The organism is Rhizobium sp. CRRU65, assembly GCF_048551595.1.
In the GTDB taxonomy this organism is placed as follows: domain Bacteria; phylum Pseudomonadota; class Alphaproteobacteria; order Rhizobiales; family Rhizobiaceae; genus Rhizobium; species Rhizobium leguminosarum_J.
Map to the genome: position 1 here is coordinate 55,205 of NZ_JBLYZH010000013.1, position 57,497 is coordinate 112,701.

General features: G+C 60.1%; 51 protein-coding genes (1 of these 51 cut by a window edge). 15 read left to right on the plus strand and 36 right to left on the minus strand.

Annotated elements, in window-relative coordinates; genetic code table 11:
* Positions 1-75 precede the first annotated feature (75 nt).
* The 4 genes from ACM5SV_RS24145 to ligD form a co-directional block, all read right to left on the minus strand.
* Positions 76-1,143, minus strand: coding sequence for an ABC transporter ATP-binding protein (locus tag ACM5SV_RS24145; protein WP_012755640.1), 1,068 nt, complete (start codon positions 1,141-1,143; stop codon positions 76-78).
* Between the two features lie 155 nt (positions 1,144-1,298).
* Positions 1,299-2,285 (minus strand): D-erythronate dehydrogenase, encoded by a 987-nt coding sequence (gene denD, locus ACM5SV_RS24150; protein WP_012755641.1) that lies wholly within the window; start codon positions 2,283-2,285, stop codon positions 1,299-1,301.
* Between the two features lie 21 nt (positions 2,286-2,306).
* A complete protein-coding gene (locus ACM5SV_RS24155; protein WP_003562459.1) occupies positions 2,307-3,032 on the minus strand; it encodes a FadR/GntR family transcriptional regulator in 726 nt (241 codons plus the stop codon).
* Between the two features lie 206 nt (positions 3,033-3,238).
* Positions 3,239-5,884, minus strand: coding sequence for a DNA ligase D (gene ligD, locus ACM5SV_RS24160; RefSeq protein WP_222051638.1), 2,646 nt, complete (start codon positions 5,882-5,884; stop codon positions 3,239-3,241).
* A 177-nt stretch (positions 5,885-6,061) separates the two neighbouring features.
* On the opposite strand from ligD, the gene ACM5SV_RS24165 reads away from it, so the two are divergent.
* A complete protein-coding gene (locus tag ACM5SV_RS24165) occupies positions 6,062-7,828 on the plus strand; it encodes an SLC13 family permease (RefSeq protein ID WP_128406702.1) in 1,767 nt (588 codons plus the stop codon).
* Positions 7,829-7,889: 61 nt separating this feature from the next.
* Here the strand turns inward: ACM5SV_RS24165 and ACM5SV_RS24170 are convergent, their stop codons facing one another.
* The 7 genes from ACM5SV_RS24170 to araD form a co-directional block, all read right to left on the minus strand.
* On the minus strand, positions 7,890-8,951 hold the full coding sequence (locus tag ACM5SV_RS24170; protein ID WP_222051637.1) for an Ldh family oxidoreductase: 1,062 nt from the start codon (positions 8,949-8,951) through the stop codon (positions 7,890-7,892).
* Positions 8,952-9,021: 70 nt separating this feature from the next.
* Positions 9,022-10,542: an ABC transporter substrate-binding protein gene (locus ACM5SV_RS24175; protein ID WP_012755645.1), complete on the minus strand. Its 1,521-nt coding sequence runs from the start codon at positions 10,540-10,542 to the stop codon at positions 9,022-9,024.
* A gap of 186 nt (positions 10,543-10,728) precedes the next feature.
* Positions 10,729-11,634, minus strand: a complete 906-nt coding sequence (locus ACM5SV_RS24180) for a 5-dehydro-4-deoxyglucarate dehydratase (protein WP_012755646.1) — start codon at positions 11,632-11,634, stop codon at positions 10,729-10,731.
* Positions 11,635-11,651: 17 nt separating this feature from the next.
* Positions 11,652-13,169 (minus strand): aldehyde dehydrogenase (NADP(+)), encoded by a 1,518-nt coding sequence (locus ACM5SV_RS24185; protein WP_012755647.1) that lies wholly within the window; start codon positions 13,167-13,169, stop codon positions 11,652-11,654.
* Positions 13,170-13,349: 180 nt separating this feature from the next.
* A complete protein-coding gene (locus ACM5SV_RS24190; protein ID WP_128438828.1) occupies positions 13,350-14,060 on the minus strand; it encodes a ribonuclease activity regulator RraA in 711 nt (236 codons plus the stop codon).
* A 20-nt stretch (positions 14,061-14,080) separates the two neighbouring features.
* Positions 14,081-15,271, minus strand: coding sequence for an L-talarate/galactarate dehydratase (locus ACM5SV_RS24195; RefSeq protein ID WP_128438827.1), 1,191 nt, complete (start codon positions 15,269-15,271; stop codon positions 14,081-14,083).
* 9 nt (positions 15,272-15,280) lie between these two features.
* On the minus strand, positions 15,281-17,017 hold the full coding sequence (araD, locus tag ACM5SV_RS24200; protein ID WP_017996183.1) for an L-arabinonate dehydratase: 1,737 nt from the start codon (positions 17,015-17,017) through the stop codon (positions 15,281-15,283).
* 143 nt (positions 17,018-17,160) lie between these two features.
* Between araD and ACM5SV_RS24205 the strand changes: the two genes are divergently transcribed.
* The gene (locus ACM5SV_RS24205) at positions 17,161-17,880 is read left to right on the plus strand and encodes a GntR family transcriptional regulator (protein WP_003562449.1); all 720 of its coding nucleotides are present in this window, start codon (positions 17,161-17,163) and stop codon (positions 17,878-17,880) included.
* A gap of 25 nt (positions 17,881-17,905) precedes the next feature.
* Here the strand turns inward: ACM5SV_RS24205 and ACM5SV_RS24210 are convergent, their stop codons facing one another.
* The 8 genes from ACM5SV_RS24210 to ACM5SV_RS24245 all read right to left on the minus strand — a co-directional run bounded on the left by ACM5SV_RS24210 (position 17,906) and on the right by ACM5SV_RS24245 (position 24,740).
* The gene (locus ACM5SV_RS24210; RefSeq protein WP_128449357.1) at positions 17,906-18,853 is read right to left on the minus strand and encodes a 2-hydroxyacid dehydrogenase; all 948 of its coding nucleotides are present in this window, start codon (positions 18,851-18,853) and stop codon (positions 17,906-17,908) included.
* A complete protein-coding gene (locus tag ACM5SV_RS24215) occupies positions 18,850-20,484 on the minus strand; it encodes an ABC transporter ATP-binding protein (protein ID WP_128406695.1) in 1,635 nt (544 codons plus the stop codon). The genes ACM5SV_RS24210 and ACM5SV_RS24215 overlap by 4 nt, the downstream gene beginning before the upstream one ends.
* Positions 20,477-21,403 (minus strand): ABC transporter permease, encoded by a 927-nt coding sequence (locus tag ACM5SV_RS24220; RefSeq protein ID WP_222051636.1) that lies wholly within the window; start codon positions 21,401-21,403, stop codon positions 20,477-20,479. Before ACM5SV_RS24220 ends, ACM5SV_RS24215 begins: the two co-directional genes overlap by 8 nt.
* Positions 21,404-21,406: 3 nt before the next feature.
* Positions 21,407-22,321 carry an ABC transporter permease gene (locus tag ACM5SV_RS24225; RefSeq protein ID WP_012755654.1) on the minus strand — a complete coding sequence of 305 codons (915 nt, stop codon included), beginning with the start codon at positions 22,319-22,321 and terminating at the stop codon, positions 21,407-21,409.
* Positions 22,322-22,488: 167 nt separating this feature from the next.
* Complete coding sequence (locus tag ACM5SV_RS24230) at positions 22,489-23,355, minus strand: DMT family transporter (protein WP_128438825.1); 867 nt, start codon at positions 23,353-23,355, stop codon at positions 22,489-22,491.
* Positions 23,356-23,628: 273 nt separating this feature from the next.
* The gene (locus tag ACM5SV_RS24235) at positions 23,629-23,910 is read right to left on the minus strand and encodes a hypothetical protein (protein ID WP_020487077.1); all 282 of its coding nucleotides are present in this window, start codon (positions 23,908-23,910) and stop codon (positions 23,629-23,631) included.
* 173 nt (positions 23,911-24,083) lie between these two features.
* Positions 24,084-24,548, minus strand: a complete 465-nt coding sequence (locus tag ACM5SV_RS24240; protein WP_128438824.1) for an NUDIX domain-containing protein — start codon at positions 24,546-24,548, stop codon at positions 24,084-24,086.
* A 24-nt stretch (positions 24,549-24,572) separates the two neighbouring features.
* On the minus strand, positions 24,573-24,740 hold the full coding sequence (locus tag ACM5SV_RS24245; RefSeq protein WP_164902768.1) for a hypothetical protein: 168 nt from the start codon (positions 24,738-24,740) through the stop codon (positions 24,573-24,575).
* 185 nt (positions 24,741-24,925) lie between these two features.
* Here ACM5SV_RS24245 and ACM5SV_RS24250 point away from each other — a divergent pair, with 185 nt between their 5' ends.
* The gene (locus ACM5SV_RS24250) at positions 24,926-25,606 is read left to right on the plus strand and encodes a redoxin domain-containing protein (RefSeq protein ID WP_222051635.1); all 681 of its coding nucleotides are present in this window, start codon (positions 24,926-24,928) and stop codon (positions 25,604-25,606) included.
* A gap of 99 nt (positions 25,607-25,705) precedes the next feature.
* Here ACM5SV_RS24250 and ACM5SV_RS24255 read toward each other — a convergent pair whose 3' ends face one another.
* From ACM5SV_RS24255 to ACM5SV_RS24295, 9 genes are all read right to left on the minus strand, one after another.
* Positions 25,706-26,776 (minus strand): ABC transporter ATP-binding protein, encoded by a 1,071-nt coding sequence (locus ACM5SV_RS24255; protein ID WP_128438863.1) that lies wholly within the window; start codon positions 26,774-26,776, stop codon positions 25,706-25,708.
* 67 nt (positions 26,777-26,843) lie between these two features.
* Entirely contained in the window at positions 26,844-28,142 is a 1,299-nt protein-coding gene (locus tag ACM5SV_RS24260) for a D-tagatose-bisphosphate aldolase, class II, non-catalytic subunit (protein ID WP_222051634.1), read from the minus strand.
* Positions 28,139-29,092, minus strand: coding sequence for an SIS domain-containing protein (locus tag ACM5SV_RS24265; RefSeq protein WP_222051633.1), 954 nt, complete (start codon positions 29,090-29,092; stop codon positions 28,139-28,141). Before ACM5SV_RS24265 ends, ACM5SV_RS24260 begins: the two co-directional genes overlap by 4 nt.
* An 11-nt stretch (positions 29,093-29,103) precedes the next feature.
* Positions 29,104-29,937, minus strand: a complete 834-nt coding sequence (locus ACM5SV_RS24270; protein WP_020486869.1) for a carbohydrate ABC transporter permease — start codon at positions 29,935-29,937, stop codon at positions 29,104-29,106.
* A gap of 23 nt (positions 29,938-29,960) precedes the next feature.
* Positions 29,961-30,878, minus strand: a complete 918-nt coding sequence (locus ACM5SV_RS24275) for a carbohydrate ABC transporter permease (RefSeq protein ID WP_003562432.1) — start codon at positions 30,876-30,878, stop codon at positions 29,961-29,963.
* Positions 30,875-32,131: an ABC transporter substrate-binding protein gene (locus ACM5SV_RS24280; protein ID WP_003562431.1), complete on the minus strand. Its 1,257-nt coding sequence runs from the start codon at positions 32,129-32,131 to the stop codon at positions 30,875-30,877. Before ACM5SV_RS24280 ends, ACM5SV_RS24275 begins: the two co-directional genes overlap by 4 nt.
* A 30-nt stretch (positions 32,132-32,161) precedes the next feature.
* A complete protein-coding gene (locus ACM5SV_RS24285) occupies positions 32,162-33,121 on the minus strand; it encodes an N-acetylglucosamine kinase (RefSeq protein ID WP_222051632.1) in 960 nt (319 codons plus the stop codon).
* Positions 33,118-33,912, minus strand: coding sequence for a DeoR/GlpR family DNA-binding transcription regulator (locus ACM5SV_RS24290; protein ID WP_221963526.1), 795 nt, complete (start codon positions 33,910-33,912; stop codon positions 33,118-33,120). Before ACM5SV_RS24290 ends, ACM5SV_RS24285 begins: the two co-directional genes overlap by 4 nt.
* A gap of 187 nt (positions 33,913-34,099) precedes the next feature.
* Positions 34,100-35,416 carry an alpha-glucosidase/alpha-galactosidase gene (locus tag ACM5SV_RS24295; RefSeq protein ID WP_222051631.1) on the minus strand — a complete coding sequence of 439 codons (1,317 nt, stop codon included), beginning with the start codon at positions 35,414-35,416 and terminating at the stop codon, positions 34,100-34,102.
* A gap of 99 nt (positions 35,417-35,515) precedes the next feature.
* Here ACM5SV_RS24295 and ACM5SV_RS24300 point away from each other — a divergent pair, with 99 nt between their 5' ends.
* Positions 35,516-36,382, plus strand: coding sequence for a helix-turn-helix domain-containing protein (locus ACM5SV_RS24300; protein WP_222051630.1), 867 nt, complete (start codon positions 35,516-35,518; stop codon positions 36,380-36,382).
* Positions 36,383-36,500: 118 nt separating this feature from the next.
* Here the strand turns inward: ACM5SV_RS24300 and ACM5SV_RS24305 are convergent, their stop codons facing one another.
* The 6 genes from ACM5SV_RS24305 to ACM5SV_RS24330 are packed head-to-tail and all read right to left on the minus strand — an operon-like array spanning position 36,501 to position 42,573.
* Positions 36,501-37,172 carry a flavin reductase family protein gene (locus ACM5SV_RS24305; RefSeq protein WP_222051629.1) on the minus strand — a complete coding sequence of 224 codons (672 nt, stop codon included), beginning with the start codon at positions 37,170-37,172 and terminating at the stop codon, positions 36,501-36,503.
* Between the two features lies 1 nt (position 37,173).
* Entirely contained in the window at positions 37,174-38,595 is a 1,422-nt protein-coding gene (locus tag ACM5SV_RS24310; RefSeq protein WP_222051628.1) for a M24 family metallopeptidase, read from the minus strand.
* Between the two features lie 45 nt (positions 38,596-38,640).
* Complete coding sequence (locus ACM5SV_RS24315; RefSeq protein WP_221970997.1) at positions 38,641-39,462, minus strand: ABC transporter permease; 822 nt, start codon at positions 39,460-39,462, stop codon at positions 38,641-38,643.
* Entirely contained in the window at positions 39,455-40,282 is an 828-nt protein-coding gene (locus ACM5SV_RS24320; protein WP_032996873.1) for an ABC transporter permease, read from the minus strand. Before ACM5SV_RS24320 ends, ACM5SV_RS24315 begins: the two co-directional genes overlap by 8 nt.
* A gap of 9 nt (positions 40,283-40,291) precedes the next feature.
* Complete coding sequence (locus ACM5SV_RS24325) at positions 40,292-41,341, minus strand: ABC transporter substrate-binding protein (protein WP_210161229.1); 1,050 nt, start codon at positions 41,339-41,341, stop codon at positions 40,292-40,294.
* Entirely contained in the window at positions 41,338-42,573 is a 1,236-nt protein-coding gene (locus ACM5SV_RS24330; RefSeq protein WP_222051627.1) for an ABC transporter ATP-binding protein, read from the minus strand. Before ACM5SV_RS24330 ends, ACM5SV_RS24325 begins: the two co-directional genes overlap by 4 nt.
* A 504-nt stretch (positions 42,574-43,077) precedes the next feature.
* On the opposite strand from ACM5SV_RS24330, the gene ACM5SV_RS24335 reads away from it, so the two are divergent.
* From ACM5SV_RS24335 to ACM5SV_RS24350, 4 genes are all read left to right on the plus strand, one after another.
* A complete protein-coding gene (locus ACM5SV_RS24335; protein WP_221990555.1) occupies positions 43,078-44,010 on the plus strand; it encodes an ABC transporter substrate-binding protein in 933 nt (310 codons plus the stop codon).
* A 5-nt stretch (positions 44,011-44,015) separates the two neighbouring features.
* A complete protein-coding gene (locus ACM5SV_RS24340; RefSeq protein WP_017996160.1) occupies positions 44,016-44,888 on the plus strand; it encodes an amino acid ABC transporter permease in 873 nt (290 codons plus the stop codon).
* Between the two features lie 88 nt (positions 44,889-44,976).
* Positions 44,977-46,107, plus strand: a complete 1,131-nt coding sequence (locus tag ACM5SV_RS24345; protein WP_221963544.1) for a sugar phosphate isomerase/epimerase family protein — start codon at positions 44,977-44,979, stop codon at positions 46,105-46,107.
* Positions 46,108-46,278: 171 nt separating this feature from the next.
* A complete protein-coding gene (locus ACM5SV_RS24350) occupies positions 46,279-47,025 on the plus strand; it encodes a GntR family transcriptional regulator (protein WP_041935772.1) in 747 nt (248 codons plus the stop codon).
* A 181-nt stretch (positions 47,026-47,206) separates the two neighbouring features.
* Here ACM5SV_RS24350 and ACM5SV_RS24355 read toward each other — a convergent pair whose 3' ends face one another.
* Both ACM5SV_RS24355 and ACM5SV_RS24360 read right to left on the minus strand, forming a co-directional pair.
* Positions 47,207-48,166, minus strand: a complete 960-nt coding sequence (locus tag ACM5SV_RS24355) for an HD-GYP domain-containing protein (protein ID WP_221963546.1) — start codon at positions 48,164-48,166, stop codon at positions 47,207-47,209.
* An 84-nt stretch (positions 48,167-48,250) separates the two neighbouring features.
* Positions 48,251-50,065, minus strand: a complete 1,815-nt coding sequence (locus tag ACM5SV_RS24360; RefSeq protein WP_222051626.1) for a putative bifunctional diguanylate cyclase/phosphodiesterase — start codon at positions 50,063-50,065, stop codon at positions 48,251-48,253.
* Positions 50,066-50,425: 360 nt separating this feature from the next.
* Between ACM5SV_RS24360 and ACM5SV_RS24365 the strand changes: the two genes are divergently transcribed.
* The 7 genes from ACM5SV_RS24365 to ACM5SV_RS24395 all read left to right on the plus strand — a co-directional run.
* Positions 50,426-51,961 (plus strand): sensor histidine kinase, encoded by a 1,536-nt coding sequence (locus tag ACM5SV_RS24365; protein WP_003562423.1) that lies wholly within the window; start codon positions 50,426-50,428, stop codon positions 51,959-51,961.
* Positions 51,962-52,127: 166 nt separating this feature from the next.
* Positions 52,128-52,451 (plus strand): antibiotic biosynthesis monooxygenase family protein, encoded by a 324-nt coding sequence (locus ACM5SV_RS24370; RefSeq protein ID WP_003562421.1) that lies wholly within the window; start codon positions 52,128-52,130, stop codon positions 52,449-52,451.
* Between the two features lie 146 nt (positions 52,452-52,597).
* Positions 52,598-53,608, plus strand: coding sequence for a LacI family DNA-binding transcriptional regulator (locus tag ACM5SV_RS24375; protein ID WP_012755682.1), 1,011 nt, complete (start codon positions 52,598-52,600; stop codon positions 53,606-53,608).
* 42 nt (positions 53,609-53,650) lie between these two features.
* Positions 53,651-54,925: an ABC transporter substrate-binding protein gene (locus ACM5SV_RS24380; RefSeq protein ID WP_221970990.1), complete on the plus strand. Its 1,275-nt coding sequence runs from the start codon at positions 53,651-53,653 to the stop codon at positions 54,923-54,925.
* Positions 54,926-54,997: 72 nt separating this feature from the next.
* A complete protein-coding gene (locus ACM5SV_RS24385) occupies positions 54,998-55,849 on the plus strand; it encodes a carbohydrate ABC transporter permease (RefSeq protein ID WP_012755684.1) in 852 nt (283 codons plus the stop codon).
* Positions 55,846-56,703 carry a carbohydrate ABC transporter permease gene (locus tag ACM5SV_RS24390; protein ID WP_419425429.1) on the plus strand — a complete coding sequence of 286 codons (858 nt, stop codon included), beginning with the start codon at positions 55,846-55,848 and terminating at the stop codon, positions 56,701-56,703. The genes ACM5SV_RS24385 and ACM5SV_RS24390 overlap by 4 nt, the downstream gene beginning before the upstream one ends.
* 13 nt (positions 56,704-56,716) lie before the next feature.
* Positions 56,717-57,497, plus strand: partial view of an ABC transporter ATP-binding protein gene (locus ACM5SV_RS24395; RefSeq protein ID WP_003562416.1) — the 5' portion only. Its footprint extends 278 nt past the window's final position; only the first 781 of its 1,059 coding nucleotides appear in the window; it begins with the start codon at positions 56,717-56,719; its stop codon lies off the right edge, out of view.

Genomic DNA, 57,497 nt, shown 5'->3' on the forward strand with positions numbered 1-57,497 from the left:
CGGTCCTTGCATCCCTGACAGGGGATGCGTGCCTGTCTGCGGGTGACGAGAGGGCTCCTCCGCCGCCGGCCGGCCTCAGTCTGTCAATCTCCGCCCGGTTTCGGTGTCGAAGAGATGAACATGCGCGGCGTCGATAGAAACGCGCAGGGTTTCGCCCGGCCGCGCGCTGACGCGTTCGCGGAAGACGCAGCTGAGGTCGCTGCCGCCGAGCCTGAGGATAAGATGCGTCTCGTAGCCGGTCGGCTCGATCACCACGATTTCGCCGGGCAACCCGTTGGCATCGAGTAAAATGTATTCCGGGCGCAGCCCGTAGACGAGGTCGCGGCCGATGGCGTCGGCTGGCGGATTGGCGACCGGGAGCGCAGTGCCGTCGGATGCCCTGAAACTTGTCGGGTTTTCGGGTTCGAGCCTGCCCTTGATCATGTTCATCGCCGGCGAGCCGATAAACCCGCCAACGAAGAGATTGGCCGGCTTGTCGTAGAGCTCGAGCGGTGTGCCGATCTGCTCGACGACGCCGTCATGCATGACGACGATCTTGTCGGCCATGGTCATGGCCTCGATCTGGTCGTGGGTGACATAGACCGTCGTCGTTTTCAGCCGCTGGTGCAGTTCCTTGATTTCGGCGCGCATGGCGACGCGCAGCTTCGCATCGAGGTTGGATAGCGGTTCGTCGAACAGAAAGACTTCCGGATCGCGGACGATCGCCCGCCCCATGGCGACACGCTGGCGCTGACCGCCGGAAAGCTGGCGCGGATAACGGTCGAGCAATTTGTCGAGACCGAGGATGCCGGCGGCATATTTCACCCGCTTCTCGGCTTCCGCCTTCGGTGCCTTGTTCAGCATCAGCGAGAAACCCATGTTCTCCTGTACCGTCATATGCGGATAGAGCGCATAGTTCTGGAACACCATGGCGATGTCACGGTCCTTGGGCGGCAGCGTGTTGACCACGCGCCCGCCGATCTTGATCTCGCCGCCGGAAATATTCTCAAGTCCCGCCAGCATCCGCAGAAGAGTGGATTTTCCACAACCCGACGGGCCGACCAGGATCACGAACTCCCCGTCGGCAATGTCGATATCCACGCCTTTGATGACCGGAAATGTCCCGAATGATTTCCGCACATCCGCGAATTGAACGCCTGCCATACCCACTCCTCCCAGAAATCGAGCGCTACATGCTATGTATTCGTATTTTCGTATCTCTTGCCGGCGGCCTTATGTTCTCAAGTCCTTCTGCCAGGGCAATCCCGAATATGCGGGTGTGCCCTGGCGGCACTCTCCTCCTATGGGGCGGCTCAACCTCATTTGGACGCACCCGGAGCGTCTTCGGCGAGGTAGACCTCGATCAGCTCGTCCACCGTGGTTTCGGCGACGAAACCCAGTTGCGTCGCCCGTTCGGGCGTAAAGGACTTCGGCCATCCGGCGACGATCCCTTCAATGACCTCGTCGCGGCGACGATCGATCAACTCCGCCGCCTCGGGACCGGCAGCACGGCGTAAGGCGGCAATCTGGTCGGCAACGGTGGCGGCGACGCCCGGCATGGTGAGCGTGCGCCGGACACCCAGCGCCGCGGTGTCGAGCGTCGCCGCATGGATCAGGAACTTGATGGCGGAACGCGGGCTTGCCAGCCAGTGCTTGACCGTTTCCTCGACCGGAAGAACAGCCCGCTGGCCTGCAAGCGGTTCACGCAGGATTCCGGAAAAGAAGCCCGATGCGGCGGCATTCGGCGCACCCGGCCGGATCACGATGGTCGGCAACCGGATTCCGACGCCGTCGATAAAGCCGCGCCGCGAATAGTCAGCAAGCAGAAGCTCGGAAATCGCCTTCTGGACTCCGTAGCTGGTCAGAGGTGCGAGCACGTAATCATCGGGAATGGGATCGGGAAACGGCGAGCCATAGACCGCGATCGACGAGGAGAATACGAACCGGGGAACATAGGCTTGGCGGCTTCCTTCCCGGCGGATCGCTTCCAACAGCAATCGCGTGCCGTCGAGATTGACCTTGTAGCCGAGGTCGAAATTGCGCTCGGCTTCGCCGGAAACGATCGCGGCGAGATGGAAGATCACGTCGGCCCGGCGAGCCGCCAGGGCTTCCGCTGCGCCGCTTTCGGAAATATCGGCAGCCAGCGCTTCCACCGGCGCAACGACACCGGCGGGTATCGGCGGAGGCGCGATATCCACGAGCGTCATGCGCGTGATTGTATCGCCGCCGAGTGACCCGCTGCGCCCCAGCGTGGCTGCGAGCTTCCGGCCGATCATTCCTCCCGCCCCGATAATGAGAATATGCATCGTGTTTCGCCTCCTTGCGAACTACGAGAAGAGTAACTTGGTCGTCGTATAAATACGGGTTTCGTGGATTGCGAAGGCTGTGCATGCGGCATCCGGGTCCCGCGTCTCCAAACCAGCGAGGATCAACCGGTGATCGGCGATGCTCGTGGTGATCGTTCCGGGCTGCGATACGACGCGCCTTCGGTGGCTCAGAAGATAGGAATAGAGGTCGGCGGCCATATCAGCCAGCACCGCGTTGCCGCTGGAACGGTAGATAACGGTGTGAAATTCCCGGTCACATATCAAAAAACGCACAGGATCGTCACAGGCGGCCTCCTGCGCTGTGATCGACTTGCGGAGATAATCAAAAGTTGAAGGCTCCATCTTGAGCGCGGCAGCCCTGACGACCTGCGCTTCGATAAGAAGCCGGGCCTCATGAACATTGTCGAGACTGTAGGCCGCGATGTCGCGATAGCGCGCAGCCTGGACGGCCAATTCGCCGACGTCCTCCGATGCCACTACCGTGCGCGTTCCGTGCACAACCGAGAGAATCCCATGGGTGGAAAGGATAAGGATCGCCCCACGGACGGTCTCGCGGCTGACCGAGAGTGCGGAGGCGAGTTCACGTTCGCTTGGCAACGGATCGCCTACCTTGAGAATGCCGGTGGCAATGAAGGTCGCAATCTTCTGGACGACGAAGTCTTTCATCGACTTCTTCGGCGCTCCACCGAGCGCCGCAACGTCTTCGAGCATCGCTCGAACGTCCATTGCTTTTCCCCTCCCCGCTCAGGTCTACTGGTCCGGTAAGTGGACCAGTAGACCTGAGCGAAAGAGGATTGTCAACGCATGATGGCTGCGATTTACCCACCGATATTTGGAGCAGTTTTGTGAATGGCAATATCAGCGCGCCGAGAAAAATCACGCCGAGAAAGCCGGCTGATCACAGTGCCGGACGGTCCATAGTCCGATAGCGCTCAAGCCACTTTGGAGACTTTGCCGAGCCGCTTGATCGCCTGTTCCAGCGGACGCTTGCCATCGCCGTAATCCTCCCAGGCAGAGGACTTCGACAGCAGCGTCGGGACGGTGCGAATGGTGAAGCGCTTCGGGTCAAGATCAGATTTGACCTGGGTCCAGGTCAGCGGCATCGAGACGGTGGCACCCGGCCGGGCGCGCGGCGACAAAGGTGCAACCGCCGTCGCCATCCGATCGTTGCGCAGATAGTCCAGGAAGATCCGGCCATCCCTCAGGCTCTTCGTCATCTTGATCAGATAGAGTTCGGGATTGTCGCGTGCCATCTGCTGGCAGACGTCGTGGGCAAATCCCTTCGCTTCGGCCCACGAAAGCGGCTTGCGTTTGTTGATCGCAAGCGGAGTGACGACGTGCAGACCCTTGCCCCCAGTGGTCTTGCAAAAGCTGATCATTCCCAGCGCGTCGAGACGGTCCCGCATTTCGCGGGCCGCCGAAACGACCGCGGAGAAGGGCACATCCGGACCTGGATCAAGGTCGAAGACGAGCCGGCCGGGCACCTCAGGCTGACGCGGTTCGCAATTCCAGGGATGCAGCTCGACGGCGCCGATCTGCGCGACGGCAGCAAGGCCTTCGATACGGTCGATCTGCAGGTATGGTTTTTTGTCGCCGAAAACCTTGACCAATTCGACAAGATTCGAGGTGCCGGGCATCGCATGACGCTGAAAAAACTGCTCGCCGCCGATCCCGTCGGGTGTACGGATGATCGAACACGGACGTCCCTTGATGTGCTCGATCAGCCACGAACCGACGGCTTCGTAGTAGCAGGCCAGGTCCTCCTTGGTAACGGTTTTGCCGTCATTGGCATCCGGCCACAGCGGCTTGTCCGGGTTGGAGATCAGCACCCCCATGACCTCGGCCTTGGCGCCTTTTTTGCGGACGGGTCTGGTTTTCGCCTCCACCGTCGGCTGTGGCACGTCAGTTTGCGCGGGCTTTGCCGGCCGTTCGGCCTTGACCTCTATGGCCGGCTTGTCTTCCCGCAGTCCCTTGAAGGCCGCCTGCCGGACAATGCCGTCTGCGGTCCAGCCTGCGAATTCGATTTCCGCCACTAGCTCGGGTTTTAGCCAGATGACCTCGGCCTCCTTCTTCGGCGCGCCGATGCCGGTGAACGGCGATTTCGCCGTCTCGAGCGCTTTCAACTTCGGAAGCAGCGCTTCCACTTTCTTCGCGCCATATCCCGTGCCGACGCGGCCGACATAGACGAAGTGGTCGCCGTGGTAGACGCCGACCAGCAGGGATCGGAATTTCCCGTTGGTCTGGGCATAGGCGCCGATCACCACCTCGTGGCCGGAGCGGCATTTCGACTTCGCCCAGCTTTCGGTGCGGCCGGATTGATAGGGTGCATCCGCCTCTTTCGAGACGATGCCTTCCAGTGAAAGCTTGCAGGCAGACTGGAGAACTGCATCACCGCCGGTGTCGAAATGCTCGACGAAACGGACGCGCGGATCATCGCCGGCGTCGGACAGAAGGCTTTGAAGCCGCGCCTTGCGCTCGACGAGCGGCAGCGATCGCACATCCTCGCCACCTTCATAGAGAAGATCGAAGGCGAAATAGACGAGCTCGCCGGTCTTGCCTTCCGAAAGGGCCGCCTGCAGAGCCGCGAAATCAGGAGCGCCATGATCGTCGAGGGCGCAGATCTCGCCGTCGATGATCGCATCGGGCAGTGTCGATGCCGCCTCGGCGATCTCCGGATATTTTGCCGTCCAGTCGAGCCCTTTCCTGGTCTTCAGCGTCGCCTCGCCATCCAGCACTCGCATCTGGATCCGGTAACCGTCGAATTTGATCTCGTGAAGCCAGCCAGTGCCTGCCGGAGGGCGTTCCAGTGTCCGGCAGAGCTGCGGCGCAATGAAATCCGGCAGATCGACCTTTGTGGCCGGTTTCGATTTCCGACCGCCTCCGGTGTCGTCTTTTCGCTCTTCGGCAGCCAGTCCGTGATTGCTGTCCCAAACGGCATCAGCCTGAACGTCGCCACCCTCGATCATGAAAGGCCTGGGCTTTCGTCCCTTGCCGCCGGCAATCATCTCCATGGTTCGGCCGGAGGCGACAGAGGTGTCGTTCTCCTCGAGGACCGCTTCGCCTTTGTTTTCGACGGAGAACTCATCATGGTGTTTGATGAGCAGCCAATTTGTCCGGTTGCCGCCGTTGCGATCATTGCGCATGCGCACCAGCACGAAGCTGCCGTGCAGGCGTTTGCCTTCCAAGGTGAACTTGAAGTCACCCTTGGCGAGGGCCTGCTCGGGGCTCTTCTTTCCTTCCGGTTCCCAATAGCCCCGGTCCCAGAGCATGACCGTCCCACCGCCATACTGGCCCTTCGGAATGGTGCCTTCGAAGTCGCCATAGTCGAGCGGATGATCCTCGACCTCAACTGCCAGCCGCTTGTCGTGCGGGTCGAGAGACGGGCCTTTGGTGACCGCCCAGGATTTGAAGACGCCATCCAGCTCGAGCCGCAGGTCGTAGTGCAGCCGGGTGGCATCATGTTTCTGGATGACGAAGCGACGCCGATTGCTGCGCGAGAGGCGTTTTTCACCGCTCGGCTCATCCGTTTTTTTAAAGTCGCGCTTCGACCGATAGGTCGATAGTTTGTCACTGGCCATGGTCGTTCCCGAAAGCAACCCCGACAGCGAAATGCCGCCTGGCGGCTGGAAGTTCCATCAGGGTGCTCCTCCAGCCGTCAGCGGATGAAACGGCTGGGATAGGCGAGAAAAAATTTCTCGGCCTCGCCGCATCGTTCTCTTGCTTGAAACGTTAATTGCTACCACCGGGATGCAAACATGCGCGCTGATCAATGGCTATCTCTTCTCATCATCGCGCTGATGATGGGCGCGTTCCTGTGGGGTCGTTATCGATACGATATAGTCGCCGTGAGCTCTCTTCTCGCTGCAATCATTGTCGGCATCGTTCCCGCCAAGAATGCTTTTTCCGGCTTTTCCGATGACATTGTCATCATCGTTGGCAGCGCGCTCGTCGTCAGTGCGGCGATCTCCAGATCGGGGATCATGGATGTCGCCTTGCGCCGATTTTCTCCCGAACGACGCGGGCCACGGATGCAGCTGATCATTCTGGTTGCCATTGTCGCAGCCCTGTCGGCTTTCATCAAAAACATTGGTGCGCTGGCGATCATGATCCCGGTCGCTGTGCAGATGGCCCGGAAATCGCGCGTATCACCGTCGATGTTCCTGATGCCGATGTCTTTCGCCTCTCTGCTCGGAGGGCTTATGACGCAGATCGGCACGTCGCCAAACATCATCGTTTCCCGGGTGCGCGAGGAGATCACCGGGCAGCCGTTCATGATGTTTGACTATACGCCTGTCGGCCTGGCGCTCTCGGTCGCCGGCGTTGTCTTTCTGGCGCTGTTCTACAAGCTGCTGCCTGAAAGATCACGGGTCGAAACGTCGATGGATGAGGCGGTGGCGATCAAAAACTACACGACCGAGGCCAAGGTCACCACGCCATCAGGGGCGATCGGGCGGTCCGTCAGCTGGCTGCAGAAGCCGGCGGGCGGCGATGCGATGGTGACTGCGATTATCGGTGGCAACGGCCAAAGACGAACGCCCCTTCCCGACACGGTGCTCAAGGATGGCGACCTTCTTATTATCGAGGGAGAGCAGAGCGCCCTCGACAAGATCGTCAGTGAAGCCAAGCTTCAACTGTCCGACCGTAAACACGAGCCTGAGACACGCCAAGACATCAGTTCTGTCGAAGCTATCGTTGGCGAACATTCCCGATTGATCGGCGTCAGCGCAAAAGACGTTTCTCTCTTCCACAATACCGGGCTCAACCTTCTTGCCGTCAGCCGCCGCGACAGGCGCTTCACCGAGCGCCTGGGTGAGATCAAGATCCGCAATGGCGACGTCGTGGTCTTGCAGGGCGACTTGCAGAAACTACCGGATCTTCTACGCGAATGGGGATGTTTGCCGCTGGTCGAACGAGATATGAAGCTCGGCAACGCCCGCAACGGCATGATCCCCGTCATTATCCTGATGGCAACGATGGGAGCAACAGCCTTCGGCGGCATTCCCGTAGCGACAGCGTTTTTCGCCGCCGCTTTTCTGATGGTGGTCACCGGATGCGTTCCTTTGCGGGAAGTTTATCAGCATCTCGATGCGCCCATTCTGATCATGCTGGCCGCTCTCATTCCGATCAGCGACGCGCTCAGGACCACAGGAACCACCGACATCATCGCGGACCTCCTCTCGCGAACCGCCGAAATGCTCCCGCCCTTCGGTGCTTTGGCTCTGATCCTGGTTGCGGCCATGGCCGTAACCCCGTTTTTGAACAACGCAGCGACGGTTCTGGTCATGGCCCCGATCGCCGCGACCTTTGCCGAGAAGCTGGGCTTCAGGCCCGATGCCTTTCTGATGGCGGTGGCAATTGGAGCCGGCAGCGACTTCCTCACGCCCATCGGACACCAGTGCAACACGCTGGTGATGGGACCGGGCGGATATCGTTTTGGTGACTACGCCCGACTGGGTCTGCCGCTGTCGCTCATTGTGGTGCTCGTCAGCGTGCCGATCCTGTTATTGGTCTGGCCGATCTGATTGCACCTGACACCGGATGTTGCGGTGACCGATAAGAAATTTCGAAGCAGAGTTGTGTTCCTCACGCGGTGACGTCGGGAATAGGCAAGCCTAGGATCTCGGCATGTTTGCAAAGCTTTTGCCAAGCTGCATCGCCGACCGGCACGCCCTCTTCTAACGCCGAGCGGCGCTTTTGCGCTGCGCTGTCGCCCGGCATGCGAACGGGGCCATTGTTCCAGGGCGCCGGAGGATTGCTGCGGCAGGCAGAGGCGAGAAAGTCAGACTGCGCTGTAAAGGCATCGAGCCCGGCAAAAAAGGCCGGATCGATGACCTGAAGGAAGGCGCTTTGCGAAAAGACACCGGATGGCGTGTTCGCCCGTCCCTTGCCGGAAAGCCCCTGCCCCAGCAACTCGACGATCAGTCCGAGCCCAAAACCCTTGTGCCCCTTCAACTGGCCGCCGAGAGGCATCATCGTCCCGCCCCGTTCCGTCACCTCGCGCGGATCATCGGTCGGCTCGCCTGCGACAGTGAAAGCCCAGGCCTCAGGAAATTTCTTGCCGGCCTTCGCCAGGTTTTGCGTCATGGTCGTGGTGGTGATCGAGGCCGAGACGTCGATCAGGATCGGATCCGCAGATGTCGGGAAGCCGGCCGCCATAGGGTTGGGCGTCAGAAGCGGCTTCGTGCCGCCATAGGGCGCAACGCGGCTCGCCGCGGGATGCGAGACCGACAGCTGTACGATGAGGCCCCGTTCGGTTACCTGCCGCATGAAGGCTGAAAGCGCGCAGGTATGGTGGCAGTTGCGGATCGCGGCGGTGACGACGCCATGATCGCCGACCCGTTCGCAGGCCTGCTCGATCGCCTTCGTCAGCAGCCATGCGCCCGGCAGGGATTTGCCGTCCCAAACAAAGGCTGCGCCGCGGTCATTGACGATCTCATAGCTGCCGGACTTTGCCAGCGAGCCGTCTTCCAACGCCTCGACATACCAGCTCAAAAGACTGACGCCATGGGTTTCGTGGCCGATCATGTCGCCTTCCACCAGGATGGCGGCAGTCGTTTCGGCCTTGTCGGCCTCCATGCCGGCGCGGGTCAATATCTGCTTTGCGAATTGAGTCAGGGCAATGCGGTCAATCAGCGGCATCGGCATTTCTCCCTCACGTCATGGAAAGCACGGGCCGCTGTTTGCGGCGGCCCGTGGTTAAGTGCGGCATACCGGCTTACTTGAAGCGGATCTGCGACAGCTGCAGTTCGGAATTCGTCGCGATCGTCGGCTTGAAGTCGAGACGCGGCGAGACGCGGGTGAAACCGACCATGTGAAACATCGGAATGTCGGCGATGATTTCGGTGTTCACCTTGGCGAAAAGCTCCTTCCAGAGTTTTGTGCGCTCGTCGCCGGTGGCAGACGTCGCCTTGGCGATCAGCGCGTCAACGGCCGGATCGCGAACCATGGAGTGGGAACCGTCGGTCGCGTATTTCACGAATGCGGTGAAGACGGGGTCGCCGGTCGCATTGTCGTGCTGCGACTGGGTCAGCGTCGGACCGGAATCGGCGACAAAGGGTGCAACGAAGTAGCCGTTCCACACGGACACGTCATACATGTCGAGCTTTACGTTCAAGCCGACTTCCTGAAGCATCGCCATCATCGCTTCCATCGCTTCGGTTGCGTTTGGATATTGTCCATTGCGACCGATGATACGGATCTCACGATCGACCGGGACGCCGTCCGCTTTCGCTGCTGCGACCAGTTCCTTTGCTTTTTCGGGATCATAGGGCCAAGCGGGGATATCGGCATTGTAACCGATCGTGGTCGGCACAACGAGCTGTGTCGCGATCTTTGCCTGTTCGGGGAACAGCGTTCCGAGCATCGCCTGACGATCGATGGCGAGGTTCATCGCTTCGCGGATGCGCCGGTCGTTAAGGGGTGCTGCGCGCGTATCGATGCGCAGCGATGTCGTTTCCGAATTCGGGTAGGCGAAATCGGTTTCCTTGTTGGTGGCATCCTGTACGGATACGGCCGGAACGATATCGGCTTCGCCAGCATCGACCATGGCGGCTGCAACGGCGCTGTCTGAGCGGAACAGATATGTCGCCTGTTCCACCTGGGGTTTCTCCCCCCAATATTCCGGATTGCGTTTCAGCACGATTGACTGGCCGATTTCCCATTTGTCGAACGTATAAGGGCCAGTGCCAATCGGCTTGCGGGTGAATTCGTCGGCTGGTGTCGCCTCGGCCGATTCCACAGCCATCACCGTCATCAGAAGCGGAAGAATCGGCTGCGCCGGTTTTGTTGTAATGCGGATCGTGTTGGCATCGGGCGTTTCGAAGCTGAACTCCGTGCCGCCGAAATATTTGCCGCCGGTCTCACAGCTGAGCTTCTTATTCTTGTTGCGCTCGATGGTGAATTGGACATCCTTGGCGGTGAACGGCTTGCCATCGTGCCATTTGACATTCGGGCGCAGCTTGAACTCCCAGGTGTCGTCATCGATCTTCGACCATTCCGTCGCCAGGCGAGGTTTGAGGCCGCCATTGACGTAGTCGAACTCCACCAGCATCTCGTTGACGTTTTCAGAAATGACCCGGCCGACGTCCTGGCGCGCTGCCATACAGGGTTCGACGACATCGACGGTTTCGGCAAGCACAACAGTGACGTTGCTCTTGGCATCCTGAGCGTGTGCCGTACCGCCGCTCAACGCGAGCACCGTTGTTGAAAAGCAGGCAGCTAACAAATGCAGTTTCATTTCGTTCTCCTCCCATGCGCCTTTGGCGCTCCTCACAGTGAATCTGCGTCCCGTTTCCGGTGCTCCGGCATCTATCTCCTCATAGTTCTACAAAGCACAAGTGCACTAATATACTAGTTAGCGACGGCCTTCAACCCTGGCGCTCCGAAGCACGGAGCCCTCAACCGTGTCTGGAACCCTTCATTTTTACTGGGCCGAAGCAATCAGTTGGCGCATCATCTCGACTTCCTCGTCGGTGAGATCCGTCAGCGGCGCCCGCACCGGTCCCGCCTCAAAGCCGCGCAATCGCACGCCTGCCTTGACCGCGGATACCGCATAACCGGCTTTGCGATCGCGAATACGGGCAAAGGGATAGTAGAAATCGCGCAGCATCTGTTCACAGGCAGCGTCGTCACCGGCAAGGAATGCCTTGTGGAATTTCAATGCCGTTTCAGGCACGAAATTGAAGACCGCGGAGGAATAGGTCGGCATGCCGGCTCCGCGATAGGCCTGGGCAAACAGTTCGTGTGTCGGCATCCCGCCGATATAGGAAAGGCGGTCGCCGAGCGCGATCGTGACACGGCGCACTGTATCGATGTCACCGGTTCCATCCTTGAAGCCGATCAGATTCGGGCATTCGTCGGCAAGCTGAGCAAGCTGCTCGGCCGAAACCCGCGCCTGGCCACGATTATAAACGATAACGCCCATATTGGTGGCCTTGCAGACGGCCCGTACACGCGCGGCGATGCCATCTGCCGGCGCCTCGGTCAGGTAATGCGGCAGCAGAAGAATGCCGTCGCCACCGGCCGCCTCGATCTCGCGCGCCATGTCACAGGCAATCCGCGTGCCGTAGCCGCATCCGGCAATAACCGGCGCGTCACCGGATACGGCGCGGGCGGCCTTTACCACCTCGACCACCTCGCCCGGCGTCAGCGAGAACAGCTCACCGGTGCCGCCGGCAACGATCAGGCCGGCAACGGGATAGGACGACAGCCATTCCAGATGCGCTGAAAACGGCTTGGCGGCAAACCGGTCCTCGGCATCGAAAGGAGTGACGGGAAAAGACAGCAGGCCGTTGCGAATGATCTCGCGAAGTTCCGTCGGGGCGATCAATTTGGTACTCCTCGGTTTCAGTTGCGCAGGTCTTGCGGCAACAGGTCGGCGGGGAAATTCTGATAGGCGACGGGGCGCAAAAACCTGCGGATCGACATGGTTCCGACGCTGGTCGCGCCGAAGTTGGTCGAGGCCGGGTAGGGTCCGCCATGCACCATGGAATCGACAACCTCGACGCCGGTTGGAAAGCCGTTGACCAGCACCCTGCCGGCCTTCCGTTCGAGGATTGGCAGCAGGTCGCGGGCAAGGCCCAGATCGGCGTCGTCCATATGGATCGTCGCGGTCAGCTGTCCCTGAAAGCTTTCGGCAAGGGTGAGCAACTTTTCAGGCGAGCCGACGCGCACGACGAGGCCGAGAGGACCGAATACTTCTTCGCTGAGCGAGTGATCGGCAAGCCAGGCCGAGCCGTTGGTCTCGAACAGGTTCGGCGTTGCTTCGCGGCCAGCACTCTGTGCCGCCAGAACCGGCGCGACAGCATTGCTTGTCCGCATGCGCTCGACACCTTCGTGATAGGCCGAGGCGATGCCTTTGGTCAGCATCGTCTGCGGCGCCACCTTTTCAAGAGCCGCCTTGGCGGCACTGGTGAACTTGTCCGCTTCCGGCCCATCGACGACGACGGCGATGCCGGGTTTGGTGCAGAACTGGCCGGCACCAAGCGTCAGTGAACCGGCCCAGCCTGAACCGATTGCCTCGGCCCGGGCAGCGGTAGCGGCCGGCAGCAGGAACATCGGATTAACGCTGCCGAGTTCCCCGAAAAAGGGGATCGGCTCAGGGCGCTGGGCGCAAAGGTCAAAGAGCGCCCTTCCGCCGGCAAGTGAACCGGTAAAGCCAACGGCTTTGATGGCCGGGTGCGTCACCAGCGCCGTTCCGACATCACGACGGCCGCCCTGGATCAGGCTGAAGACGCCGGCCGGCATTCCAGTGCGCTCGATAGCGGCTGCAATCGCCTCGGCAATGATCTCACCTGTGCCGGGATGGGCCGAATGTCCCTTCACCACGACCGGGCAGCCCGCGGCAAGCGCGGCTGCCGTATCGCCGCCGGCCGTCGAGAATGCCAGCGGAAAATTCGAAGCGCCGAAGACGGCGACCGGGCCGATCGGCCGTTGCACCAGACGGATCTCGGGCCGCGGCGCCGGCTGCCGATCGGGTTGGGCTGCGTCGACGCGTGCGTCGAGATGCGCGCCCTTGCGGATATGGTCGGCAAACAGTTTGAGTTGGCCGGTGGTGCGGGCGCGTTCGCCGTTGAGCCGGCCCTCCGGAAGCCCGGTTTCCTGCGTTCCGATGAGGGTGACGGCCTCGCCGCGCTTGTCGATCTCCTCGGCGATTGCCTCGAGGAAAATGCCGCGCTCCTCGCGTGTCGTTGCCGAAAACACTGCAAAAGCAGCTTCGGCGGCGCGGCAGGCGCGGTCGACCAGTTCCGTTGTGCCGACAGCAAAGTCATGTGCCTGCCCATGCGCCGGCTCTGACCGAAATGTCGTCGTTCCGGCAATCCACTCGCCGGCGATGAAATGCCTGCCTGAAGGGGTCCAGCTCATTGTTCTTCTCCTCGGCGGAGCCTCGCTCCGTCCTGATGCGTGAAGTGTTGTCCAAGTTTGGGTCGCCTTAGAACAGGATGATTTTAGGCCAAGTCGGCCTAAAATCTGAATCCTGTTCTAAATTAAATAGGTAGAGCATGATGTCGTCCGAAAACCGCTCACACTTTTCGGCATCATGCTCTAGCGGCCATTCGCCTTCCGCCATTCGGCAAAGAGCGTCAGATTGCTTTCGTCGGTGGCCGGGTAGAGGCCGATGATCGTATGACCTTGCTTGACGCGCTCGGTGACGAAATCTTCGTAAGCGGTCATCTCGACCGCTTCATCAGCGATCTCGTCGGCGATCTCAGCAGGGATGACGATCACGCTGTCGTCGTCGCCAACCATGATGTCGCCGGGGAAGACCGCCACATCGCCACAGCCTATCGGCACATTGATGTCGATTGCCTCGTGCAGCGTCAGGTTCGTCGGGCTGGAGGGACGATTGTGATAGGCGGGGATATCAAGACCGCCGATGGTCATGGCGTCCCGGAAGCCGCCATCGGTGACGACGCCGCCGCCGCCGCGCATCATCAGGCGGGTAATCAGGATGTCGCCGGCAGAGGCTGCGCGCGGATCCTTGCGGCTGTCCATCACCAGAACAAAGCCTTCCGGGCACGTCTCGATGGCGAGCCGTTGCGGATGTTTCGGGTTGCGAAAGACATTCATTGCGTTACGGTCTTCGCGCGCCGGCATGTAACGCAGCGTAAAGGCTGGTCCGACCATATTGCGGCCCTTTGGCTGCACCGGCCGAACATCCTGGATCGTCTGGTTTCTCAGACCGCGCTTGAACAGTGCCGAACAGAGCGTTGCGACAGAGACACCCATCAGTTTATCACGGGTTGCGGGGTTCATTTGCTTCTCCTCGTTCTCATTCAGGCGCCGAAACTGCGCGTTTCCACGGTCCAGTCGCGGGCTTTGCCCGTCAGGCTGCAGCCGAGCCCCGGACGGGCCGGCACGATCATCCGGCCGTCCTTGATCTCGAGTTGTTCGTTAAACAGTGGCGCCAGCCAATCGAAATGCTCTACCCACGGCTCATGCGCATAAGCGGCGGCCAGGTGCAGATGGATTTCCATGGCGAAATGCGGGGCCAGGCGCATACGTTTCGCCTCGGCGTGTGTGCAGATGCGCAGAAAGGGCGTGATGCCGCCGACCCGCGGCGCATCCGGCTGAATGAAGTCGACCGCATCGGCCCGGATCAGCGCCATGTGTTCGTCGGCGCTTGCCAGCATTTCGCCGGTGGCGATCGGCGTGGCGAGTTCGCGTGCCAGTGCCGCATGGCCCTCGGCGTCGTAGGCATCGAGCGGCTCTTCGATCCATTCGAGGTTGAGCGGTTCGACCAGCCGGCCGAAACGCAAGGCCGTCGTGCGGTCCCATTGCTGGTTTGCATCGACCATCAACGGGACACGGCCATCGATATGGCTGGTCACCGCATCAAGCCGGCGAAGGTCGATCATCGGGTCCGGCTGTCCGACCTTGATCTTGATGCCGCCTATACCGGAAGCGATCGAGTGGTCGATGGCATCGCGGATTTCCTCGACGCTCGATGACAGGAAGCCGCCGGAGGTGTTGTAGCAGGCGACACTGTCGCGATGCGCGCCAAGCAGTTTTGCAAGCGGCAGGCCGGCGCGTTTCGCCTTGAGGTCCCAGAGGCAGATGTCGATGGCGGCGATTGCCTGCGTTGCAATGCCGGAGCGGCCGACCGAGGCCCCGGCCCAGCAGAGCTTGTCCCAGATGCGCGCGGTATCGTTGGGGTCTTCGCCGATCAGGTTGTCGGCAAGCTCGCAGGCATGTGCATAAAGCGCAGGTCCGCCTGCCCGCTTCGAGTAACTGAAACCAAGCCCACTATGGCCAGCCTCGGAGACGATCTCGCAAAATAGAAAGGCCACCTGGGTCAGCGGCTTCTGCCGGCCGGTCAACACCTTGGCATCGCTGATCGGCCGCGCCAAAGGCAGGTAAGCGAGCGACAGGGTGACCGATCGGATGGCGTCCAGTTTGGACGGACCGGCAGCGAAGCCAGCCTTGGGCGGCTGTGCGGGGATCGTGCGTTGATTGGGATCAAACATCGTGGTGCCTCAGTTGATGGCCGGTTCCGGCGTCTTGCCACCGAATTCGGTTGTCAGGAAATCAAAGTCGCAGCCTTTGTCGGCCTGCTCGATATGCCCGGAGAACATAAAGCCGTAACCGCGTTCATAATGCCGCGTCGGCGCCACCCAGGCGGCCCGCCGCGCTGTGATCTCTTCTTCGGAAACCAGCATATTGAGGCTGCGTGCCGGAATATCAAGCTCGACCATGTCCCCCGTCCTCAGCAGCGCCAGAGGCCCGCCAACATAAGATTCCGGTGCGACATGCAGCACGCAGGCGCCGAAACTGGTTCCGGACATGCGGGCGTCCGAGATGCGTACCATGTCGCGCAGGCCGAGTTTCAACAGCGCCTTTGGCATCGGGATCATGCCCCATTCCGGCATGCCTGGTCCGCCCTGTGGGCCGGCATTGCGGAGAACGAGAACCGTGTCCGGCGTCAGCGGATAGTCGGGATCGTCGATGATCTTCTTCATCTCCGCATAGCTGTCGGCGACCAGCGCCGGGCCACAATGACGATGGAATTTTGGGTCGCAGGCCGCCGGTTTGATGACCGCGCCGTCGGGACACAGGTTTCCCTTGAGCACGGCCAGCGAACCTTCGTGATAGACCGGGTTCGACAATGGCCGGATAACGTCGTCATTGTAGATCTTCACCTGGTCGAGACCATCCACCAAGGGTTTTCCCATAACGGTAATCGCGCTGGGATCCAGCTTGTCGCCGAGCTGCTTCATCAGGGCGCGCAAGCCGCCGGCATAAAAGAAATCCTCCATCAGATAGGTCGAACCGGAAGGCCGGATGTTGGCGAGAACCGGCGTCGTACGACCGATGCGATCGAGATCATCGAGCTCCAGCGGGACGCCGGCGCGTCGCGCCATGGCGATCAGGTGTATGATGGCATTGGTGGAGCAGCCGGTCGCCATGGCGACCGTGACCGCGTTGTCGACGGCCGCCGGAGTGATGATCTGGTCCGGTGTCAGATCCTCCCACACCATATCGACGATGCGCCGGCCACAGGCCGCAGACATGCGCTGGTGGTTGGCGTCGGCAGCCGGGATCGAGGATGCGCCCGGCAGCGTCAACCCCATAGCCTCGGCGATCGCCGTCATCGTCGACGCCGTGCCCATGGTCATGCAATGGCCGTAACTGCGGGCGATCCCGCCTTCGATGCCCTGCCACTCCTCCTGGGTGATCGTGCCGGCGCGGCGCTCGTCCCAATATTTGAAGCCGTCGGTACCAGAACCCAGCGTCTTGCCGGCATAGTTGCCGCGAAGCATCGGGCCGGCCGGCAGATAAATGAAGGGAATGCCCATGCTGACTGCGCCCATGACAAGGCCTGGTGTGGTCTTGTCGCAGCCACCCATCAGAACGGCGCCATCGACAGGATGGCTCCGCAGCAGTTCCTCAGTCTCCATCGCCAGCATATTGCGATAGAGCATCGTGGTCGGCTTGACGAAGTTTTCGGAAAGGGAAAGAGCGGGCAGTTCCATGGGGAACCCACCCGACTGAAGAATTCCCCGCTTCACCCATTCGGCGCGTTCACGGAAATGCATGTGGCACGGCTGCGCATCGGACCAGGTGTTGATCACGGCAATGATCGGCTTTCCCTGCCAATCCTCCGGCGCGTAACCCATCTGCATGGTCCGCGACCGGTGGCCGAACGAGCGTTGATCATCCGGCAGCATCCATCGGGCGGACCGCAATTGCTCGTAGGTTTTCCTCGCGGTCACGGCTTTCTCCCACCTTTTCGCTTGCTTACTTCAGCGTTTGCACCAACTGATATTTTAGTTTGACATATATATCAATGGCAAGTTTGCGTTCTTGTGCATTAGGTCATGCAAAGCTATGAATGGACTCGAATAGGACGCCTCAGATGAATTCCCAGTTCGCCTCTACATTCGGCCTGACCGCGCCCGGCTTTCCAGTCGTTGCCGGCAGTACCGTCCAGCGGGTCTATGATGACCTGCGAAAGCGTATCATTACTATTCAGCTGCCGCCGGACACCACACTGTCGCGCACTGAGCTCACCGAGACTTATGAAGTCAGCCAGACGCCCATCCGCGACGCATTGCAGCTCCTCAAACAGGAGGGTCTGGTTCGCATTTATCCGCAGTCCCGCACTGTGGTGACCAGGATCGACGTCCTGCAGATTTACGAGGCACATTTCCTTCGCGTGGCGCTGGAAACGGAAGTTTGCCGCCGCCTCGCAACCGATCCGGATCCGGATCCGAGCGTCGTTACCCGCGCCCGGTCGATCATCAAGATGCAGGCGGCAGTCGCCGACGACGTCGATCAGGTCGCGATCTTCCAGGAACTCGACGAGCTCTTTCACCAGACATTGTTCGCAGGCGCAAAGCGCAGCAGCCTCCACCAGTTGATACGCGAGCGGTCCGGCCATCTCGAGCGCATTCGTCGCCTGCATCTGCCCGAGAAGGGCAAGATCGTCAGCATTCTCGATGGGCACCACGCCATCATCGATGCGATTGCCGCGCGCAACGAACAGGGTGCGGTCGATGCAATCCGTGAACATCTCAGCCAAACCGTCGCAAAAGTGGAAGACCTCAGGAAGGAGTTCCCGGACTACTTCGTCTGATCTGCCGCGCCGCGGGTTTGCCGGATCAATTGACCGGCGTCAGCAGCGGCCTGCCTGCGAAGAAGGCGGCAAGGTTGTCGACCGTCAATTGCGCCATCCTGTCGCGCGTTTCCTCGGTACCGCTGGCATGATGGGGATAGAGCACAACGTTGTCGAGCGCTGCAAAGCGCGGATCGGGATTGGGTTCGTTGAGGTAGACATCGATGCCGGCCGAGGCGATCCGCTTTTCCTGCAAGGCCTTGATCAAGGCCGGCTCGTCGACCACGGTGCCCCGGGCAATGTTGATGAAGCTGCCCGTCGGTCCGAGCGCATTCAGCACGTCCGCCGAAATCAATCCTTCGGTCGAGGCCCCGCCAGGCGTCGCGACGATCAGGATATCGGCCCAGTCCGCAAGTTTGACCGGCGTGTCGAAATAGGCAAAATCGTTGCCGGCTTTCTTCGTCCTTCCATAATAGCCGACCGTCAGCCCGACAGCTTCGCATCGCTTGGCAATCGCCATCCCGATGCGGCCGAGGCCGACGATCCCGGCCTTCTTGCCCCACGTCGATGTCGTCAGCGGCATCATGCCCTTCTGCCCCCAATCGCCGGAGCGCACATAGCGATCGCCTTCCGGCAGGCGCCGGCGTGCCGCCAGCATCAGAAGCAGTGCCATGTCAGCAACGTCGTCGCACAGCACCTCGGATGTGTTGGTGAGCTTGATGCCGCGCCGTGTCATCGCCTCGACGTCCATCTGGTCGTAGCCAGCCGAGGAACAGGCGGCGAGCTTTAATGCCGGCAATTTCGAAAGCAAGGCTTCGTCGATCGTCACATGGCCGTTGCAGACCAGGGCGGAAGCGATCGGGCCGGCTTCCCGCAAGAGAGCATCGCGCTCTTCGCCTTTGACAAGATCCAGCCGGTGCAGCGTGTAGGTCTCCTCCAGGATCGCCATCTGATGGGGCCGGAGCGGATAGGCGACGATGACATCGGGCTTCATGCGGAAACGAGTCCTTCCTGTCGTTGGCGGGCGGCGCGTCGGGTGGCCTGGATCTCCGGATCGGGGTCGAGGCTCGCGGCAAGAAGTGCCTGCGTGTAGGGGTGGGAGGGCGCGGTGAAGATCTGTTCGACCGGCCCCTCCTCGACAATCTCGCCGGCCTTCATGACGATGACACGATCGGCGAAATCGCGAACCACCGGCAGGTCGTGCGCAATGAAGAGGTAGGACAGGCCGAATTCGCGACGCAGGCCCTCAAGCAAGGCGATTACCTGCGCCTGGATCGACACGTCGAGCGCCGAAACCGCCTCGTCGCAGATGATCAGTTTCGGCTCCATCGCCAGCGCCCGGGCAATCGCGATGCGCTGGCGCTGGCCGCCGGAAAACTGATGTGGATACCGGTCGGCCATATCCGGTTTCAGGCCAACCTTGACCAGCAGTTCGGCCACTCTCTCCTTCCATCTCGCTTTCGGCAGGATATCCGGGTGAATGACCCAGGCCTCTGAAATCAACCGGAACACGCTCATCCGCGGGTTCAGTGACTGGGTCGGATCCTGAAAGACCATCTGCAAATCGCGACGCAGCCCGAATATTTCTCTGGGGGTCATCGCAAGCAGATCGTTGCCGCGATAGAGAACCTGGCCCTCCTGCGGATCATCGAGGCGAACGATTGCCCGGGCAAGGGTCGACTTGCCGGAACCGCTCTCGCCGACAACGGCAACCGTCTCGCCGGGCATGATGACGAAATCCACGCCCTTCAGCGCCTGGAATGCGCCGAAACTCTTTTTCAAGCCGATGGCGCGCAACAACGGCTCGCCCTGCCGGTCACGCTCTTGCGCCATCGCACCCTTCCCCGGCGCGGCAGCTATCAGCTTCTTCGTATAGGCGTTCTGCGGGTTGCGATAGACTTCGGCCGCATTGCCGGTTTCGACCACGCAGCCGGAATTCATCACCACCACCCGGTCGGCGATCTCGGCAACGACGCCCAAATCGTGGGTGATCAGCAACAGGCCCATGCCGGTTTCCTGCTGCAACTCCTGCAGAAGTTCGAGCACCTGCGCCTGCACCGTCACATCAAGCGCGGTGGTGGGTTCATCCGCGATCAGGATATCGGGCTTGCAGGCGATCGCCATGGCGATCATCAGGCGTTGCCGCTGGCCGCCGGAGAACTGGAATGGATACTTTCGCATTGCCGCCTGCGGATCGGTTATGCCGACGCGCCCGATCAATTCGAGCGCCCTCGCGCCGGCGCGCTCCGCCGACTGGCCATGCGTCGTCATCATCTCGGTGATTTGCCAGCCGACCGGATAGACCGGATTGAGGTGGGCGAGCGGGTCTTGAAAGATCATGGCGATCTTGGCACCGTTGATCGAGCGCCGCTCCTCGGGCGTCATTTTCAGCATGTCGCGCCCATTGAGGAGGATTGTGCCGCTGGTGATCTTGCCGGGTGGCATGTCGATCAGGTTCATGATCGCCGAGGCCGACACGGATTTGCCCGAACCGCTTTCCCCGAGGATCGCCAGCGTCTCGCCGCGATCGAGATGCCAACTGACATCCTGCACCGCCTTGACGGTCCCGCTGGCGGTGTGGAACTCGACCGAGAGGTCACGCACTTCCAAAAGATGTTCAGCCATTTTTCCTGCCCCTCATTTCAAGGCGCCAGCGTTGTGTCGGATCGAGCGCGATGCGCAGCCAATTCGACAGAAGGTTCAGCGACAGCGTCGTCAGAATGATTGCAAGGCCCGGCCAGAAGGAAAGCCACCAGGCATTGGTGAGATAGGGTCCTCCTTGCGCAACCATGAGACCCCAGGTGATCTCCGGCGCCTGAATGCCGATTCCAAGGAATGACAGGGAGGATTCGGCCAGCATGACGAAGGCGAAATCGAGCGTCGCGATGGTCACCAGCGTGGGGAAGATCACCGGCAGGATGTGATGGAAGACAATCCGCCAATACGATGCTCCCATCACCTTCGCCGCCTGCACGAACATCCGCTCGCGCACTTCCAGCACTTCGGCGCGCGTGGTGCGCAGATAGATGGGAATGCGGGTGATCGCCAGGACGAGGACGATATTGGTGACCGAGGGCTCGAGCATGTAGAGCACGATCACCGCCAGAAGCAGCGACGGAAAGGACATGATGACGTCGCCGAGGCGCATGATCCATTGAGCAGCAGAAGAGCGGCTGTAACCTGCGACCAGACCGAGCGCCGTCCCGACGACGGATGATGCAAGCACGGCTGCCGCGGCAACCAGGATGGTGTTTTGCGCCGCCACGATAACGCGGGCAAGAAGCGGCCTGCCCAGCGCATCGGCGCCGAGGACATAAAGCATTCCGCGGGTGATATCGAACGGCGGCGCGTTCCGGCCCCGCAGGTTCTGCTTGGTGGCGATGGCTTCCAGCAGGAGCGGGCCAAACAGCGCACAGAGCAGAACGATCAAGAGGAACAGAGCCGCGAAGAAAGCGAGCTTGTCCGCCCACAGCATCGTCAGCCAGCGCCCGATCGGGCCGCTTGGTTTTTTCTCGGCGAGGATTTGTGTGTCGGCCATCGTCATCGCTCAATACCGGATGCGCGGATCGAGCAGCGCATAGGCGATGTCGATCAACAGGTTCATGATGAAGATCGCCAGTGCCGAGACCATGATGACGGCCAGCACGACGGCGAAATCGCGAAGCAGGATGGAATCGATCATTAGCTTGCCGATTCCAGGAAAGCCAAACACCGTCTCGACGACGACGGCACCGTTCAAGATGGCGGCCGCCTGGTCGCCGATGACTGTGATCACCGGCAGCATGGCGTTGCGCAGTCCGTGAATGAAGATGATTGAGTTCGAGCGGACCCCCTTGGCGCGGGCCGTCTTCACATAGGCGGAAGACAGAACACTGATCATCGAGCCTCGGACCACCTGCAGGATCAGGCCGAAAGGCCGGATGAACAGCACGCTGACCGGCAGGACCCAGTGCCAGAAAGTTCCCGTTCCCGATGTCGGCAGGACATGCAGTTTAACGGCGAAAATGACGATTGCCACGATGGCCAGCCAGAAATCCGGCGCCGCAGCGCCGATCAGCGAGAAGAAAGTGGCAAGACGGTCGAAGACGCCGCCGACGCGAAACGCCGCAAGCGAACCGATGACGATCGCGGCGATCGTGACCAGCACCATGGTGATGGCAGCCAGCCAGAAGGTCCAGACGAAGGCCTCCAGCACGACATCCATGGCCGGACGGGCCTGCCGCAGTGACTGACCGAAATTGCCCTGGGCAAGATCCGAGACATAACGGCCGAACTGGATGATCAACGGATCGTTGAAACCGTTCATCTCACGGAATTGCTGGCGCATTTCGGTGGTCGCATCGATCGGCAGATAGAGGTCGGTCGGATCGCCCGTCAGCCGGGACAGGAAGAACACGATGACGATAAGCACCACGAGCGATACGCCACTGGCGATCGCGCGTTTGCCGATGAAACTCTTCATGCCACTCCTCCCGAGTGAACCCCATGGGGTCGTGATGTCCGGTTTTTCGTCTTCGTTTGTGCTGCCTGTGATACCCCTCCGGCAACAGGCACGGCTCGACGACCAGTCCCTGTAACTGAAATATTAGTGCATCTAGAATTTTTGTGAACCCCAAAAATGATCGGGGCTTATCGCGGCGGCTTGCGTCGCCATGTCATGCCGCGGGTTCCAATAATGGCCGCGCCGAAGATCACAGCCGCGCCGATCCACGTCTGTACGGCTGGAACTTCCGCGAAAAATGAGAAGGCCATAAGGGCGACGACGGGCAGTCGGAGAAAGTCGAGCGGTGCCAGAACGCTTGCGGTCGCCATACTGAAGGCGCGCGTGATCAGCGTCATGTTGAGTGCGCCGAGTGCCCCTTGGAGGGCAAGCAGTCCGAGTTGGCTCCAGGTCGGCATCGACCAGACCGGCAGCATAACGATCAGGCCAAGCGGTACCGTCGCTATCAGATTCCATGCAACCAGCCGGTCGGCACTATCCCTCAATGCCATCCGCCGGAGCATCAATTGGCTGGCCGCCGTCAAGACCGCTCCTGCCAGCGCAAAAAGCAGCCATTGGTCGAAACCGGACGCTCCAGGGCGAATGATGATCATGACGCCGATAAAACCTGCGACAATGCCGGCCACGCTGGAGATGCCGACATGTTCCTTGAGCACCAGCCACGCACCGAGAACGAGAAACATGGGCATGGTGAAATTGATCGCCGTGGCATCGGCGAGTGGCGCGTGGGCAAAGGCGACGAACAAAGCAACCAGTGAGGCAAGCTTCAGACCCGCACGCACGACATGCAGAACACGATAGGGAGAGGATTTCAGGTCGACCCGCGACACGATCCAGGGCGTGACGACAAGAAGCCCGAAAAACGACCGGAAAAAGCCGATCATCAATGGATGCACCTCGCCGGCCAGCAAACGCACAATGACTGCGTCGAAACTATTTAAAAAAGCGGCGGCCACCATCAAGCAGACGGCAAGGCCCGTGCGACCAGGCTGCATCACGCTTCTCCTGATCGAACAAGGGTGAACCCTGCTATATGGGCCATTCGATACAGCTGCGCGTTGAACCGGCAATCCATTGGAAATAAAGCCTTCCTGGCGTGTCTGCTAATCTCCGGTCTCCCAACGGTTTGCCGCGGCTGAGACCGCTCATTCTTGCCAGGGGCCGGCAGCATCCATTATCTCCGGCGCGGATTAACGGCTTTATCTCAATCCATCGGCCGCCGTCCACACTGACAGAGCGCACTGCTGACGGGGCCGCCCTCGCCCCCGCTAGTGGATCACTCCGTTCGTTTTCGCCCGGTTCGAGAACTGGTGGACGAGCATGATGCCCTGCTCAAGGAGTAACTCGGCGGCCTGCAGATCGCGCGGCGTGAGATCGCCGGATAGACCGCGAATCGTATTGGCGACGCAGATGGAGTTGGCGACGAAGCGGGCGTCGCCCTCCCCTTCCGCCTCCTCGGCCGTTGCTTCCAAGGCGTCGGCGACGGTGTCGAGCAGGCTCGAGCGTTCGACGAGCGTCATGTCGTTCAGGGTTTTGGAAATGCCGTTCATGATTGTCTCCTCGCGTGTGCTCAAGGCGGATCGCAGCTCCGTTTTCTCGATTTCAGTGACGTGGCGGTGACTGTCAGATAGGATGGTTGTTTTCAGAAGCAACTCATGGCTGCCGCGCACCTCACGCATGAGTGAAGCGAGATCGGACGGCTCAATCAATAATTTCGGGCCGATCATTCCAGATGGGTCAGGAGGTCGGCAAGCATCGGTCGCTGCCCTTTCAACAGCTTTATGGCTGCGTAGGGCGGGGAAAACCATCCCGCGCGATCGACCTCCGGAAAGCTCTTTACCCGGCCTGACCGTGGTGGCCATTCCATTTCAAACTCGGAACTCTGTATCGCGTTCACGTCCAGTACCGGATCGGCTTCGATCGACCACGCGACAACCATCTTTCCGCCAGGTTGTCGGTATTCGCCCAACGGTGTGAACCTGCCATCGACTGCTACCCCCAGCTCTTCGGCAGTTTCCCTTATTGCCGCCGCGAGCTCATCTTCTCCAGGTTCGATCAACCCCTTCGGGATCGACCACGCAGCCTCGTCTTTCTTAGCCCAGAAAGGACCGCCCGGATGGACGAGAAGCACTTCGATGTCCCTGGAAACACGTCGGTATAGCAGAAGTCCGGCGCTACGGATGACCATCGTGTTGTGCCCTTCTTGCGTCGATCACGAGGCCAGGCATTCCTCACAGATGCCGCAGCCGTCCTCGTCCATCCACCGACGCCGGCGCTTGCAGCAAAGGCAAGCACGACTATCCGGTTGTTCCTTTGTGTCTTCCGGTGGAATGATCTCGATCGTCGTGTCGATTAGAGTGTCGGCCACAAGCTCCGCCATCTCGTTGCTCCATTAGTCTGTTCTAAATAAGATAGGAGCGGCAATCGATACCGGCAAGCTCTCGACGCCGGTCGGAGGGCCAAATGGCATGCCGAACCCACATTCGAGCGCTGGGCCTTCTTGCGACAAGTGATATAGTTAAATTTCGGTTGTCCACCTGGACGATACGATAAAGGAATTATTCCATGGGAGACCAGAAACGCCCGCTGCAACCAGGAGAAACTGCCCCCGCCTTCGCACTCGCCACGGCCAACTTCGACGGAACCGTCTCTTTCGCCGACTTGAGCGGTCGCCCGTTCGTGATCGGGTTCTTTCGCGGGTTGCACTGCCCGTTCTGCCGGCGCCAGCTAGAACAGCTTGCCGGCGTACAGCCGACCCTGCGCGCCGCCGGGGTGGAGACCGTGGCCGTTATCAACACGCCGGTAGAACGTGCCCGCCTGTATTTCCGCCACCGGCCGACGCCAATAACACTTCTATGTGATCCGGACTGCCGCACGCATCGGGCCTACGGCGTGCCGCATGGCGAGTTCCTGCCCGAAGGGAGCTGCGAGCAGCCCGAATGGCCCTATGGCGCAACGATGGCGCAATTCCAGGCGGCACGCATCAACCCCACGGGTGAGCTACCGGAACCGCTGCACCCGATGGAAGCCAACACGGCGCTCAACGCCAAGGACGGCTTCGAGCTTGACGAGGCCGATAATGCGATCTTCGCGAACCATGCTACTCAGCTCGTCGGGCACTTCCTGGTCAATGCGAACGGCACCATCGGCTGGACACAAATCGAGGCGCTCGACGGACCGAACAGCCTCTCCATCTTCCCGACCGCAGCGGAGATCATCGCCGCCGCTGACAGCCTTGGACGCTGACTGCAGCGAACCCGTCCGCCAGTGTTGGCGAACTCGTCTCCGACCTGTCATCAGCTTGAGCTCCATGTCACGTTCCGCCAGTCCGCAAAAATCATCAGGTTAGACGGACCTCAACCGCTTTTCGGTTTTCGCGTCGAACAGATGCAGTTTGCTAAGGTCCGGGGTAATGACGATCTGGTTGCCGGCGTGGAGATCAAGGCGCTCTCTTACCGTCGCAACGAGGTGATCCGCACCAAACTTCGTGGTTACCTGGATCTCGGCACCGGTGGGTTCGACGAGGACGACCTCAGCGGCAACAGGACCCTGTCCGATTGTAAGGTGCTCAGGGCGAATGCCGTAGATAAGCTGCGCGCCGCGTTCCAATGGCGCTGCTTCGGGCAGCGGCAGCCTAGCTCCGCCGTCCGTGATCAACTCCAGCGGCCCTGACGTGCTGACCTGGCCTCGAATAAGGTTCATCGCCGGCGAACCGATGAAGCCCGCCACGAAAAGGTTTGCCGGCCGGTCGTACAGATCCAGTGGCGAGCCTATCTGCTCGACGAAGCCGTCCCGCATCACAACAATCCGATCGGCCATTGTCATGGCCTCGATCTGATCGTGAGTGACGTAAATGGTCGTTGTCTTCAGTCGCTGATGCAGTTGCTTGATTTCCGAGCGCATCTGCACCCGCAGCTTCGCGTCCAGGTTCGACAATGGTTCGTCAAACAGGAAGACTTGCGGATTTCTAACGATGGCACGGCCCATCGCCACACGTTGGCGTTGGCCACCCGACAGATTTCTCGGATATCTGTCGAGCAGATGTTCGAGCCCAAGAATTTCAGCGGCTGCTCGAACACGTTGCCTGGTCTGTTCCTTGGGTGCTTTCGCCAGCTTCAGCGAAAAACCCATATTCGCCTCGACTGTCAGATGGGGGTAGAGCGCATAGGACTGGAAAACCATCGCGATATCGCGTTCTTTTGGTGCGACATTGTTCACGACCTTGCTGCCGATCGATATCCGGCCAGCTGAAATCTCTTCGAGGCCGGCGATCATCCGCAACAATGTCGACTTCCCGCACCCGGACGGACCGACCAGGATCACGAATTCGCCGTCTTGGATATCGATGTCCACCCCATGCAGAACCTCGAAGTGACCGTAGCTCTTGCGGGCATTCGCCACACTTACTGACGCCATAACTTTCTCCGGCTGAATGTTGATATCTTCGGGACGCAGCCGCTTGTCTGACACGGCTGTCGATTGCTCATCGGCTTGCCGTGGCGGCTGAATAAGGTGCCAATACCGTGTCGACCGCAGCAAGGCAGAGTTCGCGGGCCTTCGGAGCGACCCGCTTTGACACCACGTCGGAATAGAGTCGACCGAGATATTGGCTGATCAGAGTTTCGGGAATTTCGTCGGGGAGCCGGCTGAACAATTCGCCGACCGCGGCGGATGCGCGAGGATCCGGCCAGTAATAGCGAATTCGATCACTATAGCTGAAATGCCGTTGCAGTCGCTCCTCATCGGGACTGCCGCCATAATGGCCCGTCCAGCTTGCCGGCTGCTCGACCATGATTTTTTCCATGGTCGTCACCAGTCCGGTTCGTGGCGTCTTCCCGGCAAGCACATCAGCGATCGCATCGAGACCGTATAGCGCTTCGCGCAGCGCGAAAGTCAGCCCCGGCCCGACCTTGAGGATTGCAAAGCCGCCGTCAACGAGAGCAGACAAGGCTTCGGCCGGTTGGTAGTCGGTGGAATGTGCTTCGAAAACCAAGCCGGGCATGTCGTCCAGCGAACCAATGAGGCTCTTGGCCCGTTCAGGCTTGTAGAGCGCCACGTCCGTGTTGCCAAATTCCACGCCCGGCTGAACCACGATCCCAATGACCCGCTCCATTGCCGACGCCAAACCTACTTCGGCAAACGACGCCCGATGAACTGCCAGCGTTTTCATCGCCGCATCGGCCCGCGTAATTTCGATGTCTTCGAGTGCGTGCGTTGCACCACCCGGAGGCGGCACCTCGGTTCCGATGATATAGACCGGCGGACGGCGGCCTGAACGAAGAGCGGCCTCCTCAGCGGCCTTTGCCAATCGAGCGGCTCGCGCCGCGGTCAATTCGTCATCGAGCGCCGTTGGTTCACCGGCACAGCCCATCGACGTGTCCAGGTGAATCTTTTCAAACCCTGCCTCGACATAGGCCGTCACCATAGCGGTAGCGCGCAGCATTGCCTCCTCGGCCGCCAACTTTCTCCAGGGGTTGGGACCGAGGTGATCGCCTCCCAGGATGATGCGTTCGGCCGGAAAATCAGTCGCTGCGGCGATGTCCTCGATGAACCGGCGAAAGTCCACAGGCGTCATCGCCGTATAGCCGCCCTCCTGATTGACCTGATTGCAGGTGGCTTCGATGAGGACAGCCCGGTGCTCCATGCCGGCCCGCCGAAGGGCTGCCTCAATGACCAGCGGATGCGCCGAGCAGACCGAAGTGACGCCATGGGGAAAAGGCAGGTTCCGGGCACCGAAAAGCTTTCGCAACGCGATCTGCCGGTTCTCTTCGATCGACGTCATGCGAGCGTCACGACCTTCGTCAGGTGACGGGGAGAGACCGTGTCGATTTGCCGAGCCTGCGCGGCCCGTTCGCCGAGGACCTGCAGCGCCGGAAGGACAACGAGACCCGCAAGCGACAGATCGACACCGACGGCGAGTTCCAGATCGCCTGGACCACCCACACCGATGACGACTGCGCCTTTTTCTCTCAGTTCTCCCACCAGTTTCGTCTCCGCCTCCCTCTGGTCGGAGCTGTACAGCATGACCGCAACCGTCTTCCCGTCAACGAGGCTGATCGGCCCATGCCGGTATTCCAGCGGGTGGAAGGCCTGGGTCATGATCTGGCTCATTTCCATGAGCTTGAGCGCTCCCTCCAGGGCGACGCCGAAGAGCGGCCCGCCACCGAGAAAGACGAAGTGCGACCGGTCGGCGATAATTCCAGGAAGTGCGGCATCGAGAGCGCTTGCGAGCTTGCGGGCGGAATTCACGACAGAGATAGGAACCTTCTGCCCGATCATCTGCAAACCGAGAAGGACCATGAGGCTCGCCGATACCGTCATGACGATCCCTTCGTCCGGATGGGTTTCGGCCGCGACCATCCGATCGCAATTTTTCGCCAGAGAGCTTTCCGGTTCGACGGTGATCGCCGTCACGAAGGCGCCGGCGGCGCGGCTTGCCTTTGCGGCGGCGACTGTCTCCGTCGTCTCGCCGCTCCGGGAAAGTGCGACGACGTGCGTGTTGCGCCACTCCGGCCAGAAGGCCGAGGGGCGGTTTTGCCATTCGGCACCGGGCACCGCGATTGCCTTGCGTCCGGCCATATTGGCATAGGCTGCCAGCGAGAGTGCAAGATTGAAGGATGTGCCGCAGCCGACGAAGACGAGCAGCTCCGCCCTATCGGCAGCTGAATTCGAGCCGATCGCCTTATCCCAGTAGGGAAATTGCTCGAAAATGACTTTTTCGGTCGTGTTCATGAAGTCTCCGATTATTTGACTGAACCAGCCAACAGGCCGCTGACGAGGTAACGGTTGAGGAAAATGACGACGAGGGCGGGGATGACGATGGCGATCGAGCCGCTCGCTGTGATGAGCCCGTAGTCGATGAAGTTCTTCGTTACGAATTCCGGAATCAGAACCGTTAGCGGCTTCGTCGCCTGCGGTGAAAAAATGAGCGGTACGAGATACTGTCCCCAGGCACCCAGAAACGTAAGGATTGCCGCTGCCGTCAGACCCGGTCCGGCCAACGGCAGGACGATGTTGAAGAAGATGTAGAGCCGGCCTGCTCCGTCGAGTTGGGCCGCTTCCTCCAGTGCGATCGGAAGAGCTTCGAACACGCTCCGCAACAGCCAGAGCGACAGAGGCAGGAAGGCCGAGACATAGATCAGCGAAACACCCAGATAGGTATCGACGAGATGCAGCTTGATCATGATCTGATAGAGCGGGATCAAGACAGCGTAGGCAGGAATGGCGAGGGTCGCGACGACCGCGACAAAAAGCGCTTTGCGGCCAGGAAACTGCAGCCTGGTGAACGCGTAAGCCCCAAGAGAGGATATCGCGACGCAAAGCAGCGTGGCAGCGATCGATGTCACCACGCTATTGAGCAATGCGGCACGGAACTGTTTGAACACCTCCACACCTCCGATCCGGGCGATATTGATGCCGAGCAGCCGCGAGTAGTGATCGAGCGTAAAGTGCTGCGGAAAGAAGTTGATCGGTCGGGTCGAGAAGTCTTCGCTTGGAGTAACCGAACTCGCGATGGTCCAGTAGATCGGCCCCAGGGACCAGATCAACAGGACGACGACACCGGTCCAAATCATCATGCGATAGGCAATAGCGGATTTCATCAGTCGAACCGTGTGTTGCGATAGACACGAAGGACGTAGACCAGCGAAATCAGCAGAGACACGAGAGTGATCACCACCGATAGCGCCATGCCATACGAGAAGCGGAGATTCTGGAAGGTTTCGAGGTAGATCTGGACGAGCACCGGTCGGGTCTCAAGGCTGGCACCCGCCAGAACCCAGGCCTCGTCGAAGAGATTGAAAGCGTTCACGGTTGCGTTGGTCATGGCGACAGCGATCGCACTGCGAACCAGCGGCAGGGTTACCCATCCGAACATCTGAATGCGCGTGGCCCCATCGATCCGCGCAGCCTCATAGAGATGAGCAGGGATACTCTGCATCGCGGCAAGGACGATGACGATCGTCAAAGGCATCATGCGCCAGACGTGGACCACCGTTACGGCGACGATGGCGCTGGTGCGATCGTTGAACCAGACGTGATTTTCGAAGGGGAGCCCGAGCGCCGAAAGAATGCCGTTCAACAGGCCCGCGCCCGGTTGATAAATCCAAAGCCATATGACCGAGTTCACAACGCCGGGCAACGCCCAGGGCAAGATCACCGCTGCGAGAACCCACTGCCGCCCGACCTTGATCTGATTGATGAGAGCGGCTGCAAGAACGCCGAACACGGTTTCGGCGGTGACAGCCAGAACAACGTATATGAGCGTGTTGCTCCAGGTCGTCGCGAGCTGGCCATCCGACAGCATTCGGCTGTAGTTCTCAAGACCGACGAATGGCGTGCCGGCCTGCATGGGGTTGACCCTGTGCAGGCTGTCCCAGACGGTTCTTCCCATCGGGTAGAAGACCAAAGCTGCCATCGTGAGAACGATGGGCGACACCAACAGCAAGCCGAGTGTGGCGTCGGCGTTGAAGCCGACCCCACGCTTGCTCGTGGCCCCTTCGGACGCCAAAGCGGTCATTGCGCCATCGCCTGCTTGGCGGCGGAAGCGATGGCCTCCATCGCCTGGTCGACGCTCATCTCTCCCTTGGCAGCGCTATTGATCGCTGTGTTTACGCCGCTGGAAAATTGCGGGTACCAAGGCGGCGTGCCTTGCGGGAAGAGCGGCTCAACGGTCTTCGACTGCGCCACCAAAGCGTCGCCGCTATTCAGCTTTCCGGACTCGTTGAGTTCGGAAAGCGCCGAAGTGCGGGTCGGCAGGAAGCCGTTCACGGCATTCTTCTTCTGGAAGTCCTTGCTGGTAAACCATTTGACGAAAGCGATCGCCGCCTCCTTGTTGGGAGAGACGTTTGGAATAGCCAGCGCTTCCGGAAGGCCGAAACTGCGCGTTTCACCGCTTGCCGTCGGCACGAGGATCGCCTCTACCTGGCCGGCGACTTTCGACTGCTTGGGATCGTTCATCTGGCCAAGACGACCAGGCTCGCCGGAGATCATGATGCTGGTGATGCCCTGCGCGAACATGCTCTCGTTGATCTGGCTGTCCTTCAGGCCGGTAGACGCCGGATCGACCAGGCCTTCCTTGAGGAGCATCAATTCGAAAGCAAGCGCCTTGTAACCAGCCGAATCCGGTGAGGTGAAGAGCGGATTGAAGTCCTTGTCGAAGAGTTCGCCACCGAAGGCCTTGGTCAGCAGGTACCAGCTTGTTGACGCGCCTTCGGTCGCCGAAACCGGCAGGCCGATCGGATACTCGACAATGCCTTTTTCCTTGATCTTCTTGGCTGCAGCGACCAGGGCGTCCAAAGTTGTCGGCGTCTCGGTGATGCCTGCACCCGCGAAATGCTTCTTGTTGACGAGCATCACCCGGAAGTCGTTGGTGTAGGGAATTCCCAATAATTTGCCGTCAACCGTGAAGATCTTGGCAACGCCGATATCTTTCAACGTGTCGGCGTCGATCACGTCGTTGAGCGGCATATACCAACCAGCCGCGCTGAACTGACCGGTCCAGGACCAATCGAATTCGGTCACATCCGCTGGCGCTGTACCGGCAACCAAGGCTGTCACTAGCTTCGGGCGGATGTCGTCCCACGACAGGGTCTGCAGGTCGACGTGAATGCCAGTTTCGGCCTCGAAGTCAGAGGCGATGTTCGGTCCCTGCGGCGATGGCATGAGCACCGTGATCGACTGACCGGCAAGCGGCTTGGCGTCCTGGCCCAGAGCGGGTGCGGCGATTGCCAAGGCCGCCGATGCAAGTAGAGGCAAGATCAATTTATGCATGTTCCCATCCTTCATTATTCTTGAGCTCAATTACTGGGATGCGCAGTCACCGCCTTCGGCCGTGGCCACGATTTGCCCGAACCAGCCGTCGTCTAACGGCCAGTCGAGAAGTTGGGCGGCAGCCAGGAGCGCGCCGCCAATCGGGGGAAGTTTCGGCAAAGCCGGGGGCCTGCCAATTCGCCGTTCAAGCGCCTGCAAAAGAAGCCGGCTCGAAAAAGTACCGCCGGCATAGGTCCAGTCGGCATTCGGATCACAATGGCCGGCAATTGCCTGATGATGCTTCGCGAGTTCATCGGCGGCCTGCTCGATCAATCCGACCGCCCCTTTATCGCCGCCAAGTGCGACCTGATCGACGAGGGCCGAAATTGCTGCAATATCCGCCCGTTCATTCGCCAGGGAGCTGGCCCAATCGCCGAGCCCATTCATCGGATTGCTCAAGTCGATGCGAAGATGGTCAAACAAGGCCTTTGCGAGAGCCGTTGTCGGGGCACGCCCGTCCAGGCTTTGGCTGACGAGATTGAGCGCCCTCTGCCCGATCCAATGGCTGCTGCCCTCGTCACCGATGAGGTCTCCCCAGCCGCCGGTGCGGGCCGACTGGCCTTTGGAATTACGCGCCCATGCCATTGAACCCGTGCCGGAAAGAAGGAGGATACCCGGCTCGCCGGCAAAAGCACCAAGGTGCGCCGCGTCGACGTCGTTGAGGACGCGGCGGTGGACGTTTAGGAACAGGCGCTCGATCGCATCGCGCTGTAGAGCCGACAAGCGCTCAACCTCGCCGTAGGCCGGCAGTGCTGCGGCGACGGCCGCCAGATTTCCTTCATCGAGAAAGGGAAGGAGATGCTGCTCCAACTCCTGGAGCCAATTCGGATTGTCCATGGGATTGACGCCATGGCCACGGGAACGCCGTAATATCCGGCCACGCTTGTCCGCGAGGGCAACCAGCACCTTGCTTCCGCCACCGTCGATGCCGAGGATCAGCTCGTTGCTCACCCTTTCGCCCTCAGATCGGCGATCGTTGCGTCGACGCCGAAGTTGACAAGCTCGTCACGCCAATGCCGCGAAAGCCCGGAATCGGTAATGACTTTCGCGGTGTCCAGCGGCGCGACCTTGTAGGTCGCCGTGGTTCCGAATTTCGAGGAATCGGCCAGGACGAAACGATTGGCCGACCGAGCCAGCATGCGCCGGTTGAGGCTCGCTTCCGCACTGTCCACGCTGTAGATCGAGCCGTCGGAACTAATGGCGCTGGCGCCAAGAAAGAGCTGGTCGAACCATAAAGTTTCCAGCATTGCCTCCGCCTGAGGTCCGACAAGCGACGCATTCTCGCTGCGCAACTGACCGCCGAGAAGCACCACTTCCAAATTCGGAATATTCAGGAATTCCTGCGCTACCGTCAGGCCGTTGGTGAATATCCTGAGCGGCATGGGGTTGATGCGAACGAGGCGCGCAAGCTGCAGGACGGTGGTTCCCGCGTCGAGAAAGATCGCCGTACGCGGATGAAGCAAGTCGTAGGCGGCGGTGGCAATCGCCCGTTTGGCCGATAAATGGCGCTTTTCGCGCTCCTGAAATGCAACCTCAACCGACGATCCTTCGGCAATGCGCGCTCCACCATGCACGCGATCAATGGCGCCCTCCTGCTCAAGGATCTGCAGGTCTCTACGAACGGTGGCAAGCGATGCTCCGATCGCATCGGCAAGCGCCTGAATGGTCGAAAAGCCGTTCGCGTAGAGATGGCTGCGAATGGCATCCAGTCGATCGACCTTCACTCCAACTGCCTGGCTCAACGAAAACCTCCCTCACGGCCGATCCCAATTTCGATCATGTTTTCATTTCAAATGATCAATGTCAATCAATTTTATGACGTTTTTTGATTTATTGGAGGGCGCTGGAATGAAAAAACGCGCCGTGAATTCACGACGCGTCTAAACGAATGACCTGCCATGCGCTTGTGGCTGGCTTATCCGCGGGATCTCACCGATATCTTGGCAACAAATCGCCGTGGGCGAGGATCAGGTCGTCGACAAGGTTCCAGATTTGGTCTGGAGACAATTCCGCAGACGTATGCGGATCGAGCAGAGCGGCTTGGTAGATGCGCTCGCGGTTTCTTGTCAGAGCCGCCTCGACTGTCAACTGCTGAACGGAAACGCTCAAGTTCATGACGGCGGAAAGCTGAGAGGGGATCCGACCGACCCGGACCGGCTGAATTCCGTTTCTGTCGACATGACAAGGCACTTCCACGATGCATTCATCGGGCAGATTCTCGATCAGGCCGTTGTTTGGGACATTGCCGTATATCAGCGCCGGGTTGCCGGTTACCGCGGCATGAATGATGCCGGCCGCGTATTCGTTGCTGCGGCACACCTCGATCGGCTTGTCCCCTTCCAGTTCCTTGCGCAGGGCATGCCATTCTTTGATCTGCACCTCGCAGCGCCGGATGTATTCGTCGAACGGGATATTGAGCTGATCGATCAGATCCCCTCGTCCCTCCTTGATGTACCAGGAGGTATACTCGGAGAAATGTTCGCTGGATTCGGTGACGAAGTGGCCGAGCCGTTTGAGAACATCGAAACGCACCCGATCGTCCGGCGGAACGCGGCCATCGGTGGCGAGCGCGTTCAGTCTCGGATAAAGATCTTCCCGCCGCCCGTCGCTGTGAACTTTTTCATATTTCAGGAAGAAGGCGACGTGGTTGATGCCAGCCGAAACATAGTTCACGTCGGCAATGTCCTCGCCGAGGCATTGCGCGAGATGCCCAGCTGTGTGCTGCACGCTATGACACAAGCCGACGGTGCGGATTTCCGGGGCCAGATCCTTGATCGCCCAGCAGTTGATGGCCATTGGGTTGACGTACTGCATCAGAAGAGCCTGCGGGCAAACCTCCTGCATGTCTCGGCAGATCGCCTCAAGGACTGGTATCGTCCGCAAACCGCGGAAAATGCCGCCAATGCCAAGGGTGTCGGCGATCGTCTGACGCAAGCCATATTTTTTTGGAATGTCGAAGTCCGTGACGGTCGCCGGTTTGTAGCCACCGACCTGCATCATGAGGATGACGAAATCGGAACCGCGCAGCGCTTCTCGCCGGTCGAGCGTGGCGTCGATCCTGACGTTTGAAAGCTTAAGCGACTCGCAGATCCGGCGAGCGACGATCTCTGACGTCTTCAGCCGCTCTGGATCGATATCGAAGAGGCCGATGACGTAGTCGCCGCCACTCTGCGAGGACAGGACGTCTCCCAGAATGTTCTGTGCAAAAACGGTGCTACCAGCGCCTACCAGGCAAATCTTCGGCATTGCAATCTCCCCAAGGGTTGTGATTGCTTATTGCTCCTTCTAGATCGAAATTTCTTCCTGACATCGGCCTATTAATTCCGGGATTCGAGTCTCAGACACATGAAACATACCCAAAGCCGCGGCGAATGGATTGGATCCCGAGGGCAGTTCTTGATCGAGCGTCACATCGCTGATGCGATGGCCGCACCGCACTGGCACGACCACGTTGAATTAAACCTGCTGATGGCAGGCCGGATGACCTACCTTTTCAATGGAAGGCAGGAACAGGTTGAGGCCGGCCGCCTGGTTTTATTCTGGGCCGCAATTCCGCATCAGACGATCGCTGTTAGCGAAAACGCACCGCTGGTGTGTCTCTATCTTCCTCTTGTCGATTTCCTGGGTCTGCCGGTGGACAGAAAGGCAAGGCAGTCGATCATGCAGGGGAGATTTCTGGCGCAGGGAAATCAGGAAACGATGGATGCATTGACCCTCCCACGATGGCAAAAGGAATGGCAGTGCGGTAGTGCGGCAAGACGGAAATTGGTCGTGGAGGAAGCACGACTGCGAATACGACGTCTGATCCTGGACAATGCTGAAAGCGACAATTCGCCAACCAAAGTCTCTCCGACATCGTTGGCCGGCCACGCGGTGCGCCACGTCGAGCTGCTGATCGATCTCATCAATACCCGATACGCAGATCCGATTAGCGTAGCCGATCTCGCCAAGCTTGGGGGCATGCATCCAAGCACCGCCAACAGCGCTTTCCGAAAGGTTTTGGGAATATCAGTCAACGAATACTTGACCCGACATCGGATTGCCCGGGCGATGCAGCTGCTGACGGACACGGACGATCCTGTCCTCCAGATCGGCTTTGACTGCGGGTTTGGTTCCAGCAGTCGCTTTTACGAGATTTTCAAGGAGCGAACGGGTACGACCCCCCGTCATTTCCGGGAAGCGGTGAACTCCAGGAACACTCCGGCGCCTTGATGCGATATGAACTGTCGACCTCCGAATTGTTCGTGGGATCGACAAGAACGAGTTGATGCTCGATATGCCGGCGTTAAAATCGGACACGGTCCGTGAAGTAAAGCTCGGAGTGGCAAGCTCAAGCGGTGGCCGCATTCGAAAGCTGTTGGCGCAAAGCCCACTCCTCCTTCGTCAGAGTCTTGATGTCGAACTGGTCGCGCGTCCTGGCATAGGTGTGGCCGCCCATCCTGCCGACGGCATCCATTCGCTGCTGGTCGATGTGCAGGTTCGCCGGATTGACTGCATCGCTTCTGACATAGACGCCGAGGACCTCGCCGAGAATGATTTCGCGGGCGGGGCCGACCTGCAGGGTCGTGTGGCGGCGGCATTCGAGTGCTGCGGGCGCGGCCAGGATGCGAGGGCTTCTGACCATCTGTCCCGGTACCGTTACCAGTCCGGCTTCGGAGAGTTCGTCGACCTCAGGGCCGAACTTGATGGCGCAGACCTCCATCTGGTCGACAAGGGCGTCATCGCAGATATGGACCGTAAACTCGCCGGTTTCGCGGATGTTGCGGGCCGTATCCTTGAAGCGCATGTCGGAATAGTTTTCGACGCCGATGGCGACAATCGCGGGATCATGGGTCAGAACGTTGAAGAAGCTGAACGGGCCGGCATTCGGCTTGCCATCCTTGCTCACCGTCGTCACCAGCGCGATCGGGCGGGGAATGACCGTGCCGATGAGGATCTTGTAACGCTCGCGCTCGGTCAGTTTGGCGAAATCGAAATGCGTGTGTTGTTTATGATGGGTCATCTCAGGCCTCGGCAGCGACGCGGTGGGTTTCAAGCGGGGTATGGCGGCTGAGGTTCTCAAAGCCGTCCTTGGTCACGACATACATGTCGCCGATATTGCAGCCGGCCGACAGCGGTTCCAGCCACTGCGTGTGCAGCACGAAGACCATGCCCTCCTCCATGCTGTCGTAGTTATGTGAGGAGATGTTGAAGCTGTTCTGGCCGCCGGCCATGCCGACCGAATGGCCGAGGTTCGGATTGTGCGGTCCGTGCGTTGCCGGATAGACGTGCATGAGTTTGCGGCCCTGTGCCTCCCAGTCGATGTCCTTCACATACTGATGGGGGATCAGGCGTGCTCCGCCGTCTTCCATCGGAGACCAGTTGTAAGGCATGGTGCGCGCCTCGGGCGAGGTCAGCATGCCGCGCTCGATCATCGGCTCAAAGGCGGCATTGTTGACGTCGCGCATCAATGCGCCGGGCTTGATCAGCTTCTCGGCCCGCTTGACGCCTTCGGTGCAGGCGGCAAGCACATCCTCCTGATGGCTGCTGATGTCGCCGACCGCGATCATCCGGGCGGTCTGGGCGGTATAGCCGCGATAGGTGACGTTGGAGATATAGAGGTTGATGAGGTCGCCGGGCCGGACGATATGGCCATAGGGCTTGCCGCAATGGGTGCCGAATTCGTTGATGCCGATCTGATAGCCGTCGCCCGTCTCGCCGCCGAGCGCCATCTGCGCATAGGTGAAGGCGGCAAGGATTTCATGGTCGGTCACGCCTGATTTTGCCACATGATAGGCGGCCTGCGTGCCGATGCTGATCAGCTGGGCGGCGGCGCGGAAGATCTCGATCTCGCGCGGCGAGCGGACCTTCTGCATGCGGTCGAAAATGGCGTTGTCAGCGACGAACTTGCTCTTCGGCAGCAGTTCCTCGAGTGCAGACCAGAAGGTCAGCGACGTACGGTCGCCGATCCTGCCGATCTGGGCCTTGGCGAGGCCCAGGCTGGCGAGAACCTCGGCGCATTTTTCGGCAGTCTTGATGACGGAATCGCCGGGACGGTCGGCATATTCGCGGCCGATCGGGCCGATCTGCCAGATCTCGTCGACGAGTACGGGCTCGCCGCCCGGCGGGAGCAGGACGGACTGCGTGAAGAAGGAGAGAAGCACCATCGCCTTGTCGGCGTCGGTCGGGATGATCAGCACGCCTTCGCGCATCCAGTCGCAAATATAGCGAAGATAGGCGTTCGAAGCGTGGAACCAGCCGACGCTGCCGGCGTGAACGATCAGCGCGTCATGACCGGCCTCGACCGCCTGACGGCGAATTCTGCGAAGGCGATCCTCGAACTCTTCGACAGGAAGCGGCAAGGGCGCGGAGAAGTCGAAATCCGGTTGGAAATCGGCCAGCAGCGATCCCATCCCGCGGCCTGCGTTTGTCGCGCGCATGTTCATCAGTTTGTTCCTTCCAATTCAAGCATAGGTCAAATGGCGGATCGTTCAGCCCTGCCGCGGCGGCGCGAGAACGCGCCGGGCAACCAGCAGTCCGACCAGCGTCACGGCGATCAGAATTCCGGAGATTGCCGCGACGCGCACATCGAGGGATTCCTCGATCAAAGCGAACATGCGCAGCGGCAAGACGGTCGTTCGGGCATCGGCGAGGAAAAGCGATACCGACACATTGTCGAGCGACTGGATGAAGACGAGGAATGCCCCGGCCAGAATGCCGGGCATCAGCAGCGGCAGGGTCACGCGCCGCAATGTCATGAACCAGCTCGCGCCCATCGTCGTCGATGCCTCGGCAAGCGAGGGATTGAGACCCTGGGCGACGACTGAGGCGGCGCGGTACATCAGCGGCCCGAAGACCACGACATGGCCTGATACGGTCAGCCAGAGCGACGGCTTGAAGCCGATGAAATTGGCGACGATCAGGGCGGCAAGGCCGTAGACCAGGCTCGGCAGGACGAGCGGGGCGAGCAGCAGTGGCTCGATCGTGCCGACCGCGCTGCGCTTCATGCGCGTCATGCCGATGGTTGCCGGAACCGCAAAGATCAGCGATCCGAGGACGGCAAGGCCGGCGATCTTCAGCGAATTCCAGGCGGCGATATGTTCGGTTGCCGAGCGCACCGGATCGAGCAGCGCCGCATACCACCTGAGCGAAAAGCCCTGCGGCGGATATTTCAATGTCTGCCCCGAGGTAAACGACATCGTCAGCGCAATCACGATGGGTGCCACGAGATAGATGACGCAGAGGCCGCCGAAACCGTAGACGAATGCCTTATAGAGCATGACGGGAATGGGATTTTCGCGACGATCAGGCATGACCGACCAACCTCCTGTGACGGGACATCATGGTAAGGGCGACCAGCAGGCAGCCGGTGGACAGCAGCAGGACGACGGCGATGGCCGAGGCCAGCGGCCAGTCGAACAGCGTACCGACCTCGCGGTAGATCAGCTGCGGCACATAGACGTTGCGCGCGCCGCCGATGACAGCCTGGGTAACGAAGGAACTGCTGGTGCTGGCAAAGACCAGGATCCAGCCCGCCAGCAGGCCCGGCAGCATCAGCGGCAGAAGCACGGTGACGAGGATGCGCCAGGGACCGGCGCCGGAAACCTGAGCCGCTTCCGTCAGTTGCACCGGCGTGCGCGACAGGATGGCAATCAGCGGCAGGATGATCAGCGGCAGGTCGATCTGGCACATGGCCATGACCAGGCCGAGTTCGGTAAACAGCAGGCTGGTCGGCATTCCCGTCAGGCCGAGCGCGACCAGCGCTTCGCTGATCGGCCCCTGGCGTCCGAGGATGACGATCCAGGCGAAGGTGCGCACGACATTACTGGTCAGCATCGGAATGAGCGTCAGGAAAATCAGCACCTGCCGAAGGTTTCGGCCGCCGTGCCAGTAGAGGAGTGCGATCGGTACGCCGAGCAAGGTCGTGCCGATGACGGTTTCGAGCCCAAGCCTTGCGGTATTGACGAGGACGCGGAAATTGAACGCGTCGCCGAAGAAGCGGGCATAATGTTCGAGGGTCGCTCCGCCGGGCCCGGCGAAGCTGAAACCGACGAGGACGGCGAGCGGCGTTGCGAAGAACGCCACGGAAAGCAACAGCATCGGTAGGACGTATGGGAAGCCGCTCGCCTTCATCACATCACCTCAACCGGCAACGAGGGCGTCGAACTGGCGGATCCAGCCGTCGCGGTTCTTGTTGATCGCGACCCAGTCCGGATAGACCATGGTCTTGATCTGGTCGCGGGTGACATAGGCTTCGATGCCAGGTGTCAGCGCCACATCCTTGTTGGTCGGGAACATCTCGGTCGGCGGCTCCTTGAGCTGGTCCTGGGCGGCCTTGGAGATCGCGGCATCCATATAGGCATAGGCCGCATCGAGATTGGCCGTGCCCTTGGTCAGGTGGATGTTGACGGGGGCTGCCGGCGAGCCGGTTTCGGGTTGGACGAACTCGGCGTTGAGGCCGAGGCTCTTCAGGCGGGCGACGTTGCCGGTCGAGCACATGAAAACGGCGATTTCACCCTGCTGAAACAGCGTCATCTGGTGGTTGGTGCTGTCGACCACGCCCTTCAGATGCTCCGGATGATCCTTGAACAGCTTGAAGACGGCGTCCATGTCGTTGGGGCCGGAACCGAAGATCTTGGCGATCTCGGTATAGGCCATGACGGCGGTGTTCGAGGCAAAGCCGGTCCAGGAAACCTTGCCGCTATAGGCCGGGTTTTCGAAGAGATCGCGATAACCCTTCGGCTTCGGAACGAGATCGGGATTGTAGGCGATGCCGTTGACTTCGATGGTCACGGTCGGGCCGTATTCGCCCTGGAAGGACGGATCGAGCATGCCCCAGTTCTTGAGCTTGCTCGGATCGATCTTCTGGATGAGATCCTTCTCGATGGCGACGGCCATCTGGCCGGGCGACATCAGCAGCGTGTCATAGGGCGGGTTGCCGGGGCTTGCCATGATCTTGGCAAGCTGGTCCTGCGCCATCGCCGGGGCAATGGTCAGGTCATAGCCTGCATCCTTGACCATCGGCGTCAGCACAGTGCGGTAGGCGTCTTCCCAGCTGCCCGGGAAAGTGGCGGCAACGGCTCCGCCGCCGGCAGCGCGGGCGGCAAATGGAAGCATGGCCGATGCGGCAACACCGGCCGCCAGGAAACCGAACCCACGACGGGTAATCTGAAAGTCCTTCATCTCGTTCACCTCTGTTGATCTGTTTCTTCACTCATGGTTTCCGGTTCGGCCGGAAAGGCGTGACACCTTGCGGTGTCGATCTCGGCAAATAGCGGCGTTCCCGGTTCAGGAATGAATGTGGTGGGGCCTCTGACCTCGGAGGCGCGCAGGCCGGTGCCGTCTTCCAGAACAAGGTCATGGACGAGGGAGGGGCCGAGCGGCACGGAAACGGTCATGTGAACCGGCAGAGTGCTCTCGCTCGGTTGCGTCGACAGGCGAACCTCTTCCGGCCGGAAGGTGATCGTGACCTTCGAGCCGAGGGTGAAATTCAGCCGGCGCGGCAGGAGCAGGGTCCGGTCATTGGCAAGGCCGATCAGCGTGCTGGCGGCATCGAGCCGCAGCACCGTTCCATTGAGCAGGTTTGCCTGGCCGATGAAGGTGTTGACGAAGAGCGTCTTCGGGCGGTCATAGACGGTCATCGGCGTGTCGATCTGCTCGACATTGCCCTTGTTCATCAGCACCAGGCGGTTTGCGAGGCTCTGGGCCTCCTCCTGGTCGTGCGTGACGATCAGCGTCGTGATGCCGAGCGTCTTCTGCAGGTGCAGTAGCTCGACCTGCAGATCGAAACGCAAGGCGCGGTCGAGCGCGCCGAAGGGTTCGTCGAGCAGAAGAAGGGACGGGCGCCCGGCGATGGCGCGGGCGACGGCGACGCGCTGCTGCTGACCGCCGGAGAGTTCCCGCGGCAGGCGGTTGCCGTAATCCTTGAGCCTGACGAGAGACAGCATCTCCTCGACGCGCGCCTTGCGCTCAGCGCGAGGAAGCTTCTGGCAGGCGAGCGGATAGGCGATGTTTTCAGCGACCGTCAGATGCGGAAACAAAGCATAGTTCTGGAAAACCATGCCGACGCCGCGTGAGCGGGCCGAGACATCGGCCAAGTCCTTCTCCCCGAGCACAATCCTGCCAGTCTTCGGCTGGATCAGCCCGGCAATGGCGCGCAGCACGGTCGACTTGCCGCAGCCGCTCGGCCCAAGCAGGGCAACGATCTCGCCGGCCTCGATATCGAAGGCCACGTCGCTGATGGCATTCTGGCCACCATAGCTGTGTGTGAGGCCCTGAACGCTGAGCCGTTTGCGTTCAGCCATATTCGGTATGCCTGGCATAGGGCCTCCCTGGTGCTGGGTCGAGGTCACGGATTGCTGCGCGGTCTCCGGGACAAGACGGAGATGCGGTCCGGCGAGAAATTTTGCGTCGAGCTTGTTCATGAGAAACGACTTGCAAGCGGCGTGCCAGTTTTGTCTTTCGCCGCTGACGGCGATAACAAGTCTATGAAAATAAATAGATATTTTTGACTTACAAACTTGCGAAAGTTTGTAATAATAATTATTCTATTTAGAATGCGCATTTACTTTTTGTATAAATTTTCGCCAGCCTCGTATATTAAATGGGCATCAGATAGAAACAGCCACGGCCCCTGAACGGGCGATCAAGCGCCGAAAAGCGCGGGGTTTGGCATCTGAAGAGGTGTTTTTGGGTCTTGTGAGCGAATGCGGCGGTCAAAAGTGATGCGGCAGGGCCGGCAAGCGTAAAAATTGTGCATCATATGTTCGAAACTTCATGCGAAATATATTGCGAAACTCTATCAGAAATGTCGTCATCAACAAAAATCCTATTGATATCAGATAATTATTGACGCGCCACTGCAGGTGGCACGGCGATTGCATGGACGATCCCGAGAATGCACCGGTACAAAAATGAAAGGGGATCACATGATGCGCATTCATAAAATCTTGAAGGCCGGGGTTGCCGGAGCGATGGTCTCTTTGATCGCGGCCTCTGCTTATGCCGCCGGAGGTGCCGCTGAGAAGATGACGCCTGATGCCGATGTCGCCAAGCTCCCCGGTGTCGTCCTCACGCAGAAACTGGCCGACGGGCTGCCGCCCTCCATCAAGTCATCGGGCGTGCTGAAGGTCGCGACCGACCTGACGCCGCCGATCAGCTTTCACGGCGAAGACGGCAAGCTGATCGGCATCGATGCCGATATTGCTGCCGCACTCGGCGTCATCCTGGGCCTCGATGTTGAGATGACCGATGTCGGCGCAGGTGCCGCAATCGTGCCCTCCATATTGGCGAAGCGCTTCGACCTCTCGATCTCGGGCATCAACGACGATCCGGAGCTGGAAAAGCAGGTCGACGTCATCGACTATATGTATGACGCGACGACGATCATGACGATCAAGGACAATCCTCTCGCCATTAAGGGCCTGGAGGATCTGTGCGGCAAGAAGGTCGCCGTTCCCGTCGGTACCTTCCAGGCGAAGATGGTCGAGGCGGCATCGGCCAAATGCGCGACCCCGGTCAACATCATGTCGATTCCGAAAATGCCGGATGTGCTGCAGGCCGTCCGCACCGGGAGGGCTGACGCCACGGTCAACGGTTACGCCACCAGCGTCTACACCACCGAACACCAGACCGGAAACGGCAAGGGCCTGCAGGCGCTGCCGGATATCCGCCTTGCCGTCGGTTATCTCGGCATGCTGACCGCCAAGGACAATCCGCAGCTGCGCGACAGCGTCGTTGCCGCCTTGCAGCAGATGGTGGACTCCGGCGCCTACGAGACCATCATGAAGAAGTGGAGCCTCGGACCGCTGGCCGTGAAGACCGTCAAGGTCAATGATGCCGCCAACATGCCTGCGGATTGACGCCGATGGCCCTGTTTGAAGCGTCACCCATATCGCTCTCCCTTGCGCCATCGGTCGGAAGACCGATGCGTTGGGGACAGATCGCAACCGGTGCCATCGCGATTTCAGCGCTGGCCTTCTTTGCGCTCGTCGTCGGGCAGAGCCAGAGCATCCAGTGGTCCGAGATCCCCCGCTATCTGGTGGATCCTTCGATCCTGCGCGGCGTGCTGCTGACGCTTGAACTGACGGCTGGCGCCATGGTGTTCGGCATCGTACTCGGATGCCTGCTGGCGCTGATGGCGACGAGCCAGAACCCGGTTCTCAAGGTGATCGCCGCCGGCTTCGTCTGGTGGTTTCGCGGCGTGCCGTTGATTGTCCAGATCTTCTTCTGGTTCAATATCGCCCTCTTCATCCCGCAGGTCGGGATGGGAAGCTTCACCATTTCGATCAACGATCTGGTGACGCCGGCCCTGGCCGGCTTCCTCGCACTCGGGCTGCATGAAGCTGCGAACATGTCGGAGATCATCCGCGGCGGCCTGGTCGCAGTCGATCGCGGCCAGCGCGAAGCGGCAACGGCGCTCGGGCTGAAAAAGACACAGACCTTTCTCACCGTCATCATGCCCCAGGCCACGCGTATCATCGTGCCGCCGACGGGGAACCAGGCCATCGGCATGCTGAAGGCCAGCGCTATCGTCTCGGTCATCGGCATGCAGGATCTGCTGACGCAGGCCCAGGCAATCTACGCCCGGAACTTCCTCGTCATCGAACTGCTGTTCGTCGCCTCGATCTGGTACCTCGCCATCACGACCGTCGCATCCATAGGCCAGCACTATCTCGAAAAGAGTCTCGTTCCGAAAGGCCGGACAGCAGAGAAGCCTCGTGCTCCCGGACGGGCGTGATCGCGGATCGATCGTCGTGAATTGAGATCAACAACGAAGGGGTCGCCAGTGCAGCGCGCCCCATCAGGAAACAGCAGAGGAGCATGACATGAAATTGGGAATCGACAGCATAAAGCTGCCCGAGTCAAAGAAGCGGGGGCCTCTGGCAAGCCTCGATCACGTCAAGGAACTTGGGCTCGCAGGCATTTTCTTCAGTACGGCGCTGGACATGAGCCCCGATCTCGACAGCGGCCTGCTGCGCGACATCAGGGCGAAGGCCGACGACCTTGGCCTCTATCTCGAAAGCGGCATCGGCAAGATCAATCCCTATTGCAGCGCCGAGGAACCGGCGCTGCGGGCAGCCGGCGGCGGCGATATCATTGCCGGTTTCACGCGCATGATCGAGGCAAGTGCCGCGATCGGCTGCCATGAGCTCTGGGTTGCTCCGGGCAATTTCAAGAGCGAATATCGCGGCCGGCTGGCCAATGACCGCTTCCGCACCGATGTGACCTGGGAAGAGCAGTTGATCGGGATCGAAAAGGTCCTCCGCAAGCTGGCGCCCGTCGCGCGCGCCAATGGCGCGCACATGAACATCGAAACCCACGACGAGATCACCTCCTTCGAGATCCTGCGATTGATCGAGAAGGTCGGCGCCGATTGCGTCGGCGTCGTCTTCGACACGGCAAACGGACTGCAGCGGGGCGAGCATCCGGTCTTCGCCGCCAAGCGGCTGGCTCCCTATATCCGCCAGACCCATATCAAGGATGCCTATGTCGGCCGCGCTCCGGGTGGTCTCGATTTCCAGACCAGACCCGTTGGCGGCGGCATTGTCGATTTCGCCGCGATCCTTCCCATTCTCAGCGACGCCAACGCCGCGCTGAACCTATCGCTGGAGGTTGCCCAGTCTGTCGCCGACAAGCCTCGCAAGGCCAATCCACGCCAGTGCATCGAGATCGACGATCCGGTCTGGCGAGCTGGCCACCCGGACCTGACGGCGGATGAGCTTGCGGCCTACATGGCGATGGTGGATGCCTATGAAAAGCGGGTCGCCTCCGGAGCGGTTCTCGACTGGGAAGCCTATGAGAGCAGCCGCTACGGCTACCCGACCTATGAGGTGCAATCCTACGGTTTCGACGAGGCGATTGGTTTCATCAAGCAGTCGGCCCGCCACATCGAGGCTATTTGCGCCGAAAAGGGTATTACCTTGTCCCCGCCGGCAAAAGAACAAAAGGCAGCCTAGCCTTTGAAGATAGCGCGGGCGGATATTTTTGTCGGCGCCTTCAATTGGGATTTCTATCAAAATGCAGTGGTTGCGCAGAAACATTCTTATAGAAATAATTACGACGAACGGATATTCGGTGCACGAGTAACTGGACGCAAAACATTACCGAGGCTTGAAGTGGTGAAGGCAATAAGGAAGACGCGCCGTCAAAGCGTCAAGGCGCCACCCGCGTCCATTGGGGCGGTCGATAGCGCCGACAACAACGACGACGTCTCCGAGCGCATTCGCGCCACGCTGGCGGCAGCTATCGGTGAAGGCGCCTTAAAGCCGGGCACGAAAATCCTGGAGGAGGCGATAGCGGAGCATTTTGGCGTTAGCCGCACGGTCGTACGCGGCGCGCTCGGTGTTCTCGAAAGTGATCACCTCCTGGAGCGAAAGAGAAACCGCGGCACTTTTGTTGCCGAACCCAGCATTGCCCAGGCCAAGAACCTGTTCGAAGCCCGCCGAAAACTTGAAGGACTTCTGCTGGAGCTCGTTATTGCACGGGCAACGGCCGAACAACTCGATGCCCTGCAAAAACTGACCGACGAAGAAGAGCACATCCATCATCATGGTGATGAGAAATCCAAGACGGTTCTGTCTGGCAAATTTCATATCGTACTCGCCGAAACCGCCGGAAATCCTGTCTTGACGGAAATGCTGTCGAAGATCGTCGCTCGCCTGTCCCTCGTCATGTCCTTGTACGAAGAAGAGCGTAAGGACGATTGCGGCGCAGACCACCACCGAATGATCGTGGCGGCGCTGAAGGCCAAGGACCTGGCGAAGGCTCAGCAACTAATGGACCATCACCTGGCCGATATCGAGGGCCGAGTGCGGCTCACCGAAGGACACGGTGATCGGCATACGTTCCTGGCTGTCCTGGAGAACTTCTCGTAGTTTCGAACGTCGCTCTCCGAATAAGATATGCCCATCAATGTTCGCTTTGATGGGAATCAAACCGACGAGATGGAGATCGGTTCTTGTGACCCCGGCCCTGCTGCCGAAATGACCGCCGATCCGGAGCGGAGTTGCAATTGACGTTTGGCCGGTGCGACGCGCCGTATGGCAAATGACGGATCTATTGCAGCGTGCCGCTGATCACCATTTTTGACACGAATGCGGAAAGAAGCTGGCTATCGAAATGGCCCGGCGAATTCATCATCATGTTGATCGCCTCTGCTTGTGAGAAGGCGCGCTTATACGGCCTGATGGTGGTCAGCGCTTCGTAAACGTCACAAATCGCCGCAAGCCGGGCGACGTAAGGGATCTTCTTTCCGGCGAGGCGACCAGGATAGCCGGAGCCATCGAACTTTTCGTGGTGGTAGCGACAGATGTTGAGCACCGGCTTCGGGACATGGGCGACATGGGAAACCAGCTCATATCCCCGCTGAGGGTGCCCGCGCACAAGATCCATTTCCTCGGCCGTCAGTTTACCGGGTTTCGTCAAGATGTCGTCCGGAAGCGCCATTTTTCCAAGATCGTGAACCAGTCCACCCAGTCCCAATACCCGCACATCCTCTTCTCCATGACCGAGGCTGCGCCCCAGGGTGATCATCAATGCGCTAACCGCCAGCGAGTGGAGGAACGTCAGCTCATCTTTTTCCTTCAGCTTGGCGACTGCGATCAGCGCACCCGCATTGTCGAAGGCTGCCGACATGATCCGCTCCACAGCTGCGCTTGCCGCATCACTGGCGAAAGAGGCTTTGATCCTGGCATGGGCAAGCATATGACGGATCTGCGGTCTCGTATCCTCGACGCATTCCCTCGCCTGCTTGATATCCTTGGCCGAAAACACGGCACGAAGCTGGGCGTCAAACGCAGCCCGGTCGATGTCCTGTGCCCCGCCCGGATCGACATCCGCGCCCTTTCCGACGTCGATAACAACAGTCATGAGGCGGCTTGCCATCAAATTCTCGACCTGACCGGTGGCCGATATCAGGAACGGCTTGAACCGGCGTGTCCTGTCTTCTCCCTCAATTTCGACGTCCTCAACATACATTCCGACCCGCAATTGGCTGACATGTATCCGTTTTCGCATCTCTGATCCGTTCAAAGTGATCTTGGTATTCAAGCGTTGTCTCAGCTATCCGGGGCCGGCTCGAGCGCGAAAACCTCGCTCAGGCTATAGGGCTCCGGCACGGGTCTTGTCTTGGTTGAGCCGTTGTCCATGCTGATCTAAAAAGGCCGCGGCAACCGTTCGATCGACGGCTTTCGAAAATAGATAGCCCTGCCCGAGCTTGCAGCCGAGCTGGCTCAATTGAGCAGCTTGGGGTTCTGTTTCAATCCCCTCTGCGACGACCCGGATTCCCAGCTTGTGAGCTATTCCGATCAAGCCCTCAACGATGAAGGTCCCAGCGTCGCCCGGCACCATGCGGTCGATGAAGGACTTGTCGATCTTGATGATGTCGACCGGCACCGTCAGCAGGTGGGTCAAAGACGCGTAACCCGTGCCAAAGTCGTCGAGGGCAACCCGCAAGCCCTTGGACCGAAGAGCCTTTATCTCGTCCGCGACGACATAGTCCCGTTGTCCGAGATAAACCGATTCCGTCACTTCGAGGATGATGTGCTTGAGGGGAACCTGCGCTTCCCCGAAAATTCGGCACAGCCTGTCTTGCAGATTACCGCCACGAAAATCTGCCGCGGACAGGTTGATGCCTACATGCTGGAGAGGAAGGCCTCGGGCGAGCCAGCTGCGGATGTCTTTCGCAACCCTCAGCAACATCCGTTCGGTCAGCTCAGCAGCAATATGCGCGTCTTTCGTCGCCTCATGGAAATGCGCTGCGGCTATGATTTCGCCGGAAGGCGTGGTCATTCGACACAAGGCTTCGAAACCGACAATTTCGCGCGTATCCAGGCGCAAGATCGGCTGGTAATGCGCATCGATCCGATCGTCTTTCAGGGCGACGCCCACGTCCCGAGCCGCCCTGAAGCGTCTGGTCAGGGCGGTGCCCAGGCCGGGATAGTGTTGCACGTACCGGCCGCGATTGTGTTCTTTTGCATGATAGAGCGCCACATCGGCGTTCTGGCGGGTCTGGTCAGGGTTTGTTTCCGTCTCTGCCAACGCGCCGCCAATCGTCGCGGCGGGAAAGACGACATGACCGTCGCAGGTTGAAGGAGAAGACAGTGCTGTGAGGATGTCGGTCGCGCTCGCCTTCAGATCAAGGTTTTTGTCGCCCGACACAATGACAGCAAACTCATCTCCACCGAGCCTAAAGGTGTTTTTGGTGCCTGCTGTCGTGGCGACCCGGTCTGCGACCACTTGAATCAATGCGTCGCCGGCTGCGTGCCCGAACGTGTCGTTCACGAGTTTCAAGTTGTCGATGTCAACAAGCAAGATGCCCCAGGCGCGCCGGGATCGAGGCAGCTCTTCGGCGAGAAGCTGGTTGAAACGAGCGCGATTCGACAGGCCCGTCAAAGCGTCGCTGTATGTCAGCCGCTGACGTTCCATCACCCGCTCTTCGCGATCGATGGCGATCGTGCAGAGATGGGCACAAGCCTCGACGAGGTCCCGTTCGACGACCTTCGGACCGCGGCGGTCTCGATAGTAGAAGGCGAAGGTGCCGATCACCCGGCCGCCGCTCTTGATTGGGCTGGACCAGCAAGCCCGCAACCCCAGCGGAAGCACCAGAGACTTGAAATCCTGCCAACGAGGATCGGTCTCAATATCGGTGACAACGACCGCTTCTCCGAAATAGGCAGCAGCGCCACAGGAGCCCGCAAGAGGACCGGCTTGAAGATTGTCGACAGCCGTTGAGTAGTCAGGCGGCAGGGAAGGTCCGGCAAGTGTGTGGAGACGGCTTCCGTCGAACCTCAGCACCGAAGCGATGACTCCAGGAACGGCGGCCTCAACCTTAAGGCAAAGTTGCTCGATCGTTGCTGCCAGCGGTTCCCCTTTGGCAATCATTTCCAGAATGGCATTCTGCAACTCAAGGATCATAACGTCACTTCCCGGAAGGAGACCCCTGCCTACCAAACCGACTTTCAAATCAGGTTACGCCGTTGATTAGATTTTGATCGAATAGACGCCGAATGATCGGTTGGGACCTGTCGTGGCGAGCTTCGCGTGCGAAAGCTCTCCAGCATTCTGACCTCCTTCTCGGAGTGAGATTGACCGATGTCACGATCGTTCTCTAAAGACGGTTATGAAATGCAATCCTCAGTCGCGCTCTTGAGGGCGCCGAGTCGGGAGCACGGCATAATTTTCGAGAGTCAGAAATCAGCTTATCGGATATGGTTCTAAATGCGTTGCAATGTCACCATCTGGCTGTCGCCGCACAAATGGAAATTGGCCTAAAAGATGATCGGTGGCGATAAATACGTTGGCTCCGTAGGAAAAGCATCGCTCGCGATCATCGCGCTGATGTTTCTGTCACTGACCACCCTTTTGTCGCTCTGGCTCATTTCCAGTTACGAGACAGCTGTTCGCCGGGGCGATGAGCGTGTCAGCGCGGCTTCCAAAATCGTTGCAGCGAACGCGAACTGGTTGAATTCCCTTGCCCGGGAGACCCTGCACCGGATTGATGATGCTCTGGGGCCGAGTATGTCTTTGCCCGGGCCGGATCGCGTGCGCGATCTCGACGCTGCCGTCTACGACCTTCCTCCTCAGGCGACTGCCTATGTCATCGGAGCCGTTGGAGAAACGCTCTACTCAAATGATCGCGATATCCGGCCGGTCAACGTTACGGATCGCGACTACTTCGTTCGGCTGAGAAACGGTGCTGACGAATATACATCGCCGCTGATCATCAGCCGCCTTTCCCAGCGGCAGATATTCGTCTTCAGCCGCAGGCTGGAACGAAATGGCGAGTTCGCCGGCGTCGCCGTGATTGCCTTCGACGCGAGCATCCTAAGGCCAATATGGGACGCGGTGGCGATAGGCGAGAACTCGATTGTCAGCCTCATAAGACGCGACGGGCAACTTATCGCCCGATACCCGGAACCTGCCGGACCAGTCGATATGCGAAACCACAAGCTGTTTACCGACTATATGAGGAAGGCGACATCAGGCACATATCGCTCCGTGTCGCCAGTCGATGATGACGATCGCCTGGTTGGATACCGAATCCTCGAACGCACCCCTTTCGTGGCCATTGCTTCGGCAGATATCCATGTGATCATGCAGCCCTTTTGGGAGGATGCAAAAATCGCGGCTTTGTTGGTCGCTTTCGCCCTCGTCGGCGCTTTGGCCGCTGCATTGTGGATTCAGAACCTGATCAAGGTAGACACATTGCACACCAAGCAGCTTGCGGATGCGTTGCGGTCAAATAAAACGCTCATGCGCGAGATACACCATCGAGTGAAGAACAACCTGCAGACGGTGATGGCCCTGCTGCGCTTGCAGGGTTTTGAACCGGAGGCTGTTCAAAAATTAAATGAGCGCATTTCTGCGATGTCTGCCGTTCACGAGCAGATGTACGGCTTCGACCAGTTTAGCGGAATATCTGCTCGAGAGTTCATTCCATCATTCGTTAGGACGCTCGTCGACGTCCATGGCCGCGCCGTTTCCGTCGACTTTGAAATCGACGACATCGTGATTGCAGCCGACAAGGCAACGCCGTTTGCCCTCTTGCTCAACGAGTTGATTGCCAACAGCATGAAATACGCGTTCGACGGCCGAGCATCCGGAAACATTCGCGTCATGCTGCACGTGACCGAAGGAGAGGAATCCCAACTTACCGTCGCTGACGACGGGATTGGATTCGATGGTCGATCGGACAGCGCCGGGATGGGGACGCGGCTGATTAAAGCCTTCGTCAATCAACTGCATGGCGAGGCGAGATATAGTCGCCTGGAAGGGACGCAGTTTACGGCAACACTCAAGCTTGCCGATTGAGCGAGAGAAGCCACCTCCCTGCCCAAAGCAAGCCTTGGGTTATCCCGCCGTGTCGGGAGCACTTTTCATTGGGTTGGAGCGACACATTTTCCAGATGGCCTGCCGCTCGTGCGGGATTGTTCCTCGCCGTCGGCTTGCTTCGTTCAGATGTCACTGGGAGCAAAACATGACGAATGTTCCAACCATAGCCCGTATCTGGCGTGGCCGCACCAAGCCGGAATTTGCCGATGAATACGAGGCTTACAATCGCGCTGAGGGAATTCCGCCACTGCTTAAGACGGCGCTCGGCGTCCAATTGCTACGCGAAGATCGAAAGGATGAAACATGGTTCACGACGATCTCCTACTGGGCCGACATGCAATCGATGACGGCGTTTACGAAAGGTGATCCGGAGCAGGTTCATCATCTGGCGCGAGATGCAGAACTGCTGTGCGAACTTCCGGAGCGTATCCAGATACACAAGATAGTGGTCCCTCCCAATCTGCGTTGAGAATCCTTGGCCGCTTTTCGAGTCTTGCGCCCTTCCGCTAATCCAAAGATAATCATGGATTCCGGCGCCTCTCATGGAGCCAAAACGTTTTGGCTTGACTCCCAAAACGTTTTGGAGAATCTTTTTCTCAATTCGGGAGGAAGATCTTGGCCAATCTCAAACAGCTCGCGCAATCGCTGGGACTGTCGATCACCACGGTATCGCGGGCGCTCGATGGTTATGCCGATGTGTCGGCCGCCACGCGCGAACGGGTTCGAGAGGCTGCCGACAAGGTCGGCTACCGGCCGAATGCTTCGGCGAGGCGCCTCCGCAGGCAGCGCGCCGAACTGGTTGCGGTCACGCTGCCGAGCGATCCTGGCCATATCGGTCCTCCGCATTTCCTCGATATGTTGTCCGGCTGTGCCGAACACCTTGCCGCTGCCGGCCTCAATCTGGTGATTGCGCCGGTGCCGCGCGGCGAGAGCGAACTCGACATCTGCCGCCGCTTCGTCGATGGCCGCCGCGTCGACGCCATGCTTCTCGTCCGCACCAAACGCAAGGACGAGCGCGTCGAATTTCTGCAGTCGCGCGGCATTCCCTTCGTCACCAACGGCCGCACGGAAAGCCTGCTGTCCCATCCCTATATCGACGGCGACGGTTTTGCCGGCTTTCGAGCCGCGACGCTGCGCTTCCATGCTGCCGGCCACCGCCGTATCGGCCACATCGCCGGCCCGCAGGAATATTACTTCGCACATGACCGCTGCCGTGGCTGGCGGGCGGCGATGGAGGAATGCGGCCTTGCCACCGACCTCTGCGCCGAAGGCGCGCCGTTGGAACAGGGCGGTTATCTCGCCGCACTCGAACTTCTGCGCCAACCCTCGCGTCCGACCGCACTCGTTTGCGCCACCGACGAAATGGCGATCGGAGCGCTCCGGGCGCTACGCGAGGTCGATGGCGGCAACCAGATCAGCATTGTCGGCCATGACGACCTGGCAATGGGCGCCTTCACAAGCCCGCCGCTGTCGACCATGCGCATGACCGGCGAAAACCTCGGCGCGAACTTCGCCTCGCTGCTGCTGCGCGCCATCGCCGGCGAACCTGCCGAAGAACTCCAGGAGCTTCACGCGATCGAATTCGTCGATCGCGACAGCCATCGCCGTCCCGCCAAGGCGGCATAGACAGCCGTGCATCTCAAACAAAGAACAATGAAGGAGGAGAAGATGAAACATATCATGTCATTTGGAGTTCTGGCTTCCACGGTGCTGGCCTTCGCCTCGCCGGTGCTGGCCCAGACCGTTTTCGTATCCACCCAGCTTCGTCCGATCGAGGAGGCGACCGTCGTTCGCGAGGAACTCCTGAAGGACGTCGGCTCGGTTGACTACGTGGTCGAGGAGCCGCCGCAGTTTGCGGTGCGCATGGAAGCCGAGCGTCAGGCCGGCAAGCACACCGTCAGCCTCGTCGGTGCACTGCATGGCGAGCTCTCGCCGCTCGCCGACAAGGACACGCTCGAGCCGCTTGACGATCTCGCCAAGAAGTTGGCAGCGAGCGGCATGCCGCAGTCGCTGCTCGATCTCGGCAAGCTCGGCAAGTCGACCCAGCAGTACATCCCGTGGATGCAGGCGACCTATGTGATGGCCGCCAAGAAGGAAGCGCTGCAATACCTGCCTGCCGGCGCCGACGTGAACGCGCTGAACTACGATCAGCTGATCGAGTGGGGCAAGAATATGCAGGACGCAACCGGCCAGCCGCAGATCGGCTTTCCCGCCGGCCCGAAAGGCCTGATGGCGCGTTATTTCCAGGGCTATTTCTATCCCTCCTTCACAGGCGGCGTCGTGCGTACTTTCCAGAGTGCCGATGCGGCCGCCGGCTGGGAGAAGCTGAAGGTGCTGTGGGCCTATGTGACACCGAACTCGACCAGCTACGACTTCATGCAGGAGCCGCTCGCGGCCGGCGAAGTCATGGTTGCCTGGGACCACATCGCCCGGCTGAAGAATGCCATTTCCGCCGCACCGGATGATTATGTGGTCTTCCCCGCTCCCGCCGGTCCGAAGGGCCGCGGCTACATGCCAGTCGTCGCCGGTCTCGCCATTCCGAAGGGCGCGCCTGACAAGGCCGGCGCAGAAAAAATCATCGAGCACCTGTCCATGCCGGACACGCAGCTCCTGACCGCCTCCAAGGTCGGCTTCTTCCCGACCCTCAACGTCAAGCTGCCGCCGGATCTCGATGCCGGCGTCGCCCTGCTCGCCGGTGCCGTCACCGCCACCCAGGCCTCCAAGGACGCGGTCATCTCGCTGCTCCCGGTCGGCCTCGGCGACAAGGGCGGCGAGTTCAACAAGGTCTACATGGACAGTTTCCAGCGCATCGTGCTGCAGAACGAGCCCATTGCAGACGTGCTGAAGGCCCAGGGCGCGACGATGGCCAAGCTGATGACCGACACCAAGGCTGCCTGCTGGGCGCCTGACGCCAAGAGCGACGGCCCCTGCCCGGTTCAATAAACCCACTTAGCAAGCGTCCGGGCGAAATGCCCGGACGCTCTTTCACCCCTCTGCTCGTCGAGGCGGGAGCCGATGACCAATAGCCGACCCTGGATCCCCTATCTGCTGATCCTGCCATCCGTCGCCTTCCTGGCACTGCTGTTTGTCGTGCCGCTGGTGCAGACGATCTGGCTGGCGGTGTCGGATAATGGCGCGCCGTCGCTTGCAAATGCCGAGCGCATGGTCACCGACATCAACTTCACCCGCTCGGTGAAAAATACCTTCCTGCTGACGATCGCGGTCGTGCCGGTGCAGATCGCCCTTGCGCTGGCCATGGGCACGATGGTCGCCAAGGTCGGCCGCGGGCGCGAGACGATCCTGTGGATCTGGACGATCCCGCTCGGCATTTCCGATCTCGCCGCCGGTCTCGTCTGGCTGTCGATCCTGCAAAATACCGGCTATCTGAATTCGCTGCTCTTCGGCCTCGGCATCATCAGCCGGCAGGCAAGCTGGCTCTCCTACCAGACGCCGGTCGCGCTCTTCATCGCGATTGCAGTTGCCGAAATCTGGCGCGGCACGGCAATCGTCATGGTCATCATCGTTGCCGGCCTCAACCAGGTGCCGAAGGAGTTCAAGGAAGCCGCCGAAATCTTCGGCGCGGGTCCGTGGACGCGTTTCTGGCGCATCACCCTGCCGCTGATCCGCCCCGCGCTGCAATCGGCGCTGATCCTGCGCACCGTGCTCGCCTTCGAGGTCTTCGCGGTGGTCTATGCGCTCGGCGGGCGCAATTTTCCGGTCCTCGTCGGCGAGGCCTACAACTGGCAAAACCAGAACCAGAATTACAGCGTCGCTGCTGCCTACGCGGTGCTGATCATGATCATCTCGCTTGCCGCCACGCTTATCTATCTCAAAGCCCTGAAGGTCGATCCGGAGCGCCTGCCATGACCACGGATACCATCAGCACGACCACAGACACCCCTAAAGCCGCCAGCTTCGTCTCCTCACGGCGCTGGCTTTTGTGGAGCGGCATCGCCGCCCTATGCGCCTGGGTGCTGGTGCCGATCTATCTGGTGGCGCTCGGGGCGCTCGGTGGTCGCCAGGGCGTCTATGTCTGGCCGAAGACCGGTCTTCCCGCCGGCATATCGCTCGAGCCCTTTTTTCTCTTTCTGAAGACCGAAGGCGTCGTCCAGTCCTTCCTCAATTCGCTGGGGGCAGCCGCCATCACGGTGGCGCTTTCGATCCTGCTCGGCGCGCCGGCAGGTTACGCGCTCGCCCGCTACGATTTCCGCGGCAAGGACAGCTACCGCCTTCTGGTGCTGCTGACCCGCGCCTTTCCGCTGGCGATCCTGGCCTTGCCGCTGACGGTCTCCTTCATCCGGCTCGGCCTCTACGATACGATCCTCGGCGTCGGCCTTATCCATACGGTTCTGGCGCTGCCTTTTGCCGCACTCGTCACCCAGGGCATTTTCCTCGGGGTACCCAAGGAGTTGGAGGAAGCCGCCTTGGTGTTCGGCTGCACCCGCATTCAGGCCTTCTTCAAGGTGGTGGCACCCTTGGCCCTGCCGGGCATCGTCGCGACCGCCGTCTTTGCCTTCGTCATCTCGTGGAACGAGGTTTTTGCCGCCTCGGTACTGACGGTGCGCAACCGCACGCTGACCGCCTACCTGCTGACCGTGCTTTCGGAAAGCCCGATGCATTACCGCTTTGCCGGGGGCCTGATGCTCATCCTTCCATCGGTTGTCTTCATCTTCGCGGTCAGGCGCTACCTCTTCGCGATCTGGGGCATTTCCTCCAAATAACGGGACCAGAGATATGGCCAACATTGTCATCGACCGCATCCGCAAGAGCTTCGGAGCCTTCCAGGCGCTGAAAGAGGTCTCGCTGACGATCAACGACGGCGAATTCGTCTCGCTGCTCGGTCCGTCCGGCTGCGGCAAGACCACGCTGCTGCGCATCATCGCCGGCCTCGAGACCGCAACATCGGGAGATATCCGCATCGGCGACAAGTCGGTGATCGGCTTGCCTCCCAAGGATCGCGGCCTTGCGATGGTCTTCCAGAACTACGCCGTCTTTCCGCACATGACGGTCTATGAGAACGTCGCCTTCGGACTGCGGATGCAGAAGGCCGACGACGCCAGGGTGAAGGCGCAGGTCGAGAAGGCCGCCGGCCTCCTGCATATCGAGCAATATCTCGACCGCTACCCGAACAAGCTTTCCGGCGGCCAGCGCCAGCGCGTCGCGGTCGCTCGCGCCCTTGCCGTCGAACCGAAGGTTCTGCTGATGGACGAGCCGCTTTCGAACCTCGACGCGCTGCTCCGCCTCGAAATGCGCACCGAACTCAAGACGGTGCTGCAATCGGCCGGCACCACGACGATCTACGTCACCCACGACCAGACCGAAGCCATGGGCCTTTCCGACCGCATTGCCGTCATGCATGGCGGCGTGGTCGAACAGGTCGGCCATCCGGTCGAGATCTACAACCACCCGGCGACACGTTTCGTCGGCGGCTTCATCGGCAACCCGCCGATGAATTTCATCAAGGTGCCGGTGACAAACAGCCAGGTGGCGGCAGGCGCCGTACAGCTTGTCGCGC

What these genes read in the sequence shown, in the direction of transcription:
- ACM5SV_RS24145 (WP_012755640.1), bottom strand. Translation starts at nt 1,143, where the DNA reads ATGGCAGGCGTTCAATTCGCGGATGTGCGGAAATCATTCGGGACATTT.
- denD (WP_012755641.1), bottom strand. Translation starts at nt 2,285, where the DNA reads ATGCATATTCTCATTATCGGGGCGGGAGGAATGATCGGCCGGAAGCTC.
- ACM5SV_RS24155 (WP_003562459.1), bottom strand. Translation starts at nt 3,032, where the DNA reads ATGGACGTTCGAGCGATGCTCGAAGACGTTGCGGCGCTCGGTGGAGCG.
- ligD (WP_222051638.1), bottom strand. Translation starts at nt 5,884, where the DNA reads ATGGCCAGTGACAAACTATCGACCTATCGGTCGAAGCGCGACTTTAAA.
- ACM5SV_RS24165 (WP_128406702.1), top strand. Translation starts at nt 6,062, where the DNA reads ATGCGCGCTGATCAATGGCTATCTCTTCTCATCATCGCGCTGATGATG.
- ACM5SV_RS24170 (WP_222051637.1), bottom strand. Translation starts at nt 8,951, where the DNA reads ATGCCGATGCCGCTGATTGACCGCATTGCCCTGACTCAATTCGCAAAG.
- ACM5SV_RS24175 (WP_012755645.1), bottom strand. Translation starts at nt 10,542, where the DNA reads ATGAAACTGCATTTGTTAGCTGCCTGCTTTTCAACAACGGTGCTCGCG.
- ACM5SV_RS24185 (WP_012755647.1), bottom strand. Translation starts at nt 13,169, where the DNA reads ATGAGCTGGACCCCTTCAGGCAGGCATTTCATCGCCGGCGAGTGGATT.
- ACM5SV_RS24190 (WP_128438828.1), bottom strand. Translation starts at nt 14,060, where the DNA reads ATGAACCCCGCAACCCGTGATAAACTGATGGGTGTCTCTGTCGCAACG.
- ACM5SV_RS24195 (WP_128438827.1), bottom strand. Translation starts at nt 15,271, where the DNA reads ATGTTTGATCCCAATCAACGCACGATCCCCGCACAGCCGCCCAAGGCT.
- ACM5SV_RS24205 (WP_003562449.1), top strand. Translation starts at nt 17,161, where the DNA reads ATGAATTCCCAGTTCGCCTCTACATTCGGCCTGACCGCGCCCGGCTTT.
- ACM5SV_RS24210 (WP_128449357.1), bottom strand. Translation starts at nt 18,853, where the DNA reads ATGAAGCCCGATGTCATCGTCGCCTATCCGCTCCGGCCCCATCAGATG.
- ACM5SV_RS24215 (WP_128406695.1), bottom strand. Translation starts at nt 20,484, where the DNA reads ATGGCTGAACATCTTTTGGAAGTGCGTGACCTCTCGGTCGAGTTCCAC.
- ACM5SV_RS24220 (WP_222051636.1), bottom strand. Translation starts at nt 21,403, where the DNA reads ATGACGATGGCCGACACACAAATCCTCGCCGAGAAAAAACCAAGCGGC.
- ACM5SV_RS24225 (WP_012755654.1), bottom strand. Translation starts at nt 22,321, where the DNA reads ATGAAGAGTTTCATCGGCAAACGCGCGATCGCCAGTGGCGTATCGCTC.
- ACM5SV_RS24230 (WP_128438825.1), bottom strand. Translation starts at nt 23,355, where the DNA reads ATGCAGCCTGGTCGCACGGGCCTTGCCGTCTGCTTGATGGTGGCCGCC.
- ACM5SV_RS24235 (WP_020487077.1), bottom strand. Translation starts at nt 23,910, where the DNA reads ATGAACGGCATTTCCAAAACCCTGAACGACATGACGCTCGTCGAACGC.
- ACM5SV_RS24240 (WP_128438824.1), bottom strand. Translation starts at nt 24,548, where the DNA reads ATGGTCATCCGTAGCGCCGGACTTCTGCTATACCGACGTGTTTCCAGG.
- ACM5SV_RS24245 (WP_164902768.1), bottom strand. Translation starts at nt 24,740, where the DNA reads ATGGCGGAGCTTGTGGCCGACACTCTAATCGACACGACGATCGAGATC.
- ACM5SV_RS24250 (WP_222051635.1), top strand. Translation starts at nt 24,926, where the DNA reads ATGGGAGACCAGAAACGCCCGCTGCAACCAGGAGAAACTGCCCCCGCC.
- ACM5SV_RS24255 (WP_128438863.1), bottom strand. Translation starts at nt 26,776, where the DNA reads ATGGCGTCAGTAAGTGTGGCGAATGCCCGCAAGAGCTACGGTCACTTC.
- ACM5SV_RS24260 (WP_222051634.1), bottom strand. Translation starts at nt 28,142, where the DNA reads ATGACGTCGATCGAAGAGAACCGGCAGATCGCGTTGCGAAAGCTTTTC.
- ACM5SV_RS24265 (WP_222051633.1), bottom strand. Translation starts at nt 29,092, where the DNA reads ATGAACACGACCGAAAAAGTCATTTTCGAGCAATTTCCCTACTGGGAT.
- ACM5SV_RS24270 (WP_020486869.1), bottom strand. Translation starts at nt 29,937, where the DNA reads ATGATGATTTGGACCGGTGTCGTCGTCCTGTTGATCTGGTCCCTGGGG.
- ACM5SV_RS24275 (WP_003562432.1), bottom strand. Translation starts at nt 30,878, where the DNA reads ATGACCGCTTTGGCGTCCGAAGGGGCCACGAGCAAGCGTGGGGTCGGC.
- ACM5SV_RS24280 (WP_003562431.1), bottom strand. Translation starts at nt 32,131, where the DNA reads ATGCATAAATTGATCTTGCCTCTACTTGCATCGGCGGCCTTGGCAATC.
- ACM5SV_RS24295 (WP_222051631.1), bottom strand. Translation starts at nt 35,416, where the DNA reads ATGCCGAAGATTTGCCTGGTAGGCGCTGGTAGCACCGTTTTTGCACAG.
- ACM5SV_RS24300 (WP_222051630.1), top strand. Translation starts at nt 35,516, where the DNA reads ATGAAACATACCCAAAGCCGCGGCGAATGGATTGGATCCCGAGGGCAG.
- ACM5SV_RS24305 (WP_222051629.1), bottom strand. Translation starts at nt 37,172, where the DNA reads ATGACCCATCATAAACAACACACGCATTTCGATTTCGCCAAACTGACC.
- ACM5SV_RS24310 (WP_222051628.1), bottom strand. Translation starts at nt 38,595, where the DNA reads ATGAACATGCGCGCGACAAACGCAGGCCGCGGGATGGGATCGCTGCTG.
- ACM5SV_RS24315 (WP_221970997.1), bottom strand. Translation starts at nt 39,462, where the DNA reads ATGCCTGATCGTCGCGAAAATCCCATTCCCGTCATGCTCTATAAGGCA.
- ACM5SV_RS24320 (WP_032996873.1), bottom strand. Translation starts at nt 40,282, where the DNA reads ATGAAGGCGAGCGGCTTCCCATACGTCCTACCGATGCTGTTGCTTTCC.
- ACM5SV_RS24330 (WP_222051627.1), bottom strand. Translation starts at nt 42,573, where the DNA reads ATGAACAAGCTCGACGCAAAATTTCTCGCCGGACCGCATCTCCGTCTT.
- ACM5SV_RS24335 (WP_221990555.1), top strand. Translation starts at nt 43,078, where the DNA reads ATGATGCGCATTCATAAAATCTTGAAGGCCGGGGTTGCCGGAGCGATG.
- ACM5SV_RS24340 (WP_017996160.1), top strand. Translation starts at nt 44,016, where the DNA reads ATGGCCCTGTTTGAAGCGTCACCCATATCGCTCTCCCTTGCGCCATCG.
- ACM5SV_RS24345 (WP_221963544.1), top strand. Translation starts at nt 44,977, where the DNA reads ATGAAATTGGGAATCGACAGCATAAAGCTGCCCGAGTCAAAGAAGCGG.
- ACM5SV_RS24355 (WP_221963546.1), bottom strand. Translation starts at nt 48,166, where the DNA reads ATGCGAAAACGGATACATGTCAGCCAATTGCGGGTCGGAATGTATGTT.
- ACM5SV_RS24360 (WP_222051626.1), bottom strand. Translation starts at nt 50,065, where the DNA reads ATGATCCTTGAGTTGCAGAATGCCATTCTGGAAATGATTGCCAAAGGG.
- ACM5SV_RS24365 (WP_003562423.1), top strand. Translation starts at nt 50,426, where the DNA reads ATGATCGGTGGCGATAAATACGTTGGCTCCGTAGGAAAAGCATCGCTC.
- ACM5SV_RS24370 (WP_003562421.1), top strand. Translation starts at nt 52,128, where the DNA reads ATGACGAATGTTCCAACCATAGCCCGTATCTGGCGTGGCCGCACCAAG.
- ACM5SV_RS24380 (WP_221970990.1), top strand. Translation starts at nt 53,651, where the DNA reads ATGAAACATATCATGTCATTTGGAGTTCTGGCTTCCACGGTGCTGGCC.
- ACM5SV_RS24385 (WP_012755684.1), top strand. Translation starts at nt 54,998, where the DNA reads ATGACCAATAGCCGACCCTGGATCCCCTATCTGCTGATCCTGCCATCC.
- ACM5SV_RS24390 (WP_419425429.1), top strand. Translation starts at nt 55,846, where the DNA reads ATGACCACGGATACCATCAGCACGACCACAGACACCCCTAAAGCCGCC.